At 72.5% G+C, this 55,837-nt stretch carries 50 protein-coding genes and 1 pseudogene; 28 read left to right on the top strand and 23 right to left on the bottom strand.

What is annotated here, in order from left to right:
- Positions 1-27: 27 nt before the first annotated feature.
- A pseudogene (locus ACGFI7_RS27855) lies at positions 28-1,220 on the bottom strand (RNA-guided endonuclease InsQ/TnpB family protein); the annotation flags it as partial.
- A 149-nt stretch (positions 1,221-1,369) separates the two neighbouring features.
- Between ACGFI7_RS27855 and ACGFI7_RS27850 the strand changes: the two are divergent.
- Positions 1,370-1,630 carry a monovalent cation/H+ antiporter complex subunit F gene (locus ACGFI7_RS27850; protein ID WP_393409640.1) on the top strand — a complete coding sequence of 87 codons (261 nt, stop codon included), beginning with the start codon at positions 1,370-1,372 and terminating at the stop codon, positions 1,628-1,630.
- Positions 1,627-1,932, top strand: coding sequence for a cation:proton antiporter (locus tag ACGFI7_RS27845; protein ID WP_393409639.1), 306 nt, complete (start codon positions 1,627-1,629; stop codon positions 1,930-1,932). The genes ACGFI7_RS27850 and ACGFI7_RS27845 overlap by 4 nt, the downstream gene beginning before the upstream one ends.
- Here ACGFI7_RS27845 and ACGFI7_RS27840 read toward each other — a convergent pair.
- The gene (locus tag ACGFI7_RS27840) at positions 1,903-2,439 is read right to left on the bottom strand and encodes a DUF6328 family protein (protein WP_393409638.1); all 537 of its coding nucleotides are present in this window, start codon (positions 2,437-2,439) and stop codon (positions 1,903-1,905) included. The genes ACGFI7_RS27845 and ACGFI7_RS27840 overlap by 30 nt on opposite strands.
- A gap of 68 nt (positions 2,440-2,507) precedes the next feature.
- On the bottom strand, positions 2,508-3,296 hold the full coding sequence (locus tag ACGFI7_RS27835) for an alpha/beta fold hydrolase (RefSeq protein WP_393409637.1): 789 nt from the start codon (positions 3,294-3,296) through the stop codon (positions 2,508-2,510).
- 72 nt (positions 3,297-3,368) lie between these two features.
- Here ACGFI7_RS27835 and ACGFI7_RS27830 point away from each other — a divergent pair, with 72 nt between their 5' ends.
- Complete coding sequence (locus ACGFI7_RS27830; protein ID WP_393409636.1) at positions 3,369-4,511, top strand: acetate/propionate family kinase; 1,143 nt, start codon at positions 3,369-3,371, stop codon at positions 4,509-4,511.
- On the opposite strand, the gene ACGFI7_RS27825 is transcribed toward ACGFI7_RS27830, so the two are convergent.
- Entirely contained in the window at positions 4,508-5,608 is a 1,101-nt protein-coding gene (locus ACGFI7_RS27825) for an arabinogalactan endo-beta-1,4-galactanase (RefSeq protein WP_393409634.1), read from the bottom strand. The genes ACGFI7_RS27830 and ACGFI7_RS27825 overlap by 4 nt on opposite strands.
- Before the next feature lie 11 nt (positions 5,609-5,619).
- Positions 5,620-7,608, bottom strand: a complete 1,989-nt coding sequence (locus tag ACGFI7_RS27820) for a beta-galactosidase (RefSeq protein WP_393409632.1) — start codon at positions 7,606-7,608, stop codon at positions 5,620-5,622.
- Between the two features lie 158 nt (positions 7,609-7,766).
- On the opposite strand from ACGFI7_RS27820, the gene ACGFI7_RS27815 reads away from it, so the two are divergent.
- Genes ACGFI7_RS27815 through ACGFI7_RS27800 form a run of 4 tightly spaced genes read left to right on the top strand, consistent with a single transcriptional unit; the run spans position 7,767 to position 11,831 of the window.
- A complete protein-coding gene (locus ACGFI7_RS27815) occupies positions 7,767-9,089 on the top strand; it encodes an ABC transporter substrate-binding protein (protein ID WP_393409630.1) in 1,323 nt (440 codons plus the stop codon).
- Positions 9,086-9,994, top strand: a complete 909-nt coding sequence (locus tag ACGFI7_RS27810; protein WP_393409629.1) for a carbohydrate ABC transporter permease — start codon at positions 9,086-9,088, stop codon at positions 9,992-9,994. Before ACGFI7_RS27815 ends, ACGFI7_RS27810 begins: the two co-directional genes overlap by 4 nt.
- Entirely contained in the window at positions 9,994-10,839 is an 846-nt protein-coding gene (locus ACGFI7_RS27805) for a carbohydrate ABC transporter permease (protein ID WP_393409628.1), read from the top strand. Before ACGFI7_RS27810 ends, ACGFI7_RS27805 begins: the two co-directional genes overlap by 1 nt.
- Positions 10,836-11,831, top strand: coding sequence for a LacI family DNA-binding transcriptional regulator (locus tag ACGFI7_RS27800; protein ID WP_393409626.1), 996 nt, complete (start codon positions 10,836-10,838; stop codon positions 11,829-11,831). The genes ACGFI7_RS27805 and ACGFI7_RS27800 overlap by 4 nt, the downstream gene beginning before the upstream one ends.
- Before the next feature lie 47 nt (positions 11,832-11,878).
- On the opposite strand, the gene ACGFI7_RS27795 is transcribed toward ACGFI7_RS27800, so the two are convergent.
- Positions 11,879-14,596 carry a hypothetical protein gene (locus ACGFI7_RS27795; RefSeq protein ID WP_393409625.1) on the bottom strand — a complete coding sequence of 906 codons (2,718 nt, stop codon included), beginning with the start codon at positions 14,594-14,596 and terminating at the stop codon, positions 11,879-11,881.
- 87 nt (positions 14,597-14,683) lie between these two features.
- On the opposite strand from ACGFI7_RS27795, the gene ACGFI7_RS27790 reads away from it, so the two are divergent.
- The 4 genes from ACGFI7_RS27790 (at position 14,684) to ACGFI7_RS27775 (ending at position 18,453) form a co-directional block, all read left to right on the top strand.
- Positions 14,684-15,661, top strand: coding sequence for an aldo/keto reductase (locus tag ACGFI7_RS27790; RefSeq protein ID WP_393409623.1), 978 nt, complete (start codon positions 14,684-14,686; stop codon positions 15,659-15,661).
- A 9-nt stretch (positions 15,662-15,670) separates the two neighbouring features.
- The gene (locus ACGFI7_RS27785; protein WP_393409621.1) at positions 15,671-16,414 is read left to right on the top strand and encodes an SDR family NAD(P)-dependent oxidoreductase; all 744 of its coding nucleotides are present in this window, start codon (positions 15,671-15,673) and stop codon (positions 16,412-16,414) included.
- 126 nt (positions 16,415-16,540) lie between these two features.
- The gene (locus tag ACGFI7_RS27780; RefSeq protein WP_393409620.1) at positions 16,541-17,536 is read left to right on the top strand and encodes a hypothetical protein; all 996 of its coding nucleotides are present in this window, start codon (positions 16,541-16,543) and stop codon (positions 17,534-17,536) included.
- A 164-nt stretch (positions 17,537-17,700) separates the two neighbouring features.
- A complete protein-coding gene (locus ACGFI7_RS27775; protein ID WP_393409619.1) occupies positions 17,701-18,453 on the top strand; it encodes an NUDIX domain-containing protein in 753 nt (250 codons plus the stop codon).
- On the opposite strand, the gene ACGFI7_RS27770 is transcribed toward ACGFI7_RS27775, so the two are convergent.
- The 3 genes from ACGFI7_RS27770 to ACGFI7_RS27760 form a co-directional block, all read right to left on the bottom strand.
- Positions 18,450-19,520, bottom strand: coding sequence for an ADP-ribosylglycohydrolase family protein (locus ACGFI7_RS27770; RefSeq protein ID WP_393409618.1), 1,071 nt, complete (start codon positions 19,518-19,520; stop codon positions 18,450-18,452). The two genes, ACGFI7_RS27775 and ACGFI7_RS27770, sit on opposite strands and share 4 nt — an antisense overlap.
- A gap of 106 nt (positions 19,521-19,626) precedes the next feature.
- Entirely contained in the window at positions 19,627-20,895 is a 1,269-nt protein-coding gene (locus tag ACGFI7_RS27765) for a P1 family peptidase (protein WP_393409617.1), read from the bottom strand.
- A gap of 149 nt (positions 20,896-21,044) precedes the next feature.
- Positions 21,045-22,748, bottom strand: coding sequence for a SpoIIE family protein phosphatase (locus ACGFI7_RS27760; RefSeq protein ID WP_393409616.1), 1,704 nt, complete (start codon positions 22,746-22,748; stop codon positions 21,045-21,047).
- A gap of 140 nt (positions 22,749-22,888) precedes the next feature.
- Here ACGFI7_RS27760 and ACGFI7_RS27755 point away from each other — a divergent pair, with 140 nt between their 5' ends.
- Positions 22,889-23,191 (top strand): hypothetical protein, encoded by a 303-nt coding sequence (locus ACGFI7_RS27755; protein WP_393409614.1) that lies wholly within the window; start codon positions 22,889-22,891, stop codon positions 23,189-23,191.
- A 49-nt stretch (positions 23,192-23,240) separates the two neighbouring features.
- Here ACGFI7_RS27755 and ACGFI7_RS27750 read toward each other — a convergent pair whose 3' ends face one another.
- Complete coding sequence (locus tag ACGFI7_RS27750; RefSeq protein WP_393409613.1) at positions 23,241-23,876, bottom strand: LysE family translocator; 636 nt, start codon at positions 23,874-23,876, stop codon at positions 23,241-23,243.
- A gap of 304 nt (positions 23,877-24,180) precedes the next feature.
- Here ACGFI7_RS27750 and ACGFI7_RS27745 point away from each other — a divergent pair, with 304 nt between their 5' ends.
- Both ACGFI7_RS27745 and ACGFI7_RS27740 read left to right on the top strand, forming a co-directional pair.
- Complete coding sequence (locus ACGFI7_RS27745; RefSeq protein ID WP_393409612.1) at positions 24,181-25,641, top strand: ATP-binding protein; 1,461 nt, start codon at positions 24,181-24,183, stop codon at positions 25,639-25,641.
- Between the two features lie 248 nt (positions 25,642-25,889).
- Complete coding sequence (locus tag ACGFI7_RS27740) at positions 25,890-27,227, top strand: PLP-dependent aminotransferase family protein (protein WP_393409611.1); 1,338 nt, start codon at positions 25,890-25,892, stop codon at positions 27,225-27,227.
- Positions 27,228-27,244: 17 nt separating this feature from the next.
- Here the strand turns inward: ACGFI7_RS27740 and ACGFI7_RS27735 are convergent, their stop codons facing one another.
- The 7 genes from ACGFI7_RS27735 to ACGFI7_RS27705 form a co-directional block, all read right to left on the bottom strand.
- A complete protein-coding gene (locus ACGFI7_RS27735; protein WP_393409610.1) occupies positions 27,245-29,467 on the bottom strand; it encodes a hypothetical protein in 2,223 nt (740 codons plus the stop codon).
- A gap of 73 nt (positions 29,468-29,540) precedes the next feature.
- Positions 29,541-30,944 carry a hypothetical protein gene (locus ACGFI7_RS27730; protein WP_393409608.1) on the bottom strand — a complete coding sequence of 468 codons (1,404 nt, stop codon included), beginning with the start codon at positions 30,942-30,944 and terminating at the stop codon, positions 29,541-29,543.
- A 100-nt stretch (positions 30,945-31,044) separates the two neighbouring features.
- Positions 31,045-32,196 (bottom strand): PucR family transcriptional regulator, encoded by a 1,152-nt coding sequence (locus tag ACGFI7_RS27725; RefSeq protein WP_393409607.1) that lies wholly within the window; start codon positions 32,194-32,196, stop codon positions 31,045-31,047.
- Positions 32,197-32,235: 39 nt separating this feature from the next.
- On the bottom strand, positions 32,236-33,516 hold the full coding sequence (gene nhaA / locus ACGFI7_RS27720; protein ID WP_393409605.1) for a Na+/H+ antiporter NhaA: 1,281 nt from the start codon (positions 33,514-33,516) through the stop codon (positions 32,236-32,238).
- A 120-nt stretch (positions 33,517-33,636) separates the two neighbouring features.
- Entirely contained in the window at positions 33,637-36,075 is a 2,439-nt protein-coding gene (locus ACGFI7_RS27715) for a PEP/pyruvate-binding domain-containing protein (protein ID WP_393409604.1), read from the bottom strand.
- A 68-nt stretch (positions 36,076-36,143) separates the two neighbouring features.
- Positions 36,144-37,304, bottom strand: a complete 1,161-nt coding sequence (locus tag ACGFI7_RS27710; RefSeq protein ID WP_393409603.1) for a zinc-dependent alcohol dehydrogenase — start codon at positions 37,302-37,304, stop codon at positions 36,144-36,146.
- 20 nt (positions 37,305-37,324) lie between these two features.
- Positions 37,325-37,780 carry a hypothetical protein gene (locus tag ACGFI7_RS27705; protein ID WP_393409602.1) on the bottom strand — a complete coding sequence of 152 codons (456 nt, stop codon included), beginning with the start codon at positions 37,778-37,780 and terminating at the stop codon, positions 37,325-37,327.
- Positions 37,781-37,916: 136 nt separating this feature from the next.
- On the opposite strand from ACGFI7_RS27705, the gene ACGFI7_RS27700 reads away from it, so the two are divergent.
- From ACGFI7_RS27700 to ACGFI7_RS27690, 3 genes are read left to right on the top strand one after another with little or no spacing between them, the layout of a single operon-like run.
- Positions 37,917-39,065 carry a glutamate--cysteine ligase gene (locus tag ACGFI7_RS27700; protein ID WP_393409600.1) on the top strand — a complete coding sequence of 383 codons (1,149 nt, stop codon included), beginning with the start codon at positions 37,917-37,919 and terminating at the stop codon, positions 39,063-39,065.
- Between the two features lie 7 nt (positions 39,066-39,072).
- Positions 39,073-39,558 carry a DUF2243 domain-containing protein gene (locus ACGFI7_RS27695; RefSeq protein ID WP_393409599.1) on the top strand — a complete coding sequence of 162 codons (486 nt, stop codon included), beginning with the start codon at positions 39,073-39,075 and terminating at the stop codon, positions 39,556-39,558.
- Positions 39,555-40,346 (top strand): cytochrome c oxidase assembly protein, encoded by a 792-nt coding sequence (locus ACGFI7_RS27690; RefSeq protein WP_393409598.1) that lies wholly within the window; start codon positions 39,555-39,557, stop codon positions 40,344-40,346. The genes ACGFI7_RS27695 and ACGFI7_RS27690 overlap by 4 nt, the downstream gene beginning before the upstream one ends.
- Positions 40,347-40,356: 10 nt before the next feature.
- Here the strand turns inward: ACGFI7_RS27690 and ACGFI7_RS27685 are convergent, their stop codons facing one another.
- Together ACGFI7_RS27685 and ACGFI7_RS27680 are read right to left on the bottom strand one after the other, a co-directional pair.
- The gene (locus ACGFI7_RS27685; protein ID WP_393409597.1) at positions 40,357-41,388 is read right to left on the bottom strand and encodes a glycosyltransferase family 9 protein; all 1,032 of its coding nucleotides are present in this window, start codon (positions 41,386-41,388) and stop codon (positions 40,357-40,359) included.
- A gap of 22 nt (positions 41,389-41,410) precedes the next feature.
- Positions 41,411-42,418, bottom strand: coding sequence for a TerC/Alx family metal homeostasis membrane protein (locus ACGFI7_RS27680; RefSeq protein WP_393409596.1), 1,008 nt, complete (start codon positions 42,416-42,418; stop codon positions 41,411-41,413).
- Between the two features lie 201 nt (positions 42,419-42,619).
- On the opposite strand from ACGFI7_RS27680, the gene ACGFI7_RS27675 reads away from it, so the two are divergent.
- The gene (locus ACGFI7_RS27675; protein WP_393409595.1) at positions 42,620-43,252 is read left to right on the top strand and encodes a pyridoxamine 5'-phosphate oxidase family protein; all 633 of its coding nucleotides are present in this window, start codon (positions 42,620-42,622) and stop codon (positions 43,250-43,252) included.
- Positions 43,253-43,385: 133 nt separating this feature from the next.
- The gene (locus ACGFI7_RS27670) at positions 43,386-44,243 is read left to right on the top strand and encodes a hypothetical protein (RefSeq protein WP_393409593.1); all 858 of its coding nucleotides are present in this window, start codon (positions 43,386-43,388) and stop codon (positions 44,241-44,243) included.
- Positions 44,244-44,268: 25 nt separating this feature from the next.
- Here the strand turns inward: ACGFI7_RS27670 and ACGFI7_RS27665 are convergent, their stop codons facing one another.
- Entirely contained in the window at positions 44,269-45,231 is a 963-nt protein-coding gene (locus ACGFI7_RS27665) for a peptidoglycan DD-metalloendopeptidase family protein (protein WP_393409591.1), read from the bottom strand.
- A gap of 134 nt (positions 45,232-45,365) precedes the next feature.
- On the opposite strand from ACGFI7_RS27665, the gene ACGFI7_RS27660 reads away from it, so the two are divergent.
- From ACGFI7_RS27660 to ACGFI7_RS27645, 4 genes are all read left to right on the top strand, one after another.
- Entirely contained in the window at positions 45,366-45,698 is a 333-nt protein-coding gene (locus ACGFI7_RS27660; RefSeq protein ID WP_393409590.1) for a hypothetical protein, read from the top strand.
- An 80-nt stretch (positions 45,699-45,778) separates the two neighbouring features.
- Positions 45,779-46,105 carry a helix-turn-helix transcriptional regulator gene (locus ACGFI7_RS27655; RefSeq protein WP_393409589.1) on the top strand — a complete coding sequence of 109 codons (327 nt, stop codon included), beginning with the start codon at positions 45,779-45,781 and terminating at the stop codon, positions 46,103-46,105.
- A 33-nt stretch (positions 46,106-46,138) separates the two neighbouring features.
- Positions 46,139-47,020: a ketopantoate reductase family protein gene (locus tag ACGFI7_RS27650; protein WP_393409588.1), complete on the top strand. Its 882-nt coding sequence runs from the start codon at positions 46,139-46,141 to the stop codon at positions 47,018-47,020.
- Positions 47,017-47,331: an ArsR/SmtB family transcription factor gene (locus tag ACGFI7_RS27645; RefSeq protein WP_393409587.1), complete on the top strand. Its 315-nt coding sequence runs from the start codon at positions 47,017-47,019 to the stop codon at positions 47,329-47,331. The genes ACGFI7_RS27650 and ACGFI7_RS27645 overlap by 4 nt, the downstream gene beginning before the upstream one ends.
- Before the next feature lie 21 nt (positions 47,332-47,352).
- Here ACGFI7_RS27645 and ACGFI7_RS27640 read toward each other — a convergent pair whose 3' ends face one another.
- Positions 47,353-48,009, bottom strand: a complete 657-nt coding sequence (locus ACGFI7_RS27640) for a M15 family metallopeptidase (RefSeq protein WP_393409586.1) — start codon at positions 48,007-48,009, stop codon at positions 47,353-47,355.
- A gap of 95 nt (positions 48,010-48,104) precedes the next feature.
- Positions 48,105-51,119, bottom strand: a complete 3,015-nt coding sequence (locus ACGFI7_RS27635; protein ID WP_393409585.1) for a BTAD domain-containing putative transcriptional regulator — start codon at positions 51,117-51,119, stop codon at positions 48,105-48,107.
- 95 nt (positions 51,120-51,214) lie between these two features.
- On the opposite strand from ACGFI7_RS27635, the gene ACGFI7_RS27630 reads away from it, so the two are divergent.
- Positions 51,215-52,801, top strand: a complete 1,587-nt coding sequence (locus ACGFI7_RS27630; protein WP_393409584.1) for an FG-GAP-like repeat-containing protein — start codon at positions 51,215-51,217, stop codon at positions 52,799-52,801.
- 32 nt (positions 52,802-52,833) lie between these two features.
- A complete protein-coding gene (locus ACGFI7_RS27625) occupies positions 52,834-54,396 on the top strand; it encodes an FG-GAP repeat domain-containing protein (protein WP_393409583.1) in 1,563 nt (520 codons plus the stop codon).
- 99 nt (positions 54,397-54,495) lie between these two features.
- Here the strand turns inward: ACGFI7_RS27625 and ACGFI7_RS27620 are convergent, their stop codons facing one another.
- Positions 54,496-54,732, bottom strand: coding sequence for a winged helix-turn-helix transcriptional regulator (locus ACGFI7_RS27620; RefSeq protein WP_393410523.1), 237 nt, complete (start codon positions 54,730-54,732; stop codon positions 54,496-54,498).
- Between ACGFI7_RS27620 and ACGFI7_RS27615 the strand changes: the two genes are divergently transcribed.
- The 3 genes from ACGFI7_RS27615 to ACGFI7_RS27605 all read left to right on the top strand — a co-directional run.
- The gene (locus ACGFI7_RS27615; protein ID WP_393409582.1) at positions 54,724-55,353 is read left to right on the top strand and encodes an NUDIX hydrolase; all 630 of its coding nucleotides are present in this window, start codon (positions 54,724-54,726) and stop codon (positions 55,351-55,353) included. The two genes, ACGFI7_RS27620 and ACGFI7_RS27615, sit on opposite strands and share 9 nt — an antisense overlap.
- Before the next feature lie 93 nt (positions 55,354-55,446).
- Positions 55,447-55,572, top strand: coding sequence for a hypothetical protein (locus tag ACGFI7_RS27610; RefSeq protein ID WP_393409581.1), 126 nt, complete (start codon positions 55,447-55,449; stop codon positions 55,570-55,572).
- Positions 55,569-55,837: CBS domain-containing protein (locus tag ACGFI7_RS27605; protein ID WP_393409580.1), on the top strand; the 269-nt coding region annotated here is incomplete at its 3' end. The genes ACGFI7_RS27610 and ACGFI7_RS27605, both read left to right, overlap by 4 nt.

Below are 55,837 nucleotides of genomic sequence, written 5' to 3'. Positions count from 1 at the left end.
CCCCTCGTAAACGAGGAGGATTCCCACGGTCGCCCGTGAGGGTTCCTGCTTCACCGCCGGTTGCCCGCCCGAGAGGACTCTCGTTGAGGTCTCACACCAGCTCCACAGGCGTTTCAGCTCTCCGCCAGCCCGGCGGCGAGCACGTTCCTGGCCGCGTTCACATCCCGGTCGTGGACCGCGCCGCAAGCGCACTGCCATACCCGGACGTGCAGCGGCATCTTCTCCCGCAGCGCGCCGCACACCGAACACAGCCTGCTGGAGGCAAACCAGCGATCCACCGCCACCAGCGTGCGGCCGTACCAGCGGGCTTTGTACTCCAGCATCGAGCGCAGTTCCCGCCAGCTCGCGTCGGAGATGGCCCGAGCCAAACTGTGGTTCTTGACCAGGTTGCGGACGGTCAGGTCTTCCACGGCGATCACTTGGTTCTCGCGAACAAGCCGTGTCGTGACCTGGTGCAGGTGATCCCTTCTGCGGTCGGCGATCCGGGCGTACACCTTGGCCACCTTCAGCCTGGCCTTGGTGCGGTTGGCCGAGCCCTTCTCCTTGCGGGCCAGCGCCCGCTGAGCCTTGGCCAGCTTGCGCCGGTCCCGCCGCTCGTGCCGAAGGTTGACGATCTTCTCGCCGGTGGACAGTGTGGCCAGTGCGGTGATTCCGGCGTCGATCCCCACGTTCGACGCGACAGGCGGCAGGGAGCTGATCTTCTCCTCCACCAGGAGGGACACGAACCAGCGCCCGGCCGCGTCCCGGCTCACGGTCACCGTGGACGGCTCGGCGCCCTCGGGCAGCGGGCGCGACCACACGATGTCCAGCGGCGCGTCCATCTTGGCCAGCGTCAACCGGCCCTCGCGCCAGCGGAACGCCGAGCGGGTGTACTCCGCCGACGCCCGCGACTTCCTTCTGCTCTTGAACGCCGGGTACTTGGCGCGCTTGGCGAAGAAGTTCGCGAACGCGGCCTGCAAGTGCCGCAGCGCCTGCTGCAGCGGCACCGACGACACCTCGGACAGGAAGTCGAACGCGCCGCTGCGCTTCCATCGCGTCAGCATCGCCGACGACTCCGCGTAGGAGACGCGCTTGCCTTCCAGGGTGTAGGCGCGGGTGCGTTCCTCCAGCGCCTTGTTGTAGACGAGGCGGACGCAGCCGAACGTCCGGGCAAGCTCGCAAGCTTGCCCGGGGGTCGGATAGAAGCGGTACTTGTAGGCCCGCTTCACGGTCTGCGCCACGCCGCAGATCTTAGCGCGCGATCAGCCAAGTATCGCGTGTGTGTTCGAGACGCCGTTTCGCCTGACGGCGAATCGGCTGCCCCTGTCCTGCTCGGCAGGGGTCCGATTCCTCCCCCGCCTGAAGGCGGGGGTCTCCTCGGAGGAATCCGATGACCACGGTGTACCTGGTGACGCTGGTGATGCTCGGCGTCGGCGCGGCGGCGGCGCTCTTCCGGCTGGGGCGGGGCCCGACCACCCTGGACCGGGCGGTGTCGCTGGACGTGATCACGTCGCTGGCGATGTGCGGCGCGGGCGCCTACGCGGCCGTCTACGGCGACTACGCCGACGTGCCCGTCCTGCTGGTGCTGTCGCTGCTCGGGTTCGTCGGCACCGTGTCCCTGGCTCGCTTCTTCCCGGAGGGCGGGCAGTGAGCGCGCTGGACGTGGCGGCGGCGGTCTGCCTGCTGGCGGGGGCGGCGCTCGCGTTGTCGGCGGGGTTCGGGATGGTGCGCTTCCGCACCACCCTGGACCGGATGCACGTGGCCACCAAGCCGCAGGTGCTCAGCGTGCTGCTGGTGCTGCTGGCGATGTGGCTGCGGCAGCCGACCTGGGCCACGGCCGGGCCGCTGATCATCGTGGCCGTGGCTCAGATCATCACCGTGTCGGTGGCCTCCTACGTGGTGGCGCGGGCCGCGCACCGGCGCTCAGACGCCGGCTCCGGTTCCGCCTCCTGAGTGGCGGCCCGCGCTCTCCTCGTCCGCCGTGTCTCCGGGCTGGCCGGACCGGTCGAGCGCCGGCTGGCCGAACCACGCCCACGCCGCCAGCGCGGCCACCACGCCCGCCGTGCCCCAGGCCAGGGTGGAGTCGAACAGGAAGTCGACCACCAGCATGGTCGCGGACGTCATGGACACGATCAGCGCGAGCGCGCCCGCGATGCCGTAGCGGTTCGAACGGCGGACCAGCTTCTCCTTCAATCCCTGGCGGAACAGCACCCGGTGCTGGTTGGCCGGGGCGATGTAGCAGATGGAGGCCAGCGCGGCCGACACGAGCGCCACGTAGAACAGCCACCGGTCGAACGCGCTCAGCCGCTCGAAGCCCTGGGAGAAGGGCACGGTGAGCAGGAAGGCGAACAACACCTGGACCCCGGTCACCGCGACCCGGGCGCCCTGCAGCAGTTCGACGAAGTTGCGGTCGGCTCGTTCCTGCCGGGTCTCCTTGTCCTGTTCGGGCACCTGGTCCACGCGTACCGCCTCCCGGCATGTCTCGATATGTCGCAAAGTAGAAGGTGTTACTGCCAAGGGCAAGACACTCAAAACTCCTCACCGGCGAGGAATGATCGGACCACCCTGGCGAACTCGGCCGCCTGGAACTCCAGGGGCACCATGCCGTGCGGGATGACCGTGACGGACGCCCCCGGCAGCCGTTCGGTCAGCGGCCGGAGCTCGGGGAAGGCGAAGGGGTCCTCGGCCGCGCCGACGCACAGGACCGGGCAGCGGATCAGCCCGAGCCGGTCCTCCATCCGGTAGGCGGCGACCGCCCGGTGTCCGCCCTCCAGGTCGGGCCAGGCCGCGAGCGCGTCGCGGACGAAACGGGCCAGCAGGTCGGGGCGGCTCGGCGGGTAGAAGCCGGCCCGGCCCACCCACAGCTCCATCAGGTGGGAGCCGTCCTCCCGCTCGGTCACGTGGTCGACGACGGGCCGGCCGAGCCGCCGCCGCCGGGCCTCGGCGTCCATCAGGGGCGTGGACGACAGCACCAGCCGGGTCACCCGTCCGGGCGCGCGGGCCGCCACCTCGACCCCGATCACCCCGCCGGTGTGGTGGCCGGCGACCGCCGCGGTGTCCAGGCCGAGGGCGTCCATGAGGGCGAGCACCCCGTCCGCGTACGCCTCGATGGTGTGCTCGGGCGGGGGCGCGGAGGCGCCGAAGCCGAGCGTGTCCATCGCGATCGCCCGATGGCCGGCGCCGAGCAGTGGGAGGACCTCGCGGTACTCGTCCCAGGAGCGGGGTGTCTGGTGGAGGAGCAGCACCGGCTCACCGGTGCCGCACTCGGCGTAGTGGATCTGTCCCAGAGGGGTGCGGACATAGCCGAATCCGATCATGCGCACCATACTCCGCCGGTGGCCGCGGATGTAAAGAGTGTCGCCGGGACGGCCCCGGGTAGGGCGTCAGGCATGCTGGAGCAGGGTCAGGAGTGGGCCGGCGCGGCGGTGCTCACGGTCAACGCCGGGTCGTCGAGCCTGCGTCTCGACCTCGTCGACGGGGGCGCGGTCGTCGACAGCGCGCGGAGCGAGCGGGCGGTGGACCCGGGGTCGGCGCGGGCCGAGCTGTCGGAGTTCCTGGGCCGCCACCTGGACCGGGACGTGGGCGCGGTCGCGCACCGGCTGGTGCACGGGGGCGCGCTGGTGACCGGGCCGGCCGTGGCCGACGACGAGCTGGTGGCGGCGCTGCGCGGGATCACCGGCCTGGCGCCGCTGCACCTGCCGCCGGCGCTGGCCCTGGTGGACGCGGCCCGCGAGCTGCTGCCCGCGGTGCCGCACGTGCTCTGCCCCGACACCGCCTTCCACGCCGGGCTGCCGGCCACGGCCGCGGCCTACGCCCTGCCGAGGGCGTGGCGGGAGAAGTACGGGCTGCGCCGCTACGGCTTCCACGGTCTTTCGTACGCGTGGGCGGTGGACCGGGCGGCGGAGCTGCTCGGCCGGCCCGTCACGGAGCTGGGCCTGGTGCTCACCCACCTGGGCGGCGGCGCGTCGGTGTGCGCGGTGTCGGGCGGGCGCAGCCTGGACACCTCGATGGGCTTCACCCCGCTGGACGGGGTGCCGATGAGCAAGCGCTCCGGCAGCGTCGACCCGGGCCTGCTGCTGTGGCTGCTGGACGGCCGGCTGACCCTGGACGAGGTGCGCGACGGGCTGGAACGCGAGTCGGGGCTGCTGGGCCTGTCCGGCGGCAGGTCCGGCGACACCCGCGACCTCGTCGCCGCCGAGCGTGACGGCGACGAGGACGCGGCGCTGGCCCTGCGGGTGTTCTGCCACCGGGTGAGCAGGGAGATCGCGGCCGCGGCGACGTCGCTGGGCCGCCTGGACGCGCTGGTGTTCACCGGGGAGATCGGCTGGAACCAGCCCGAGGTGCGCGAGGCGGTCTGCCGCCGCCTGCGCCTGCTCGGCGTCGAGCCGCCGGTGGGCGGCAACCGCCCCGACGACGGTGTGATCAGCCCGGCGGGCACCGCGGTGCCGGTGCTCCTCGTCGAACCGCACGAGGAGCTCCAGCTGGCCCGCGAGTGCCTGCGCGAGCTGTACGGTCCCGCGGCCGGCGGCTAGCCGCGGCCGAGCGTCCGCATGGCGGGCAGGGCGCGGTCGCCGAAGTCGAACAGGGCCTGGTTCTCCCAGGCGTTGCCGCTGGCCGGGTCGGCCGGGTCCCAGCCGTTGCCCGGCACGCCGGTCCAGGTGGCCTCCCACGTGAACAGCCCCAGGCCGAGCCGGTCCGGGACGTTCCGTACGATGTCGGCGACCTTGCTCAGCAGGGCGGCCTGCCCGGCCGGGGTGGCCTGGTAGCCGGGGTACGGCTCGGGCGACAGGATGAGGTTCTCCCAGCCGTCGTCGTCGGCGGTGGTGAACGGGTAGCCGGTCTCCACGACGGCCACGGGCTTGCGGTAGCGGGTGGCGACGTCGTCGATGTTGGCCTGGAAGGCTTCCAGGGCGCCGTGCCAGTACGGGTAGTACGACAGGCCGATCACGTCGTAGCGGATGCCGTGCGCGGCGGCGTTGTCGAACCACCACCTGTACAGGCCGTTGTCGCCGCCGTTGGCCAGGTGGAGCACCACCCGGGTGTGCCGGGAGACGGCCTTGACCGCGTCGTACCCGGCGTTGAGCAGCCGGGCGGTGTTCGCCCAGTTCTGGTTGCTCCCGTCGGGCCACAGCAGGCCGCCGTTGATCTCGTTGCCGACCTGGACCAGGTCGGCCGGGGTGCCCTGGCGGCGCAGCGCGTCCAGCACGTCGAAGGTGTGCGCGCGCAGGGCCCGCACCAGCTCGTCGAACGGCAGGTTCGCCCAGGCCGCGGGCTTGAACTGCTTGCCGGGGTCGGCCCAGGTGTCGGAGTAGTGGAAGTCGACGAGCAGCCGGAGCCCGGCCTTCTTGGCCCGCTTGGCGACGGCCAGGACCTGCGCCTTGGTGTTGTAGCCGTCGGCCGGGTCCACCCAGACCTTGAGCCTGATGTGGGTGAGCCCGGCCGAGGCCAGGATGGCCAGCGGGTCGCCGCGGCGGCCGTCGGCGTGCCGGTAGACGCCGCCGAGCGCCTCCGACTTGGCGAGACTGGAGACGTCGGCGCCGCGGATGGGCAGCCGCCGCTCGGCCTGGGCGGCGGGAGCCGCCGCGGCCAGGGTGACGAGGCAGAGCAGAGCGATCAGTAACCGTCTCATGTGGTGCTCTCCTAGGGGTGGGGGGATTGCTCCTCGACGACCGTGACGGCGCCGGCCGCGACGGTCACCGGCCCGTCGTGGCAGGCCCCGTCGAACACGCCCGTGCCGGTCACCCCCTCGACCGTCACCGGCTCGTCGCCGTGGTTGATGAGGAACAGATGACGCCCGCGCCGGACCAGTTCCAGCGTGTCGGGCAGGCCGCGGGGCCGGGTCACGGCGGCGCGGTCGAGCATCTCGGCCAGCAGGTCGCGCAGGCCGGAGACGGGGGCGGTGGCCAGGTACCACGCGGTGCCCGCGCCGAGGTCGTGGCGGGTGAGCGCGGGGTGCCCGGCGTCCGGCCCTGAGGCGAAGTCCCGCTCGGCGACGGCCCCGGCGAGGCGGATCCGCTCGGACCAGATCCGGCCGTCGAGCCCGCCGGTGACGGCGACGGTCTCGTGCTCGCGCAGCGGGTGGAACTCCTCGATCGACAGGCCGAGGACCTCGCGGAGCGCGCCCGGGTAGGCGCCGGGGTGGATGACGTCGTGCTCGTCGACGATGCCGGAGAAGTACGAGACGACGAGGTTTCCGCCTGCTTCCACGTACCGGTGCAGGTTCTTGGCCGACGCCTCGGTCAGCAGGTAGGCGCTCGGCGCGATCACCAGCCGGTAGCGCGACAGGTCGGCGGACGGGTGGACGAAGTCGGCGGTGACGTGCTCGCGCCAGAGCGCCTCGTAGAAGGCGTCGATCCGCTCCCGGAACCGCAGGTCGACCGACGGCCGCCAGTCCAGTTCGAGCGCCCAGTACGACTCCCAGTCCCACACCACGGCCACCTCGGCCCGTACCCGGCTGCCCCGTACGCCGGCGAGCTTGCGCAGGTCGGCGCCGAGCTCGACGATCTCGCGCCACTGCGCGGAGTCGGTGCCGGCGTGCGGCACCATCGCCGAGTGGAACTTCTCCGCGCCGAACCGGGAGGCGCGGAACTGGAAGAACAGCACGCTGTCGGAGCCGCGGGCGACGTGCGCGAGGCTGTTGCGGCGCATCTCGCCGGGCCGTTTGGCGATGTTGCGGGGCTGCCAGTTGACCGCGCCGGCCGAGTGCTCCATGAGCATCCACGGCTCGCCGCCCGCGACCGAGCGCGCGAGGTCGGCGGACATGGCCAGGTCGATGTGGTTGTCGGGCTGCTCGGCCTTCAGGTAGTGGTCGTTGGCGACGACGTCGAGCTCGCGCGCCCACTGCCACAGGTCGGTCGACTTGCAGTTCACGGTGCCGGCGAAGTTCGTCGTCACCGGCACGCCGGGGGTGATCTCGCGCAGGATGTCGCGCTGCAGCGCGTAGTGCTCGCGGTGCTGGCCGTCGCTGAAGCGGGCGAAGTCGAGCCGCTGCGCGGGGTTGACGGCGGTGTGGTTGTGGCGGGGGGCGTCGATCTGCGCCCAGTCGGTGTAGCGCTGCCCCCAGAACGTGGTGCCCCAGGCCTCGTTGAGCGCGGCCAGGTCCTGGTAGGTGTGGCGGAGCCAGTCGCGCCAGGCGGCGACGCTGTGCTCGCAGTAGCACTCCCCCAGCGGCGCCCCGTACTCGTTGTGCACGTGCCACATGACCACGGCGGGATGGCCGCGGTAGTGGGTGGCGAGCGCGCGCACCAGGCGGGCGGTGGCCTCGCGGAAGGCGGGGGCGCTGGAGCAGGCGCTCTGCCTGCCGCCGAAGCCGATGCGCAGGCCGTCGCGGCCGACGGGCAGCGTGTCCGGGTGGCGGGCGGTGAACCAGGCGGGCGGCGCGGCGGTGGGCGTGGCCAGGTCGACCGCGATGCCGGCCGCGTGCAGCCGGTCGACGACCTCGTCCAGCCAGCCGAACTCGTACCGGCCCTCGTCCGGCTCCATCAGCGCCCACGAGAACATGCCGAGGCTGACCAGGTTGACCCCGGCCTCGCGCATCAGGGCCGCGTCCTCCTCGTGCACCTCGCGCGGCCACTGCTCGGGGTTGTAGTCCCCGCCGTAGGCGATACCGGCCGGACGCTCCGGATACATCCATCCCCCTTGTCATACTTCTGTGAACGTGCACAGTAGCGCGCCCCTTCGGCTCTTGGAAGTCGAGCAGGAGATTAACGAGACCGTAACAGGCCCTTGACCCGACACTGATCGCTGTTCCAGTCTGTGCACGTTCACAGAGACATCTGGAGGTATGCATGCGTGCCACACGCCTCGGAGCCGCCTTGGCCGCAGCGCTCACGGCCACCCTGACCATCGCCGGGTGCGGCGGCGGCGAGCCCGCCGGCACGCCGCAGGCGGCGGAGTCGCAGTCTCAAGCCCCCCAGGGCCCGGTCAAGCTCACCTACTGGACCTGGGCCCCGAACATGGACAAGGTCGTCGAGGTCTGGAACAAGGACCACCCCGACATCCAGGTGACGGTCAGCAAGCAGGCCGGCGGCGACGACGCGGCCGCCAAGTTCCTCACCGCGGCCAAGGCCGGCAACCCTCCGGACCTGGTGCAGGCCGAGTACCAGCACCTGCCGTCGTTCGTGGCGGCCGACGCGGTGGCCGACCTCAAGGCCGAGACCGAGGCGGTGAAGGGCGAGTTCGGCGACGGCGTGTGGGGGCTGGTCACGCTCGGCACCGAGGGCGTCTACGCGGTCCCGCAGGACAGCGGCCCGATGATGCTCTTCTACCGCCAGGATCTGTTCGACAAGTACGGCATCGAAGTGCCGAAGACCTGGGACGAGTACGCCGAGGCGGCCCGCACCGTGCGGAAGAAGGACCCGAAGGTCTACCTGGGCACCTTCTCCAGCAAGGACCCGGGCGCGTTCGCCGGCCTCGCCCAGCAGGCGGGCGCCCAGTGGTGGTCCATCAGCGGCGACGCCTGGAAGGTGGACGTCGCCGACGCGCCCACGGTCAAGGTCGCCGACTACTGGGGCGGGCTGGTCAAGGAAGGCGTCATCGACGACATGCCGTACTTCACCCCCGAGTGGAACAAGGCGCTCAATGACGGCAAGCTGCTCACCTGGCCGTCGGCGGTGTGGGCGCCGGGCACGCTGGAGAGCAACGCGGCCAAGGCCAAGGGCAAGTGGGCGATCGCCCCGATGCCGCAGTGGAACGCCGGCGAGAACTACACCGGCTTCTGGGGCGGCTCGTCCGTGGCCGTCGCCGCCAAGTCGCCGCACAGGGCCGCCGCGGCCCAGTTCGCCACCTGGCTCAACACCGACCCCGCCGCGCTCGACGCGCTGGTGAAGGAGGCCGCGATCTACCCGGCGGCCACCAAGGCGCAGGAGGCGCTCACCGAGGCGCCCGGCTACTTCTCCAACCAGCCCGACTTCTGGCAGCAGGCCGCCCAGTTCTCCGCCGGGGCGCGCGGCTTCACCTTCGGGCCCAACGTCGGCGTCACGTACAACGCCTTCAAGGACGGCTTCGACAAGGCCCTGCAGGACGGCAGCCCGTTCTCCGGCGCCGTCAAGGGCATGCAGGAAGCCACCGTCGCCGACATGCGCAAGTCCGGGTTCTCGCTCGCGTCATGACGCACACCGCGAAGAGGCGGCGCGCCGCGCGCCGCCCCTTGCTCGCCCCCTACCTGTTCCTGACGCCGGCGATCGTGCTGTTCGTGGCGTTCCTGGCCGTGCCCATCGGCTACACCGTCTACCTCGCGATGCGCCGGACCCGGGTGTCCGGGCTCGGCCTGGGAGGCGGGTCGCGCCGCGAGGTGTTCGTCGGGTTCGACAACTTCGGCGCGGCCGTCACCGACGGCGAGCTGTGGGCCGGGTGGCTGCGGGTGCTCGGGTACGGCGCGATCGTGCTGGTCGTGATGCTGGGGCTGGCGCTGCTGTTCGCGCTGGCCCTGGACTCGGCCCGGGTGCGGCTGGCCCGCTTCACCCGGATCGCGATCTTCCTGCCGTACGCGGTGCCGGGCGTGGCCGCGTCGCTGCTGTGGGGCTTCCTCTACCTGCCGTCGCTCAGCCCGATCCGGTCCGTGCTGGAGGTGGACCTGCTCGGCGCGGGCACGATCACGTACTCGATGGCCAACGTGGCGGTGTGGGGCGGGACCGGCTTCAACATGCTGGTGCTCTACACGGCGCTGCGGGCGGTGCCGCGCGACTTCTACGAGGCGGCGCGGCTCGACGGCGCCACCGAGCTGCAGATCGCGCTGCGGATCAAGATCCCGCTGCTGCTGCCGGCGATCATCCTGACCACGGTGTTCTCCATCATCGCGACGATCCAGGTGTTCACCGAGCCGACCACGCTGCGGCCGTTCACCAACACGATCAGCTCCACGTGGAGCCCGCTGATGAAGGTCTACCGGGACGCGTTCGTCACCGGTGACCTGTACTCGGCGGCGGCCACCTCGATCGTCATCGCGGCGATCTCGCTCGTCCTGTCGTTCGGATTCCTGCGCGTCGTCCGCGACCGCGCCTTCGGGGAGGGCTGATGGCCGCGACCACGACCCGCGGGCCCATGGGCCTGGCGCCGACCGGGCTGCTGCTGCTCGGCGCGGTGTACTGCCTGTTCCCGGTGAGCTGGGTGCTGATCGCGGCCACCAAGTCGCCCGGGGAGCTGTTCAGCACGCCGACGCTCTCGCCCGGCACCGGGCTCTTCGCCAACCTGACCGAGCTGTTCGCCTACCGCGACGGCGTGTTCTGGCTGTGGATGGTCAACACCCTGCTGTACGCGGGAGGCGGCGCCCTGTTGTCGACCGCCGTGTCGGCCGTGTCGGGGTACGCCCTGGCCAAGTTCCGCTTCCCCGGCCGGACGCTGATCTTCAACCTGCTGATCGGCGGCATCCTGGTGCCGGCCGTGGTGCTGGCGATCCCGCAGTATCTGCTGTTCTCCAAGATCGGGCTGGCGGACACGTACTGGGCGGTGCTGCTGCCGCAGATCCTGCACCCGTACAGCATCTATCTCGCCCGCATCTACGCCACCGCCGCCGTCCCTGACTCGCTGCTGGAGGCGGGCCGGATCGACGGGGCGAGCGAGTGGCTGCTGATGTCGCGGGTGGCGGTGCCGCTGATGGTGCCGGGGATGGTCACCATCTTCCTGTTCCAGTTCGTCGCCATCTGGAACAACTTCCTGCTGCCGTTCATCATGCTGGGCGACGACGGCAAGTTCCCGCTCACGGTCGGGCTCTACACGCTGCTGGCGGCCGGGGCCAACCAGCCGTCGCTGTACAACCTGATCCTCACGGGAGCGCTGCTGTCGATCATCCCGCTGATCGCGCTCTTCCTCACGATGCAGCGATACTGGAGGACAGACCTGTCCTCCGGAGCGGTGAAATGAAGCGCCCAACCATCCATGACGTCGCCGCCGCCGCGGGCGTGTCCCGCGGCACGGTGTCCCGGCTGCTCAACGGCGACCGCTATGTCAGCCCGGCCGCGCGGGCCGCGATCGAGCGCGCCATCACCGAGACCGGCTACGTCGTCAACCGCGCCGCCCGCAGCCTCGTCACGCAACGCACCGGCTCCGTGGCCATGGTGCTGTCGGAGCCGGACCAGATGCTCTTCGAGGACCCCAACTACAGCACGCTCATCCGGGTGGCGATCCGCCGCCTGGCCGAGCGCGACATCTCCCTGGTGATGATGCTGGCCGGCAACGAGGGCGACCGCGACCGGGTGGTGCGCTACGTGCGCGGCGGCCACGCCGACGGCGTGCTCCTGGTGACCACCCACGCGGGCGACCCGCTGGCCGACGCGCTCGCCGCCGCCGCCCCCGCCGTCTCGTGCGGCGCGGTCATCGGGCGCGAGAACGTCATCCCGTACGCGGCCGCCGACGATCGCCTGGGCGCCCGGCAGATGACCGAGTATCTGGTGAGCCAGGGCCGCAGGCGGATCGCCATGATCACCGGCCCGATGGACACCCCGGGCGGCATCCAGCGCCTGGAGGGCTTCGCCGACGTGCTGGGCCGCAAGGCGTCCAAGAAGCTCATCGCGCACGGCGACTGGACCCAGGCCAGCGGCGAACGATCGATGGCCGAGCTGCTCGAACGCACCCCTGACCTCGACGCGGTGTTCGTCGCCTCCGACCTGATGGCGGCGGGCGCGCTGAAGACCCTGCGCGCGGCGGGCCGGCGGGTGCCGGACGACGTGGCGGTGGGCGGCTTCGACGACTCGTCGGTGGCCACCTCCACCCTCCCGCCGCTGACCACGATCAGGCAGCCGCTGGCGGAGATGGCCGAGGCGACCATCGACCTGCTGCTGGCCCTGCTCGACGGCGCCGAGAAGGCCGAGCCGGTGGTGCTGCCGACGGAGCTGGTCATTCGCGAGTCAGCCTGACCCGGGAGACCGGACGCGATCAGCTGCGCGCACGCCTCCGCAGTCCCTCAGCCCGTGAGCAGGCCGTGGAGGCGGCGGGCCTCCTGTGCGAGCCGGCTGGACCCCTTGCGAGCCGCGGCCGCCGCCAGCTCGGGGATCTCGCCCCGTGCTCCTGCCGCGCCGGCCGCGCGGGCGCCCATCGCCAGCAGATCGGCCAGCCCGGAACGCGGCCGCTCCCCCGCCGCCGGCAGCAGCCGCGGCAGCAGGCACGCCACCACCTCCCACACCTCCGCGCAGCCCCCGCGCCGCGCCACGTCGTCCAGGACCGGCACCACCCGGCCGAGCTTGACCACGCCGACCCCGGCCAGCGCCGCGACCGCCTCGGCCAGCGCCGCCGCCGGCAGCTCGCCCCGGGCGGCCAGCGTGACGAGCGCGTCCGCGGCCGCCGCCCGCTGCCCGGCGTCCCGGTGCCCCATGACGGCGGCGAGCGCGTACCCCGTCGCCACCCCCAACGGCCCCTCCCCGTGCACCAGCTCCGGCACCACGCGCGGGGAGAAGGCGGCCTCGACGGCGTTCACCAGGAACGGCGCCAGGTGCGCGGCCACCACCTCCCGGTGCGACGGCAGCACCAGCCGCCACCTTCCCACCGAGTACGTGAACAGCGACGTGACGTCGAACAGCCCGGGGAACGGGTAGGGCGGGTCGCCGCCCGACCACAGCTCCACCCGGAGCTCCAGATGACCGTGGGGTTTCAGGACCGGGGCGCAGACGGCCTCCGGGTCGTCCATCCGCCCGCCGTCCAGCCACGCCGCGCAGGCCCGCCCGGCCGCCGACCCCAGCTTCCCGGCCCGCTCCACGACGTCCGGGCCGACCTCGCGCGGCAGCCGGAGCAGGGCCTGCGCGAGGTCGGCCGGCAGCGCCTCCACCCCGGCCGCCTCCAGCAGTTCGAGCCGCTCGACCAGGACGTCGGCCGCCACGTGCCCGGTGCCCGAGGTGGGCGCGGCCAGCAGCACCGGGTAGCGCCGGCCGCTCTCGAAGAGCGCGACCAGCTCGCGGGCGCGGTCGCGGAACACCTCCTCCAGCGTCCCTTCCGGATACGCCTCGACGCCGGACCGGGTGATCCGCTCCGACAGCCCGGCGCTCTCCTGCGGCGCCGCGGCGGCGTGAACGACCCGGTGCAGCAGCTCGTACGTCCGCTCGCAGCTGCCGCGCAGCCGGTAGCCGAGGTCCAGCCCCTCGTCCACCCGCTCCCGCCACGGCCGCAACGCCTCCCGGAGCGCCTCCGGATCCCGGTGGTTCCACTCGACCAGCCCGGCGAGCACCCGTTCGAACAGGTCGCCCCGGAGTGGCCAGCAGATCGCGTCCACGAACTCGGCCACCTCCCGCGGCGACCCGGCGGACGGCCCCCACTCCGGCGCGTCCCCCGCGACCAGGACACCCCCGGCAGCTCCCTCGTAGGCGGCCTCCCCGCGCAGGCCGCCCCCTGCGGTTCCTCCTGAGGCGGCCTCCCCGTGCAGGCCGCCCGGCCCGCACGTGGCCGCACCGGACCCGGCGGCCACCGCACACGCCGCCTCGCCGGCCTCGGCGCCTGCCCCGTCTGCGGACTCGCCCGGCCCGGCGTCCGCGTCCCGCGTGGTCTCCGCCTCTCCGGGCGCTCCCCCGTACGCAGCAGTGATCCTGGCCCGTAGCTCTGCCGGGAGGTCGTCCGCCGCTTCTCTGATCGCCGCGCGTGCCTCCTCGTCCGCCTTGGCGGCGTGTCGGACCGCGACGCGGACGGCGTGTTCCTGCAGGTCGAGGGCGTCGAGCCGGAGCACCGCGGCCAGCGCGGGCAACCCCGCCCCGGCGCGCTCGGGTGTCCTGGTCAGCGCGCCGTTCACCCAGACGAGGGCGGCGCGGACGAGCTTCTTCTCCCGCCGGAACGCCAGGGCCTCCACCGCCTCGGCGAACAGCTCCGCCCCGAGCCGCCCGGACTCCTCCAGCCGCCGCACCTGCCGCACCGCCAGGTCCGCCACCGGCACCGGGGCGACGGGCAGCATCGCCACGTAGTCGCCGGCCCGGGCGGCCGCCTCGTCCAGGCCGGGCTCCAGCCGGTCGTGCAGCCCGGCCAGCACGGTCAGCGCGTCGGCCCCGTCGCGCAGCAACCGGCCCACCACCCCGTCGAGCACCGCAGCCCGCTCCAGGTGCCCGCCGTCGATCAGGCGGAGCACCGCGTCCGCCTCGGCGCGTCCGAACGCCTCCCCCAGCCCGACCGGGTCGAAGATGCGCGGCGCCAGCCACGGGAACAGCGGGTCGTCCGTGACGGCGGGCCACGACAAGGTCCGCACCCACGCGGCCGTGAAGGGATCGTGCTCGGGCGGTTCGACGCCGCTCTCCCTGACCAGGGCCGCGGCGATCCGCCAGTCACGGTCCTCGGTGTCGCGTAACCGCAGGACCACCCGGCGGGCCAGATCCCGCCGCCACTCCAGAGGGCGGTGCCGTACCAGCTCGGCGACCCACCCGGCCTCCCGCGCGTCCTCCATCCGCAGCCGCAGCTCACGCCGGAAGATCCACTCCGCGACCGCCGCCGCCCCGCCCAGACACGCGACCCCCGCCAGCAACAGCGGCGGGAGCTCCCGCTGCCACTCCCACCACCGGCCCGCGGATCGGCGGCGGGCGGCAAGGTAGAGGCCCAGCTCCGCGGCCACCTCCCGGCGCTCCCGCTCGCCGAGCCCGGCGACCAGGCGGACGGTCGCGGGCCGGTCGCCCCTCTTGATGATCTTGACCAAGTCGAGCCACGCGTCAGACATGCCGCGCACCTTAGCCCGCCGGCCCGACAGTCACCCCATGGCCCACCCGACCTGCGCCGCCGGGCGGATGTGGAAGAGTGACTGTCTATGGAACAGCGGGTGTTGGGACGTACCGGACGGCGAGTCGGCGTGGTGGGCCTGGGAGCCTGGCAGCTCGGGGCCGACTGGGGGCAGGTGAGCGAGGACGACGCGGTCGCGACGCTGTCCGCGGCGGTCGACGACGGGGTGACGTTCATCGACACCGCCGACGTCTACGGCGACGGCCGGAGCGAGGAGATCGTCGGCCGGTTCGCCAAGGCGCATCCGGATCTCACGGTGGCGACCAAGATGGGCCGCCGGATGGACCAGGTGCCGGACAACTACGTGATGGCCAACTTCCGCGCCTGGAACGAGCGCTCCCGCCGCAACCTGGGCGTCGACACCATCGACCTGGTGCAGCTGCACTGCCCGCCCACGCCGGTGTACTCGACCGACGCGGTGTTCGACGCGCTCGACACGCTGGTCTCCGAGCAGAAGATCGCCGCGTACGGGGTGAGCGTCGAGACGTGCGAGGAGGCGCTCACCGCGATCGCCCGGCCGGGCGTGGCGACGGTGCAGATCATCCTGAACGCGTTCCGGCTCAAGCCGCTGGAGCGGGTGCTGCCCGCCGCCCGCGAGGCCGGGGTCGGCATCATCGCCCGGGTGCCGCTGGCCAGCGGCCTGCTGTCGGGCCGGTACGACGAGAACACCACGTTCGCGCCCGACGACCACCGCACGTTCAACCGGCACGGCGAGGCGTTCGACGTCGGCGAGACCTTCTCCGGCGTCGACTACCGCACCGGCCTGGAGGCGGTGCGGCGGCTGGCCCCGCTGGTGCCCGAGGGGGCGACGATGGCGCAGTTCGCGCTGCGCTGGATCCTCGACCAGCCGGGCGTGTCGGTGGTCATCCCGGGCGCGCGCAACCCGGCCCAGGCCGCCGCCAACGCCGCGGCCGCGGCTCTCCCGCCCCTCCCGGCGGAGACCGCGCAGGCCGTCCGCGACGTGTACGACGAGCTGGTCCGCCCGCTGATCCACGACCGCTGGTAGGTGGTACGGGTGAGCGGGCGGGCGGTGCTCGTCACGGGGGCGTCGCGGGGCATCGGGCGGGCCGTCGCGGCGGCGTTCGCGGCGCGGGGCGACCGGGTGGCGGTGCACCACCGCGGCTCCCCCGCGCTCGCCGCCGCCCTGCTGGACGACCTGCCCGGCGAGGGACACGTGACGGTCCAGGCGGACCTGGCCGACCCGGAGGCGGTGCGCCGCGCCGTGGACGAGGCGGCCACCGCCCTGGGCGGCGTCGACGTGCTGGTCAACAACGCGGGCGTGTTCCTGCACCACCCGGTCACGGACCTCGGCTACGAGGAGTGGCAGGCGGCCTGGCGTCAGACGCTCGACCTCAACCTGGTCGGCGCGGCGAACACGACCTGGTGCGCGCTCCGCCACATGCCCCGGGGCGGCCGCGTCGTCAACGTCTCCTCTCGCGGCGCCTTCCGCGGCGAGCCCGACAGCCCGGCGTACGGCGCCAGCAAGGCGGGCCTGAACGCGCTCACCCAGTCGCTCGCGGTGGCCCTGGCCCCGAAGGGCATCGCGGTGACGGCGGTCGCGCCGGGCTTCGTCGAGACGGACATGACCAACGAGCACCTCAAACCGCCCAGAGGCGACGAGATCCGCGCCCAGAGCCCGTTCGGCCGGGTCGCCCGCCCGGAGGAGATCGCCGCCGCCGTCGTCTACCTGGCCTCACCTGAGGCGGAGTGGGCCAGCGGCACCATCGTCGACCTGAACGGCGCCAGCTACCTGCGCTGAGCGGCCGTGCGATTTGGGGCATGCGCTGAAGTAATTCGTATTATCAGGTTGACGTGCGCTTTTCGCGGACCGATGCTCAGTGATCACACCAGGTCCCCCGCCGGTGTGATCACGAAAGGGCAGAGCATGTCCGACCCGATCCTCGATCGCCGCACCGTCCTGCGCGCCGCCGCAGGAACCGCACTCACCACGGCCGCCGCGCTCCCCGCGCTCTCCTCCCCCGCCGCGGCCGCCGGACCCGCCGGCTTCCCCTCGTACAGCTATCTCGGGCAGGCGCTGAACACGTCGGCGCTGAGCTACAACCCGACCGGCGAGCTGATCTTCCCGTGCGTGCGCGGCACGTACGACCGCATGACCGGCGGGCTCGGCCGGTACTACCTCTACTACGCGCCGCACGACGCGCCCGGCGGCATCTGCCTCGCGTACGGGAACTCACTCGCCGGGCCGTTCACCGAGTATCACGCCAATCCGATCATCGGCAGGCAGTGGGGCTCGCACTTCAACGTCAGCCACGTCTCCTCGCCGCACGTGCTCTGGCACACCGCCACCCGGCGCTGGTACCTGTACTTCCACGGTGAGAACACCACGACCCGGCTGGCCACCTCCGCCGACGGCGTCAACTTCAGCTACCACGGGGTCGTGCTGAACACCTCGATGGTGCCCGGCATCTCCGAGGCCTCCTACGCGCGGGTCTTCGACCACACGATCTCGTCGCGGGGCGCCCGGTACGTGATGGTGTACATGGGCAACCACGGCGGCAAGCGCAAGATCTTCTGGGGCTGGTCGGCCGACGCGGTGAGCTGGCAGTTCGATCCATCGCCGCTGATCTCGCCCGCCGGCGACGGGCTGACCGACCTGAGCGGGCCGCACCTGCTCAAGGCCAACGGCACCGCGTACGTGGTCTACCACGGCAACTCCGGCAAGATGTACCTCACCGAGGTCGGCAACGCCTTCGACCGTGAGGTGCACCTCGGGGTCTTCCACACGCCGCTGACCGGCGCGCCCGACTCCCGGCGTTCCGCGGCCCCGGCGTTCGGCACCGACCGCGGCGTGTCGTACATGTTCTACGAGGCGGGCCAGCGCGGCTCCAGCGTGGTCGCCGTGGCCCGCGCCGTCTCCTGACCCCTCATCCGCACGACCGGCCCGCCAGGATGACACCCCCATGGGCCGGCCCGACCGCGGCCGGGGTGAGGTCCAGCCGCTCCTGCCGGCCCCGCCGGCGGGTCGGGGGTGTGGTCGTCCGTCCCTCCATGGTCGTGGACCGTGGCCGCCTATGCTGCCGACCCATGACGATCGACGGGAACTACGGCGTGCCGGGCTCGCTGGACCGGGTGCTGCGAGCGGTGGCGGACGAGCGGGTGGCGCAGGACCGGCGCTGGGGCGTCCAGGAGGGGCTGACCGACGGCACCGGCCCGGACCGCGGCGAGGAGGCGGACCTGGCGCGGCGGGAGACGGAACGGGCGTCCGGGGAGGGACGGCTGACCTGGCGGCACGTGCTGTGGGAGGAGGTGCTTGAGGCGTTCGCCGAGGAGGACCCCGACCGGCTGCGGGCGGAGCTGACCCAGGTGGCGGCGGTGGCGGTCAAGTGGATCCAGGACCTCGACCGGCGGGCCTCCCGTGACCGGTTCCGCGCGATCGTGGACGTGCACGTGCTGCTCGTCCGCGACGGCGAGGTGCTGCTGGGGCGGCGTTCGGGCACCGGGTACGCCGACGGGCTGTGGCATCTGCCGAGCGGTCACCTGGAGGCGGGCGAGTCGGTGACGGCGGCGGCGGTCCGGGAGGCCCGCGAGGAGGTGGGCGTCCTGGTCGACCCCGCCGATCTGGCCTTCGCGCACGTGATGCACCGGGCGCCGGAGCGGGTGGGGCTGTTCTTCGTGGCGGAGAAGTGGGCGGGCGAGCCGTACAACGCCGAGCCGGACAAGTGCTCCGAGCTCGGCTGGTTCCCGCTGGACCGGCTGCCGGAGGACACGGTCGGCTACCCGGCCGAGGCGCTGCGCGGCATCCGGGGCGGGGAGGCGTTCGGCCTGTACGGGTTCTAGCCGGGCGGGTACGCGGCGGGGTCGGCGCGCTCGCGGGCGGCGAAGTCGTCGGCCAGCGCGGCGATCGCGTCGCGGCCCTCCAGGGCGTCGAGCCAGGCGACCGGCAGGACGTGCTCACCGTGGAGCGCGCCGAGCAGGTTGCCGGCCATCGACCCGGTGGAGTCGCTGTCGCCGGAGTGGTTGACGGCCAGCAGCAGCGCCGCCGCGAAGTCCTTCTCGTACGCGAGCGCGCAGTAGACGGCGATGGCCAGCGCCTCCTCGGCCACCCAGCCGCCGCCGAGGCCCTCCACCCGCTCCGGGCTCGGATCGCCCTTCCCGGCCAGGTCGTCGGCCGCGCGCAGGGCCGCGCTGGTCTCCTCGTGCCCGGGGTAGGCGGCCAGCAGGCGGAGCGTCTCGTGGAGCGCCTCGTACAACGGCAGGTCGTCCACCACGTGATGGATCAGTGCGGCGAAGGCGCCGGCCGCGTAGTAGCCGGTCGGGTGGCCGTGGGTGATCCGCGCGCAGGCGGCGGCCAGCTCGAACGCCTCCCGCGCCGAGCCGCTCACCAGCCCGAACGGCGCCGAACGCATGACGGTGCCGCATCCCTTGGAGTCGCGGTTGACCGGCCCCGGCTCGCCGAAGGGCGTGGAGGGGCCTGGCTCCGCGCCGAGCCCCGACAGGCAGGCGTTGCCGGGGGCGCGCCGCGCGTACAGCCATCGCTGCTCGCGCAGCCGTCCGGTGCGGTGGTGGAGGCCGTCGGGCGGGGGCGGCGCGTCGTACCGCTGGGTGTCCAGCCAGCGCAGGTAGGCCATCCGCAGCACGGACACCGGGTCCGCGAACCCCCGGGTGGCGGCCCGCAGCCCGGCCCGGATCAGCCCTTCGAGCGTGAAGAGCGTCATCTGGGTGTCGTCGGTGATCAGACCGGTCCGGCCGCTCGCGTCGGCCACCATGCCGGTGACGCCGCGCCGGCCGTGGCGGGCGCGGATCCGGTCGAGTGAGTCGAACTCGATCGCCCCGCCGAGGGCGTCGCCGATCGCCCCGCCCAGCACGCAGCCGCGGACCCGGCTGTGGTACGTCACTCCTGCCATGCCGGTCACTCTAGGAGGTCGACGCCCCCCGTGGTCACGCCGCTACGAGGTCGGCATGCGGCAGGCCGTGCCGGGCGGGCCGGCACGACCTGCGGCGCGGAGATGATTACTCGGCCAGGGCGGGGGCGTCGCGGAACTTGTCCGCGACCGCGGCCAGGGAGGCGCGGGTGACGTCCGGGGCCTCGCCCTGCTTGTCGGCCGGCAGCGGGGACAGCTTCTTGCACGCCGAGGGGTAGCGGTCGCAGTAGCTCGTCGCGGTGCCGACGGTCGTGGCGGTCAGCATCGCGTGGCCGACGGCCCGGGTGAGCGTGTCGGCGCCGGCGTTGAAGATCTCGTTGAGCTTGCGGGTGTCGGCCGGGTTGTTGACCCGGAGCGGGGTGCCGGTGCCGGTCGACGTGGCGAAGATCGTGTCACCGTCGCCGAGCGTGTGCATCGGGTTGATCGCCCGGGACAGGCCGTCCTGGGCGTTGCCGGCCATCCGCGCGGCGGCGGCCTTCTCCAGCGGTGCGTTCGTGGCCACCACCGCGATCGTGGTGTTCATCGACGGGGCGTCCGCCGCGGCCGCCTTCTGGCACTCCTTGGCCTTCGGCGTCTGCAGCCCGCGGAACTCGCCGGCCAGCTCGTAGCGGGCGGCGAACAGAGAGCAGTCGCGCGGGTCGACCGGCGAGCCGACCGAGTTCACCACCACGATGGCGCCGACCACGGTGCCGTCGCTGAGGATGACGCTGGCCGTGCCGACGCCGCCCTTCAGCCCGCCCGCGCGGGCGCCGGTGCCGCCGCCGACGACGCCCTGTCGTACCGGCCCTTCCTTGGCGGCCTGGGCGGCCAGGTAACCCCACTCGGGGGTGGTGCGGGCCTTGAAGTCGCCGCCCCTGCCGAGGTCGAAGATGTCGGCGGCGGGAACGATCGGCGCGACGCCCGCGCCGACCCGGACGCCTTCGCCGCGCTCCTCCAGCCAGCGGATGATGCCGTCGCCGGCGGCCAGGCCGTACATGCTGCTGCCGCCGAGCATCACCGCGTTCACGCCGGGGTTGGAGTTGAGCGGGTCGAGCAGGTCGGTCTCCTTCGTGGCCGGCGCGCCGCCGCGCTGGTCGACGCCGGTCACCGACATCTGCGGGGTGTAGATCACGGTGGTGCCGGTGAGGTAGGGGGCCTTGGCCGACTGGACCTGCCCCACCTTGACGCCCGGTACGTCCGTGATCGCGTTGTTCCGGCCGGGCAGCCCGGGGGTGTCCGCCACAGTGGCCTGCCCAGCGGCCTGCCCAGTGGCCTGCCCAGCGGCCTGTCCGGTGGTCTGTGCGGTGGCGTGCGCGGTGGCGCCGGGGACGGTGAGCACCAGTGCTCCGGCCAGCAGGGCGACGAGGCGTGGCTTCATGAATCCCTCATTCCAGTGCGGTGGGGGAAGGGACGGGGGAGAGTGAGCGCGCGCTGACTAAGTGCACTGAGGCTACTGGTCGGACCAGCGTACGTAAAGATCTACCTTGGGCGGAGTGGGTAGATTTGGGGCTTCCGTGCCGGGGCGGGTCAGCCCGGCACGCGCAGCAGGAGCATGGCCACGTCGTCGTCGTTGTCCTCGGGCCTGACCCGGGCGAGGAGCGGCTCACAGAGCGAGCCCAGAGGCCGGTCGGCCAGCACGGTCGCCTGCCGGCTCAGCCGGTCCATGCCCTCGTCCAGCGAGTGCCGGTGCGACTCGATCAGCCCGTCGGTGTACATCACCACGGTGGACCGGGGCGGCAGTTCGAGCACGGCGTCGGCCCGGTCGGGACGCAGGCCGGTGCCGAGCAGGAGGCCGCTGCCCTCTTCCAGGAACCGCGCCCGCCCACCGGCCTCCACCAGCAGCGGCGGCGGATGGCCCGCGTTCGTCCAGCGCAGCCGGAACCGCCCGGCCTCCGGACGCTCCAGCCGGGCGAAGACCACGGTGGCCATCGTGTCCTCGGCCATGCGCGTCACCGCCTGGTCGAGCCGGCCCACGATCGCACTGGGGGGCTCCTCCACCTCTCCCGCGTACGCGCGGAGCATGTTGCACACCTGGGCCATGCCCGCGGCGGCGTCGAGGTCGTGGCCGACCACGTCACCGATGACCAGACCGACCACGTCCTCGGACAGGACGAAGGCGTCGTACCAGTCGCCGCCGACCTGGGAGGCGTGCGGCGCGGGCAGGTAGCACGCGGCCATCTCCACCCCCGACACCCGGGGCAACTGCGGCAGCAGGTGGCGCTGCATGGTCTCCGCCACCCGCCGCTGCCGCTCGTACAGGCGCGCGTTGTCGAGCGCGAGCCCGGCCCGGCGGGCGATGTCCTCGACCAGCAGGAGGTCGGCGGCGGTGAACGGCTCCGGCCGGCTCGACCGGCCGAGGGTCAGCGCCCCGATCACCTCCCGCACGCCGCGGATCGGCGCGATGCTCGCCGAGTGCATGCCCGTCGCCTCGAACAGCTTCCGCTGGACGACCGCGATCTCCGCGTCCGGAGGCCCTTGATAGTTCTCCGGACCGGCGAGCGCGGCGGTGACCCCGCGCAGCGCCCGGGACAGGGGCATGGAGGAGCCCTGCGGCACGGGCGGCATCGGGCCTTCCAGATCCTCCCGGTGCCGCAGGGCGCCGTCCGCGTGACACACCACCACGGCGCGCGACACCCCGCCTTCCTCGGTGAGCAGGTCGATCACCGCCCAGTCGCCGAGCAGCGGCACCACCAGGCGCACGAGGTGGCGGAGCGTCTCGTCCACGTCCAGGCTGGAGGTGAGCGTGGTGGTCGTCTCGGCGAGCAGGGCCAGCCGGTCGTGCTCCGACATCGAGCCCCCGGCGCTCCAGCGGCCCTCCTCCACGCGCATGACGGGCCCGGCCTCGTGGAAGAGGATCAGCGCCCCCCGGCCGCCGTCCTCGAGCCGGCAGGTGGTGACGATCCAGGACACGCGGAGCAGGGAGCCGTCGCCCCGCACCAGCCACTCCCGCTCGCCCTGCGCGGTGCCGCCGGTGACCAGGGGCTCGCGCATCACGCACCGGCTGCGCGGCACAGACTCGCCGTTCTTCCCCCGGTGCAGCAGGTCGTGGGCGTCGCAGCCCACCAGGGCGTCGGCGGACCGGCGCAGCAGGTGCTCCGCCCGGGCGTTGACCTCGACGATCCGGCCCTGCTCGTCGACGAGGTAGACGCCCGCGTCGCAGAGATCCCACCAGTGCCGCGGGCGCTGCCGCTGCCCAGGCCATGACCCCCTGGCGTCCTCTGGCACCCGCATCACCGGCACCCCCTCCTCGCTGCTCCCCTACCCCGCAGAAGGACCATGAGCACGACATCCGCCGGCACCCCGCGCGTTGACGGAGAGTGATTCGTCGACTACAACTCGACAGGTCCAGTTCTCCGACCGAAAGGCACCCTGTGCACCGCGTCAAGACCACCCTGCTGGCCTGTGCCGCCGCCGGATTCCTGCTCCCCGCCGCCGGTCCCGCCGCGGCCGCGGTCCCGGTGGGCAACGCGCCCTCGTGCGTGGCCGTCTGGCAGACCAAGGGCACCGTGACCAAGACGGGATACGCCCGCAACGACTGCGGCAAGCGGCTTCGGCTGAAGATCAAGTGGGCGCGCGGCACCGACGGCGACTGCTACACCGTCGACCCGGGCGAGACCATCTCCTCCAAGGTCGCGCGGGGTCCTCGCGCCTTCGACGGGGCTGACGTCTGCTGACGATCCCGCCGCAGGGTCCGCCCGTCTCCAGGGGGAGCGGGCGGACCGGTCAGGTGACGGTGGAGCCGACGGCGAGCATGACGGCGAGCGCGCCGAGCAGGCTCCCCATAGTTATGCGCTGGACGCGGAGCCAGGCGGGGCGGCGGGCGAGGAAGCCCGCGACGGCCCCGGCGGCGAGCACGATCGACAGGTTGACCGAGACGGCCACGACGATCTGGGAGCCGCCCAGGATGATGCCCTGGAGCAGCACGTCGCCGCGATCGAGGTCGACGAACTGCGGGATGATCGAGACGTACAGGACGGCGATCTTCGGGTTGAGCAGGTTCGTCATCAGCCCCATGGCGAAGAGCCGGCGCGGGGAGTCCTCGGGCACGTCCCGCACGGCGAAGACGGACGCGCCGCCGGGCTTGGCGGTCTGCCAGGCGAGCCACAGCAAGTAGAGCGCGCCGGCGATCCTGATGGCGGTGAGGAGTTCGGGCACGGCCGCGAAGAGCACCGCCAGGCCGAGGTTGGCGGCCACCAGATAGACGAGGAAACCGGCGGCGACCCCGGCCAGCGAGATGATCCCGGCCCGGCGCCCCTGGCTGATGCTTCTCGACACCAGATACATCATGTTGGGCCCCGGTGACAGCACCATCCCCAGCGCCACCGAGACCACGCCGAGCAGCGCGCCCTGTTCGACCATCTTGATCGCCCCCTGATGAACGTGACGCCGATGACGCTATTGCGCCCATCTGTCTCGGTGCAATACTCGCAATTGAACTCGGTGCAATTTGGTGTTTGACTGAGCGGATGGCCGACGAGGTTGCGGCGGAGATCGCGGCGGGGCGGCTGCGGCCCGGTGACCGCCTGCCGCCGCAGCGGGAGTTCGCGCTACTTAGTGCACATACTGGTCGGACCAGCCTTCGCGAAGATCCTTTTTGGGGTGGGACATGCCGACTGAGTAGTTAGCATTAGACTTATAATAACCGTAGTTCTATATTGTACGCATGAGCATCGCCAAGCCTTCCGAGATCTTCGCCCGCGAAGTGGAGTGGGCCGAGCTGATCAACTTCATCGACGACGAGTCCCCGCACCCGACTCTCGGCGTGGTCTCCGGGAGGCGGCGGCAGGGGAAGACTCTCTTGCTCGGCTCCCTCTGCGACGCGGCGGGCGGCATCTATATCGAAGGCACCGAGGCGCTTCCCGCCGAGCACTTCCACCTGATCGGCGAGCAACTGGCGGCGCGGCTCGGCAGCCCCGCGCCGCTTCACTTCACCTCCTGGCGTGCGGTCATCGAGGCCATCCTTGACCTGGAGACCTCGGTGCCGCTTCCCGTGGTCATCGACGAGTTCCCCTACCTGGTGAAGGTCTCCCCCGAACTGCCGTCCGTCCTGCAGGCGGCTCTGGACCTGCGCCGGCGCAGGAGAGGGTCACCGATCCGCCTGATCCTGTGCGGATCCGCGCTGACCTTCATGGGCGGCCTGCTGGCCGGGAACGCGCCGCTGCGGGGCAGAGCGGGCCTGGAACTGGTCGTGCCCACGCTCGACTACCGGCTGGCAGCTGAGTTCTGGCAGATCACCGACCCCCGGCTCGCCCTGCTGACGCACGCGGTCGTGGGCGGAACGCCCGCCTACCGCCGGGAGTACGTACGAGACGACGTTCCGCAATCGCCGGCCGACTTCGACAGCTGGGTCAAGCGGGCGGTGCTGAACCCGGCCCGCCCGCTCTTCCGCGAGGCGCGCTACCTCCTCGCCGAGGAGTCCGACCTGCGCGATCCCGCGCTGTATCACTCCGTCCTGGCCGCGGTGACGGAGGGCAACGCCTCCCGTGGCGGCATCGCCAACTACATCGGCCGCAAGGCGACGGAGATCAGCCACCCGCTCTCCGTGCTGGAGGACGCCGGCTTGCTGGCCAAGGCCCCCGACATGGTGCGCGCGGCCCGCCCGCTCTACCGGATCACGGAACCGCTGATCACCTTCTACCACGCGGTGATGCGCCCGGCCTGGCGGGAGCTCGAACGACGGCGGGCCGACCAGGTGTGGAAGCGCAGCCGTGATCGGTTCCTGAGCGCCGTGGTGGGTCCGCACTTCGAAGAGGTCTGCCGTACCTGGGCCGCGGACTTCGCCGGGGCAGACGTGTTCGGGGACGATCCCGCAGAGATCGGTCACGGCGTCGTCAACGACCCGGAACGTCGCACCAGCCACGAGGTGGACGTGGTCGTCCTGGCAGCGCCGGACGGAGGACCTCGCCGGGTGCTCTCCCTCGGAGAGGCCAAGTGGGGAGACTTCATGGGCGAGGGGCACGTCGAGCGACTCCGTCGTATCCGCGACCTGCTCACGGCCCGTGGCTACGACACCCGCTCGACCCGTTTGGCCTGCTACAGCGCGGCAGGCTTCACGACGGAGCTGGTCGCGGCGGCGTCGAGTGGAGACATCATGCTGGTCCCGCCCGACCAGCTCTACTCCTGATCGCGTACGGGAGAGCATCCGCAGATCCGTGGCCATGAAGCAGAAGGCGCGATCGTGAGGATCACGCCTTCTGGGGTCGCAGCCCCGGACAAGTCTGTCAGCTCGGCGCACGTCCTGGACGGTGAAGACCGATCCGCCGCCGGGTTTGATGGTTTTCCAGGCGAGAATCTACGTCGTTAATATCGGTGCAATATTGAAAATTGAGCTCGGAGCAATTTTATGTTTGACTCTGGCGGGAGGAGGCGGACATGGATGACTACCGGCGGGTGGCTGACGAGGTGGCGGCGGACATCGCGGCCGGGCGGCTGCGGCCGGGCGATCGCCTGTCGCCGCAGCGCGAGTTCGCGCGACAGCGCACCATCGCCGGATCCACCGCCGCCCGCGTCTACAAGGAGCTGATCCGCCGCGGGCTGGCGGTCGGCGAGGTCGGGCGCGGCACGTTCGTCAGGGCCGCCGCTCCTTCCCCCTACCCCGCTCTCGCCGAACCGACCGGCAGCAGGATCGATCTGGAGCTCAACCACGCCTTCGTTCCCGAGCAGACGAGCCTGCTGGCAGAGAGCCTCGCTCCCCTGCTACGCCCCGACGTGCTGGAGTCGTCCATGCGCCCCGTGGGCGCGGCGGGGACGCTCCCGGCGCGGAGCCAGGTCGCCGATCTGCTCGCGCGCGGCGACTGGCGGCCGAACCAGGAGCGGGTGCTGTTCGCCGGCAACGGCCGCCAGGCGATCGCCGCGGCCATGGCCGCGCTGGCGTCCCCCGGCGCCAGGATCGGCGTGGAGGAACTCACCTATCCCGTCGTCAAGGCGATCGCGAGCCGTCTCGGCATCACTCTCGTGCCGCTGGCCGTCGACGCGGCCGGGCTGGTTCCCGAGGCCGTCGAGGCGGCCATGCGCAAGACCCCGCTCAACGCCGTCTACCTCCAGCCGACGCTGCACAACCCGCTGTCGCGGACCATGCCCCTGGAGCGCCGGGCCGAGCTCGCCGACCTCCTGAAACGGCTGGGCCTGCACGCGATCGAGGACGCGATCTGGTCCTTCCTGCGCCACGACCTTCCGCCCCTCGCCGCACTGGCCCCCGAACGGACCGTCCTCGTCGACAGTCTCTCCAAGCGGCTCGCTCCCGGCCTGACGCTCGGGTTCGCCGTCGTCCCCGAGGCACTCTGCGCAGACGTCTCGACCTCCCTGCGCTCCGGCGGCTGGGCACCGATGCGTTTCGCGCTGGACGCCGCGACCCGGTGGCTGAGCGACGGTGTCGTCAGCGCGGTGGCCCGCGCCAAGCAGCGGGAGGCCGCCACCCGTCAGGAGCTCGTCGCCCGGCACCTGGGGGAGTTCGCGCCGCACAGCGATCCGCGCTCCTTCTCCTGCTGGTGGGAGCTCCCGCCGCCGTGGCGGGCCGACACCTTCGTGGCCGCGGCCGCACGTCACGGCATCGCGGTCACTCCCGCAGCGGCCTTCGCCGTCGGCCACCATCGCGCCCCGAACGCCATCCGCATCGGTCTCGCCTCCCCACCCGCCGAAACCCTCGGCCGAGCCCTGGCCACACTCGCCGGTCTCGCCCGCTCCACACCGGACGATCAGCTCGCCGAGTGACGTGCGGGACACGGCGGTCAGGCCGGTCTGGCCAGGCGGGCGAAGGAGAGCACGACCACCGTCGACAGCAGCCATCCCAGCAGGCTGGCCACGTTGAGCAGCACCGACACCAGGGTCCCGCCGCCGGTGAGCGTCTCCGGGTACCAGGTCGCGCGCTGGCCCAGGGTGAGGAGCGGCACGACGGTGTCGACGGTGTAGAAGAGCGGGTCGAAGCAGCGCACCTGGCCGTCACCGCACGCGTCGGGCCGGGGGCCTCGGACGGACGCGATGACGGTGCTGTCGTCCGACGGGGTGGCGGCCTCGACGGTGACCAGCCGGCCGTCCGTGGCGTACACGTTGCCGCGCGGGTCGGTGGCGCGCATCGTCTGCTGGACCGACGGGGTCAGCAGCATGCCGTAGACCAGGACGAGCAGGGCGGCGAGCAGCCAGAGCACGCGTCCTGGACGGTAGCCGTAGCCGACGGTGACGCCGTAGACGCCGTCGATGGCGTCCCTGATCAGGCCGCGCCGGGGAGCCTGGCGGCGCAGCTCCATCAGCAGGTGCTCGGCCTCGACCGGGCGGCCGTGCTGCCGGAACGCGCGGGCCGCCTGCTCGTACGGGCTCGCGTCGTACGAGGCCATGGACCGGAGCCAGTCGCGGCGCCGCCGCCAGTCCCAGGCGTCGTCGAAGCGGTCGTACACGAAGCCGGAGATCGCCATGTCCGACGGCCAGCGGGTCACGTCGTCGGCGAGGACCGTGGTGGAGGCGCCGGTCAGGTCGACGTACGGCGGGACCTCGGCCCAGCGCAGCCGCATGCCCTCGCGGGTGGTGGCCGACACGGCCTTGATGCCGGCGGTGAAGGTGCCGCCGTCGCAGTCGAGACGGCCTTCGGCGGTGCACCGGTTGAGCATGACCTCGCCGTCGGCGGTGAAGCCCGCCCCGAGCAGGATGGGGCCGCGGATGAGCGCCTGTTCGAGCGAGAGCGCCTGGCCTCCCGGATTGTGCAGTCGGGCGTTGCGCGCGTTGACCACGCCGCCGACCGTCGCGGCGCGGAAGCCGAGCCGGCCTCCCTTCGTGTCCACCTCGCGCAGGTTGACCAGGCCGTCGATCACGGCGCCCTGGGCGGAGACGACGGAGCTGTCCTCCGGATCGCTCCAGTGGGTGCCCTTCAGCGTGAGGTCGCCGCGGATGTGGGCGCCGGCCAGGCGGAGCGTGCCCGCGAAGGTCGCGCCCTCTTCGATGAGCAGGCCCGACCGCAGTTCGGCGTTGGTCAGGTCGAGCGCGCGGCCGCCCGGGACGGTGAAGACGCTCTCGCGGCTGATCTGGATGGTGCTGAAGGAGCCCATGCTCAGGTCCACGCCGCCGCTGATCCGGCACTCGCCCTCGATCCCGAGGGGTCCGCCGACGGCGAGGCCGGAGGCGCTGATGGCGGTACCGGTGCTCCGGCCGCTGGTGTAGGCGACGCCGGTCACCGGGCCGGTGGGGTCGATGGTGGCATTCCGGATCAGGACATGTCCGGAGATGCGGGTGTTGCCGAGGTCGATGCGGCCGCGGACCAGCGGGCGCCTCCCGGCCTGGTCGTCGATGAGGAACACGCTGCCGCCGATCTCGGCGTCCCCCAGGTCCAGCGCCAGGTCCTGCTGCGGCCGGGTGAGCCGGGCGCCGGTCAGGTCCAGCGACCCCTCGACCCGCGCGCCGATCAGCCGCAGCGCGCCGCGGGCCTCGAACCGGTGCAGCAGCCGGATCGTGCCGCCGACCGTGATGCGGTCGGCCTGGATCGCCCGGCCGCCGGACTCGATGAGCGTGTCCAGGCAGAGCAGGCGCCCGCCGATCTCCGACTCGCAGAGCCAGACGGCGGCGGTGGACGAGGTGCTGGCGGCGGTCCGCAGGTCACCGGTGATGCGCGACCTGGACAGGTCCAGGTCGCGGCGCACCCGCAGGCCGTTGGCCAGGAGGCCGGGGACCGTGCAGTCGTCGAGCGCGAGCAGGTGGAGATCGGCGCCGTCCAGGTCGAGCGGCTCGTCGAACTCGCACCCGACGAACCGGAGCGGGAAGGTCACCGCCATCCCCGTCAGGTCGAGCCCGCCGGTGATCCTGGCTCCTTCGATCACCAGGCCGCGCGGGTCGATCTGCTCGGGGTCGCGGCGGCACAGCTTGCGGACCAGGGCGGCTTCGACGAGGAACTCGCCCCCGTCCGGGGCCCGGACGACCTCACCGGCCCGGCAGGCCCGCAGCAGGGCCGCCTCGGCGATGATCGTCACGACGGGGACAGGGTTGCGGAAAGGGGCATGAAAGCCAAATTACCGGCCGATGATCTCGGTGTCGCGTCGGCTGTCATCCCCCGTACAACGCGGCCAGGCGCCGGCGGAGGTCGGCGCCGTAGTTCTCGTGGTAGACCTGGGCGGAGCAGTAGACAGGGCCGCCGTCGCGCGACAGACCGGCGGTCCAGGTGGCGGCGTTCTCCACGCCGGGGTCGCTCATCTCGATGCCGGTCAGGGTGATGTCGTCCACGCTCGCGTCGACGGAGTAGTTGGTCACGCCCTTCAGCTCGGCCAGCCGCCACTGCAGCTTCGCGCTGCTCCGCCCGGCCAGCGCGGCCGTCAGGTCGACCGTGACCTTGGCCCACGTGCCCTTCGCGTCGGCGGCGACGTCCCGCCGCCACACGACCTTCCCGTCGGCGAGGAGCTGCTTCTGGTGGTAGCCGGCCGGGCTCTCGGAGCCGCGGGTGTCCCGGTGCCAGAAGGCCACCGTGCGCCTGGCCGCGCCGGACGCCGGGCGCACCGTGCGCTCGGCGCCGCACCACATGTCGGCCTTGGTGACCGTACGGGACTCGACGACGAAGCTCAGCCGCCCGTCGCCGGTGCGCGACAGGTCGTCGGCCGCGGGGCGCGTCCAGTTGGCGTCGCGCGGCACGAGCGGCAGCTTGTACTGGATGACGCCCGCGAGCTCGCCCGCCCGGACGTGGCCGAGTGCCCGCTCCGTGACCGTCCCGACGTACGCGACGGTCGGCTTCTGCTCGGCGTGGCTCAGCGGGTGGGCGTACGGCATGAGGTGGATCTCCTTGCCGGGCAGCCGCCGGGCGAGCTGCTTGACCTGGTAGGAGAGGCTCCACGTCCACGAGGTGTCGCGGTGCGGCGAGTCCCGGAAGGGGAAGATCACGCCGTCCAGGAGCGGCACCTGGTCAGCGACGAAGCGGTCGGTGAACTGGCTGTAGTAGACGGTCGGGACGAACTTGAAGGCCGGGTTGACCGCCTTGGCGGCCGCCCGCATCTGCCCGACGTAGGCCGGGGTGAACGTCGACAGGTCGTGGGCGTAGTCGTCCACGGTCCAGGCGACCAGGTTCGGGTGGCTCTTGGAGAGCGTGGCCAGCTCGCGGGACCAGGCCACGTAGTCGTGCCGGTACGGGCGCGACACGCAGCACGTCTGCTGGCTCGGCGCGTACACCATCACCCACACCTCGATCCCGGCCTTCGCGGCGGCCGGCAGGAACTCCTCGCGCAGGTCCTCCCAGTGCACGTTGTCCCCGGCCATCGGATAGACGTACGTGTTCGCGTTGACCGCCTCCAGGGCCGCGATCATCGCCTTGGTGTCCATGTGCCTGATCCCGTCCTGGCGCGGTTCCTCCTCCCGTACGAGATTCCCTTCCGTCCCCAGCACGCCGGGGACGTCGGCGTGGGACACACCGGGGAGGAGCGCCACCAGCAAGGCGGCAAGGGTCATCAGGACGAGACGGGCCACGGGATTCCTTCGGACGATCGGACAGACCGGGCCCGTCAGCGTAGTTTCGAGCGGTATGCCGCCGGTATGCCGGTCAGCTCACCCGCGGCGCGTCGGTGGGTTACGTCTCTGGCCAGCCCAGCAGGCGTGCGCCGAGGGTGGCCGTCTCCAGGGCGTGCCGCTGGATGGGACGGCTCAGGTCGTAGCCGGTGAGCCGCTGGATCCGGTCGAGGCGGTAGGTCACCGTGCGGACGCCCACGTGCAGGCGCGTCGCCGTGGCGGTGGCGACGCCGCCGCTGGCGAAGTAGGCGAACAGCGTCTCCAGCAGGGTGGCCGGGCCTCCCCTGGCGGCCCGGAGCGGCCCGAGCACGGCCTCGACGAGCTCGCGGATGGCCGCCTCGTCGCGCAGCAGCACTTGCAGGACGAGCAGTTCGGACGCGTACAGCACCTCCTGCTCCAGCTCCAGGCGGCGGCCGAGCGCCACCACGCTCCGCGCCTCATCGAAGGAGCGCGCCACTCCCCCGGGCCCTTCGTGGGCGCGGCCGACCCCGACGCGCAGCGGCGCGCCCGGCCCCAGCGCCTGCCGCACGCGCGTGGCGAACGCCTCGCTCACCCCGCTCGCGCGCGGCGGGGCCACGCACACCAGCAGGCCGTCCTTCGTGGCGACCAGGATGTCGCCGGCCCCGAACGCGGACAGCAGCGCGGCCTCCACGTGGCGGGCGACCGGGCCGGCGTCCTGGAAGGGCCGGTCGGTCCGCGCGACGCAGACGAGGTGGGCGGCCGCCAGGCGCAGCCCGAAGCGGGCCGCGCGTTCAGCCACGGCGCCGCGGTCGCCGCTGCCCTGGAGCAGGTCGTCGACGAACTCCCGGCGTACGGCCTCCTCCCGGCGGATCTCCAGCCGCTGGGCCGCCTCGTACCCCTCCACCAGCGCGCCGACCGACCGGTCCGCGGCTCTGAAGATCGCCTCTCCCGCGGACCGCAGTTCCTGCGCCCGTCTCGCGCCGACGATCCCCGGCAGCACCGGCCAGGCCAGCCAGGTGGCGCTCAGGTGGACGTCGATGACCGCGCGCAGCGGGATGCCGTCGCGCGCGGCCGTCTCACCGCACTCGCGCATGCGGGCCAGCGCCGCGCCGCCGAGGTGTCCCAGGGTCCGGCTCACCTCGGCCAGCAGGGGCAGGTACTCGCCGAGCCACCGGGCGGGCACGCCGCCCGCGTCCGCGCTGGCGCGGGCGGCGATGTCCTCGAGGTCGAAGCCGGGTACGTGGTCGCTCACAGGGGCGATTCTGCCCCGAGGGCCCGGTGACCGGGCACGTCACCCGCGCGTCACGGCGTACGCGTCGTCCGGGACGCGGTCGTCGGCCTCGGCCTCGCTCATCCGCCGGTAGGCGCGGTCGCGCAGGCGCAGGATCACCCCGGCCAGCAGGGCGGCGGCGCAGGACCCGGCCAGCACCGCGAGCTTGACGTGGTCGCCGCCGGTCCCGAAGGCCAGCTCGCCGATGAGCAACGACACCGTGAACCCGATCCCGGCCAGGATCGACAGGCCGAGCACGTCGAGCCAGGTCAAGCCTTCGGCGAGCCGGGCGCGGGTGAACCGGGCCACCAGCCAGGTGGCGGCCATGATGCCGAGCGGCTTGCCGGCGACGAGGCCGATCATGACCCCCACGGCGACCGGGTCGGTGAGCGCGGCGCCGAGGCCGTCCAGCCCGCCCAGGTGCACCCCCGCCGCGAAGAACGCGAACAGCGGCACGGCCACCCCCGCCGACAGGGGCCGGAAGCGGTGCTCGAAGTGCTCGGCCAGACCGGTGTCACCGCCCGGCCCGCCGCCGACGACGGGCACCGCGAAGGCCAGGAGCACGCCCGCGACCGTGGCGTGCACCCCGGAGGCGTGCACCAGCGCCCAGACGGCGAACGCCAGGGGCAGCAGCGCCCACCAGGCGCGGACCCCGCGCCGCACCAGCACCGTGAAGACCGCCAGCGGCACCAGGGCGGCGAGCAGCGGGACGGGTGCGAGGTGTCCGGTGTAGAAGACGGCGATGATGACGATGGCCAGGAGGTCGTCGACCACGGCCAGGGTGAGCAGGAAGGTGCGCAGCGCCGGCGGCAGGAACCTGCCGATGACCGCGAGCACGGCCAGCGCGAAGGCGATGTCGGTGGCCGTCGGGATCGCCCAGCCCGCCGCGGCCCCGGCGACGTGCCGGGTGGCCAGCAGGTAGAGCGCGGCCGGCACGACGACCCCGCCCAGCGCGGCGGCGACCGGCACCGCCGCACGGCTGATCCGGCGCAGGTCGCCCGCGACGAACTCGCGCTTCAGCTCCAGCCCGGCGACGAAGAAGAAGACGGCCAGCAGCCCGTCGGCCGCCCAGGTCGCCAGGTCCAGGCTCAGGTGCAGGGAGGCGGGGCCGACGGTGAGACCGCGCAGCGACTCGTACATTCCCGACCAGGGCGAGTTCGCCCACACCAGGGCCAGTGCGGCGGCGCCGAGCAGGAGCGCGCCCCCCACGGTCTCCTTGCGCAGGATGCCGGCGACACGCCGGGCCTCGGCCCACGAGCCGCGGCTGAAGAGTCGTGGCACGCGTGGTCCGGCGTCCGTCATGGCCCTCCCCGATGAGACTGGATCGTCCCTTCGATGCTGGTGGGCGGGGGGTACCGCGGACAAGGACAGCGGGCCGCAGCGTTCGGGGGCGAACCTTGCCGGTGACCGGCAAGGTGGGCGTCAGCCGTCCTGCTCGATGCGCACCGTGCCCGCCGCCCCGTCGATGGTGATCAGCTGGCCGGTGCGGATCTCGGTGGTGGCGTCGCGGACGCAGATGACGGCCGGGATGCCGTACTCCCTGGCGACGGTGGGGCCGTGCGCGATCGGGGAACCGGTCTCGGTCACCAGCCCGGCCGTGGTCAGGAACAGCGGGGTCCAGCCGGGGTCCGTCGTGGGGGCCACGAGGATCTCGCCCGGCTCGATCCGCGCGCCGGCGGGGTCGCGGATCACCCGCGCCCTGCCGGTGGCCCGGCCCGCGGCCCCCGCCATGCCGGTCAGCACCCCGTCGCCGGCGGGCTCCTTCGGGGCGAGCGTCTCCACGTCGGTCCCGTCGGACAGCAGGGCGCCGGGGACGGTGTGCCGGCGCAGCTCCCGTTCGTACGCGGCGCGGCGCGCCGCGACCAGGTCGCGGTGATCGGCGCCGTGGAGCACCGCGGACAGGGCCTCGGGCAGGTCGAGGAACATGATGTCGGCGCCGCTTGCCAGCAGGCCGCGCGCGGCCAGGTCGTCCCCGATCAGCAGCAGCTCGCGGCGGGCCGACCGCAGCGCCGGCAGCCAGGCGAACTTGCCCATCTCCCGGAGCCCGGTGAGCTTGCGGGAGCGGCGCATGAGGAACACCGCGAGCCGGCCGGTGACCGGCCTCTCGCGCCGCGCCCGGCGGGCCAGCGTGTCGATCATCCGTTCCGCCTTCTCCGCGGCCTGCCGGAACCGCCGGTCGGGCGCCTGGGCGGGGTCGTCGACGCGGAGGTAGTTGGCGATCGTGGCGAACAGCGGGGCCGGGTCCTCGTCCCAGCGGGGCATGCCGACGTCGATCTCGGCCGCGGCCCGCATGCCGTACCTGTCGAGGAAGCCGGCCATCCCGATGTCCGGCAGGTCACCCGCCTGATAGCGGGCGGCGAGTTCCTCCGGCGGCGGGCCGAGGAACAGGTCGCGGTGCTCCCGCGCCCGTTCGGCGACTTTCCAGAGGGCCAGGTCCATCTCGGTGGTGACGTTGTGCGGCATCCCGCCGAGCACGACGTCCAGTTCGTCCCGCGTGGCGACGCCGTCGAGCAGCCCCGCCGGGGCCGTGCCGACGAGCATCCCGGTGATCAGCGGCCACATCATCCCCATCATGTCGCGGCTCATGATCGCGCGGTGGGAGTCCTGGATCACCCAGCGGAGCCGCTCGGCCGCCGTGGCCGGGCCGGCGGGCGCTTCCGCTCGGCGCCTGATCGCGTCGAGGGCGCGGTAGGCCCTGAGCCGGGCGGCGTCCGGCCTGGCCAGGCTCGCGGCGATGCCCGCGACCGCCGCGGGGGCCAGCCGGAGCGTCATCTTGACGGCGCTGCGCAGGCGGAACGGCAGACCGCCGCGCGGCGCGAACCGCGGGTCGTCCAGCATGCGTTCCACCGCGCCCTGCACGCGCGGCCCGTACACCTCCAGGGAGGTCCCGAGGTTTCCCCGGGTGACCTCGCTGCGGACGAAGTCGGTCAGGTCGAAGTAGAGCCGCCCGCCGATGGGGATCAGCCGGGGCAGCGGGTCACGCGGGTCGACCCGCGCGCCCACCGAGCGGAACCATTGGCCCCCGGCCATCTTGAGCAGCGAGACCCCCATCGGCGTCATCGGCCTGAGCATGCCCTGGAGGTGACCGAACTCCAGGTAGAGCCGTAGGTCACCGGTGTCGGGCGGGGCCGGGAACAGGGTGGTGACCGGCCGCGACTGCAGCAGCCAGAGCGTGCCGTCCGCGTCGATCGCCCACTCGGCGTCCTGGGGCGCGCCGAAGTGATCCTGCAGCCGCCGCCCTGCGTCGCGGAGCTCGGTGAGCTGCTCGCGGCCGAGGCAGCCGCCGCCGCCGTCGGGGACGGGCCCGCGGTGGCCGAGGACGTGGTGGTCGGGGACGACGGTGCCCTCGACCACGGCGGTGCCCAGGCCAGGGGCGGCGTCCACGACCATCTCGGCGCGGCAGCCGGTGATCGGGTTCGCGGTGAACAGGACCCCGGCGACCACCGGGTCGACCATGCGCTGCACCACCACGGCCATGGCGGCGTCGGCGATGCCCGCCGCGGCCCGGTAGGCGACGGCGCGCTCGGTGTGCAGCGAGTCCCAGCAGGCGCGGACCGCGTCGATCAGCGGGCCGGCGCCCTCGACGTTGAGGAAGGTGTCCTGCTGGCCGGCGAAGCTGGCTTCGGGCAGGTCCTCGGCGGTGGCGCTGGACCGGACGGCCACCCGCCCGCCGCCGAGCCGCTCGTACGCGTCGAGCAGCTCGTTCTCCGGCAGGCGGCGGGCGACGTAGGAATCCACCGTCAGGCAGAAGCCGCCGGGGACGCGCTCACCCGCCCTGATCAGCTCGCCGAGCCCGGCGGCCTTGCCGCCGACCTGCTCGATCATGTCCGCGTGCACGTCGGCGAGGTCGACGATCGTCATCTCGCATCCTTCCGGCGCCCGACGACTCCGAGCCTACGTCCCGGGAGGGCGACCGGCGCCGGATCCGATCAGTTCACCGGCACGCCGTCCGGATGGAACACCGCGCGGACGCAGCCGTCCTCCTTCCGCTTGAACAGCTCGTAGCCCTTCGGGCCGTCCTCCAGGCTCAGCGGGTGGGTGAGCAGGTGCGAGGCGTCGATCTCGCCCTGGCCCATCAGGTCGAGGATCATCGGGATGTAGCGGTGGCCGTGCTGCTGCGCGCCGCGCAGCGTCAGGCCCTTGTTCATGACCGCGCCCATCGGGAACTTGTCGACCAGGCCGAGATAGACGCCCAGCACGGAGACGGTGCCGCCCTTGCGGCAGGCGTGGATCGCCTGGCGCAGCGAGAGGCCGCGGTCGGTCTGCAGGCGCAGCGCCTGCTTGGCGCGGTCGTAGCCGTACTGCGCGCCGGTGCCGTGGCTCTCCATGCCGACGGCCTCGATGCAGACGTCCGGTCCGCGCCCGCCGGTCAGCTCCTTGAGCGCGTCCAGCACGTCCACCCGCTCGTAGTCGAGCGTCTCGGCGCCGATGGCGGCGGCCATGGCCAGCCGTTCCGGGAAGCGGTCGACGACGATCACGCGCTCGGCGCCCATCCGCAGCGACGCCAGGGCGGCCATCTGGCCGACGCCGCCGGCGCCCCAGACGGCGACCACGTCGCCGGGGCCCACCTGGCCGAGGTCGGCCCCCATCCAGCCGGTCGGCACCGCGTCCGAGGCGAACACGGCACTGGCGTCGGGCACGCCGCCGGGCACCGGGAACGCGTTGACGTCGGCGTACGGGACGCGGATGTACTCGGCGTGGCTGCCGGCGAAGCCGCCCAGCGCGTGCGAGTAGCCGAAGATCCCGGCGGTGGCGTGGCCGTTCAGCTTCTCCAGGAAGCCGGGGTTGGGGTTGGTGTTGTCGCACAGCGACCACAGGCCCTCGCGGCAGTAGTGGCAGCGGCCGCACCCGATGATCGAGCAGACCGCGACCCGCTCGCCGACCCGGCGTTCGCGGACGTCCTCGCCCACCTCGACGACCTCGCCGACGAACTCGTGCCCGAGCACGTCCCCGGCCATCATCGTGGGCACGTAGCCGTCGAGCAGGTGCAGGTCGGAGCCGCACACCGAGCTGGCGGTGACCTTGACGACGGCGTCCTGACGGTTGAGTAGCGCCGGGTCGGGGACGTCCTCGACCGCGACCTCGTTCACGCCTGTCCAGCACAGCGCCTTCACCGCGTCCCCCTTCTGGTCAGCTGCCGGAACACCGGCTGTCCGGTCCGCCCGAGCAGCGTGCGATGGCCTTCCGGCTGGCCCTCCACGACGAGGACCTCGCCGGTCTCCAGCATCTGCTTGATCGCGCGTACCTCTTCCCTGGTGGCGCCGTCGGCGGCGGGGACGGCGATCTCGCTGCCCCGCCCGCCCGGGGCGGGGGTGATGCGGACCTCGTGCCGCTCGGCCAGCCGCGCCAGCGCGTCGGGCCGGTCCGGGCCGGTCAGCGTGGCGGGATCGGCCAGGACCGTGACGGCGAACGCGGCGGGCTCCTCCGGCCTCGCCGCGCGCACGATCCGCGCCACCAGCGCGGCGCCTCCGGCGGCGGCCAGACCCGTCAGGAGCAGGGGCTTGCGGCTCCTGGGGCGGGCCTTCTCGTTCCGTCCTTTGCGGGTTGTACGGAATGTCGGCTTCATCCGCCCGCGGCTGCCCGCCCCCGCCGGGGGCAAACTCCGAGCGCAGAGCCGATGTCCGGTGATCGTTGCAGGTGAGAGAGGCCCTTTTCTGGGGAGAGGGGCGGTCGCATGAAGGTACGGGCCGGAGGTGGTTCTGGTGATCGAGGACGGGGAAGTGATCAAGGTCGGGGTCGAGGAGGAGTTCCATGTGGTCTCCCTCGCCACCCGCCGGCTGGCGGGGCGCGCCGAGCAGTTGCTTGAGGGGTTGCCCTCCGGTCGCTTCACCCACGAGTTGCAGCGTTCGATGGTGGAGTCCAACAGCTCGCCGTTCCTGCGGCTGGAGGACCTGGCGCGCGACCTGGGCGAGCTGCGCACGCGGCTGATCCGGCGGGCCGACGAGCTCGGCCTGGGCATCAGCGCGGCGGGCAGCCCTCTCCTGGCAGACCTGGACGAGCTGAAGGTCTCGCCGGATCCCCGGTACGAGCAGATGCTCAGCGACTATCAGCAGCTCACGCGGGAGCAGCTGATCTGCGGCACCCATGTGCACGCGGAGGTGAAGAACCGGGACGAGGCGGTGGCCGTCGCGCACCGGCTGACGCCGTGGCTGCCGCCGCTGCTGGCGCTGTCGGCCAGCTCGCCCTTCTGGGACGGGGCCGACACCGGGTACGCGAGCTACCGCACCCTGGTCTGGCAGCGCTGGCCCACCGCGGGCCCGATGTCGAAGTTCGAGTCCGCCGCCGAGTACGAGCAGATGATCCAGGAGCTCATCCGGTCCGAGGTGATCAGCGACCCGGGGATGCTCTACTTCGACATCCGGCCCTCGGACCACCTGCCCACGGTGGAGCTGCGGATCTGCGACTCGTGCCCGCAGTTGTCGGACATCGTGCTGATCGCGGGGCTGTTCCGGGCGCTGGTGGCCAGGGAGCTGGAGGCGCTCCGCCACGGGGTCGAGCGGGAGGTGCAGCTGGAGGCGGTGCGGGCCGCGACGTGGCAGGCGGCGCGGTCCGGCCTGGAAGGCGAGCTGATCGACCCGGTGGGCGGCGTGCCGCGGCCGGCTCCCGTCGTGATCAGGCGGCTGGTGGAGGGCCTGCGGCCGCAGCTGGAGGAGTCGTCGGACTGGGAGCTCGTCTCCGCGCTGGTCGAGGAGGCGCTGGCCAGGGGCAGCTCGGCCGAGCGCCAGCGCCGGGCCTTCGCCCGGAGGGAGAACCTGACCGACGTGGTGGACCTGCTGCTGGCGGAGACCCGGGCCTGCGCGTGGGACCGGCCCGCGGGCAACTCCCCGCCCTACCGGTCCGCGGCGTCCTGAGGAGGTCATGGGGATGGGATCCGACCGGCCGCACTCGCCGGTGGAGCGCGGCCGGTCGATGACGGCCGCGGCGCTGATCGGGGCGGCGCTGATGGCGGCGGTCGACGAGATCGTCTTCCACCAGCTGCTGGGCTGGCATCACTTCTTCGATCGCGCCACACCGGCCGTCGGCCTGCTGTCGGACGGGCTGCTGCACACCGCCGAACTGCTGGCGCTGGTCGCGGGGTTCGTGCTCTGGGCCGACCTGCGCCGCCGCGGGACGCTGTCCTCCGCGCACGCCCGGGCCGGGCTGCTGCTGGGGGCGGGCGGTTTCCAGCTGTTCGACGGGCTGGTCGACCACAAGGTGCTGCGGCTGCACCAGATCCGCTACGGCGTGCCTGACCTGCTGGTCTACGACCTGCTCTGGAACGGCGCGGCGCTGGCGCTGCTGGCCGCCGGGGCGGTGCTCGCCGTCCGGGCCCGGGCCGTGACCGGTCCGGGGACCGGCCGATGACACCGGGGCACGATCACCACGCGGAGGGGTTGACGGCGGCCTTCTGGCCGGCGGTGGCGCTCTGTGTGGTGGCCGCGCTCTACGTGGCCGCCGCGCGGCGGTTGCGCCGCCGGGGGGACGCGTGGCCGTGGACGTGGCAGGCGGGCTTCCTCGCCGGCGCCGTGCTGCTGCCGGCGGCCTTCGCCGTGCGGGTGCCCGCGGGGCCGTTCACCACGCACATGGCGCAGCACCTGCTGGCCGGGATGCTGGCCCCGGTGCTGCTGGTGACCGGCCGCCCGCTGACGCTGGCCCTGCGCGCGCTGCCTCCGGGCCGGGCGCGGCGCGCCGTCCTGGCCGTGGCGCACGCCCGCCCCGTCGGGTGGCTGGTGTCTCCCCCGGTGGCGGTGGTGCTGAACGTGGGCGGGCTGTGGCTGCTGTACCGCACGCCGCTGCTGGCGGCCACCGCCCATGACGGGTGGCTGCACGCCGCCGTCCACCTGCACGTGGTGGCCGCCGGGACGCTGTACGCCTTCGCCGTGTGCCGGCTCGACCCGGTGCGCCGCCGCTGGAGCCTGCCTTGGCGCGCTGGCGCGTTGCTGGCCGGCGGGGCCGCGCACGCCGTGCTGGCCAAGACGCTGTACGTCACGCCGCCGCCCGGCACCGCGTTCGCGCCCGCGGACCTGCGGAACGGGGCGCAGCTGATGTACTACGGCGGGGACGCGGTCGAGCTGCTCCTGGCGGTGGTCGTCGCCGCCCAGTGGTACGCCGCCGCCGGCCGGGCGCACCGGCGGGCGGTCGCCGCACTCTGACGGCCGTCGTTCACCGCAGCAGGTCCTCGGCCTCCTCCGCCACCGCGTCCACCGGCACGTCGGTCACCCACGGCACATCGTGCGGGCACCGCCCGGGGTACGGTCCGAGCCCGTTCTCGCCGCAGACCGGGCAGGCGGGCGTCCACGACACCACCGGCCGGTGCCGGTGCCGGCTGAGCGGCCCGGCGTTGATCAGGTTGCCGCACCAGTAGATCCCCACCGTCGCGGTGCCCACCGCCGCCGCCAGGTGGCGCGGCCCCGTGTCGTTGGCCACCAGCAGCTCGCACCGCTCGTAGAGGGCCGCAAGCCCGCCCGGGCTCAGCTCCCCGGCGACCGTGACCGCGGGCCGCCGCATCGCCCCGGCCACCCTGGCCACCAGGTCGCGCTCGGCGTCCGAGCCGGTGATCACCACGGGCCGGTCCAGCCGGTCGGCCACCGCCGCGAACCGCTCCGGCGGCCACCGCCGCCGCGGATCGGCGGCCCCCGGGTGGATCGCGACCGCCCCCTCGGGCACCTCGCCAAGCTCCGCGCGGTCCCGGGCCGTCACCGCCAGGCGCGGTTCGATCCGGCCGGGGCGCCCGCCCACCAGCGCCGCCACCTCCAGGTGGCGCACCGTCTCGTGCTGGTGGAAGGCGTAGTGGACCCACCGGTCCAGCGGCGGCGCGTCCGGGGCGCGCAGCCCGGCCGTCAGCCTCGCGCCGAGGCCCAGGACGAACGGGTTGGAGTACCGTCCGCCGCCGTGGATCTGCACGGCCAGGTCGAACCGCAGGTCCCGCAGCCGCGCCAGCAGTCCGTCAGGGGCGCGGTGGCCGTCCTCGGCGGTGGACACCCCGGTGACCGGCGGCAGCGCGATCACCTCGTCCACCGGGCCGGGCCGCCCGGCCAGGAAGCCGGCGTGCCAGTCGCGGGCGAGCAGCGTGAGCGTGGCACCAGGATAGGCGTCCTTGATCGCCTCGATGCCGGGCAGGGCCAGCAGGAAGTCGCCCATCGCGTTGGCGCGCAGCACCGCGATCCGCCGCACCCCGTCGACGTGGTCGGTCACGGTTGCCGGGCTACCCCCGTCCCTAAGACGACAAACCGGACCTGCCGGACAGCGCCTCGTCGCGGCGGTTGGCCCGGAGGCTGGTGAGCGTGACGGTGAGCAGGACCACGACGATGACGCCCAGCGAGGCCAGGGTCGGGATCTCCGGCACCCAGGACCAGATGCCGTGCGCCCAGTGCAGGACGAGCTTGACCCCGATGAACGCCAGGATCAGGGCGAGCCCGTGGTTGAGGTGCCGGAGCTTGGCCAGGGCGCCCTGCAGCACGAAGTAGAGCGCGCGCAGGCCCAGCAGGGCGAAGGCGTTGGTGGCGAAGACGAGGAAGGGATCCTCGGTGACGCCGTAGACGGCGGGCACCGAGTCGACGGCGAACACGATGTCCGTGGCGAAGACGGCCACGATGGCCAGCGCCAGCGGGGTCAGCGCGTACCGGCCGCTCTCCCGTACGAGAAGCCGCGAGCCGCGGTAGTCGTCGGTCACCGGCATGAACCGGCGCACCAGCCGGACCGAGCGCAGGGCGGAGACGTCCACGTTCTGCTCCTGGCCGCTCGCCGCCTCCTTGAAGACCTTCACGGCGGTCGCCACCAGGATGGCGCCGAACAGCAGGAACGCCCACGTGCCGCTCTGCAGCGCGGCCGCGCCGAGCGCGATGAAGACGGCCCGCAGCAGCAGCGCCCCGACGATCCCGTAGAGCAGCACGCGCTGCGCCAGGGCGGGTGGCACCGCGAAGGCGGCCAGCAGCAGCATGAACACGAACAGGTTGTCCACCGACAGCGACTTCTCCACGACGTAACCGGTGAAGAACTCCACCGCCACGGTGGACCCCGCCCACGCCCACAGGCCCGCCCCGAACGCCAGCGGGAGTGCCAGGTAGAACACGGACCAGCCCGCGGCCTCGCGCATCCGCACCTCGTGCGGGCGGCGCGTGACCACGAAGTCGGCCACCAGCAGGACGGCCAGCGCCGCCATGGTGACCGCCCACAACCAGGGCGAGGCGATCGTCTCCAGCGTGACGGCACGCTGAACGGACATGACGGGCATGAGTCCTCCTCGAACGTCGAGCCGTTCGAGGTCTCCTTCGCCCGTGCGGGCGGCCGCCCCGAGGACCATGCCGGAGGTCCGTACTGACCGGGTGCGACGCTTGGGAAGTACTCCCCTCGTCCCCTTACCGTACAAGGCGCGGCAAAGGGTGCCGGATCGTCTCGATGGACGATCTGCCCGTATAGTCGGGTGGTGCCACCTTCTGAGATCCGTACGGTGACGACCGAGGCCGAACTCCGCGAGCTCGTCAAGGAGCCCGCGCGGGCCGCCTGGGACAAGGACATCGCCCAGATCGACGAGCACGCGCGTACGATCATCGCGCACTCCCCGTTCGTGCTACTGGCCACCACCGGCCCCGACGGCACCTGCGACGTCTCCCCCCGCGGCGACCCCGCCGGATCGGTGCTGGTCCTCGACGACCACCGGCTGGCCCTCGCCGACCGGCCGGGCAACCACCGGCTCGACAGCTTCCGCAACGTGCTGCACAACCCCCGCGTCGGGATGCTGTTCCTGGTGCCGGGGATGAACGAGACGCTCCGCGTCAACGGCCGGGCCACCCTCGTGTCGGACGCGCCGTTCTTCGACGACCTGACGGTCCAGGGCAAGCGGCCCCGGCTGGCGATGCTCGTCGAGGTCGAGGAGCTCTACATGCACTGCGCGAAGGCGTTCCTGCGCTCGGCGCTGTGGCAGCCGGAGACCTGGCCGGACCGGAGCACCCTGCCCACCCTCGGCCGGATCGCCAAGGACCACCTGGGGCTCACGCGGGTCTCGGCGGACGCCATCGACGAAGACCTCGCCCTGGACGCCAGGAACAACCGATACTGACACGGCCGCGTCCCCGCCTCGTGTGCTCAGCCGGGGCGGCCGTTCGGCGACGGGATACCCGCAACGAAAGGGTGATCGGCCGCGATGTCGGGCTGTAGGTCTTCACCCCTTTCGACGGTGCGGGAGCGCAGCGATGGTGGATCTCGGTTTCTCCGGGCCCAGCCGGCCGGCCAACGACTACCGGTTCTTCGAGGTGACCGACGGCGACACCCCGAAGATCGAGATGTCGGTCCGGATGGTGTCGATCGACACCCCGGAGAGCCAGTTCGGAGGCAGCCCGCCCACCGCCCAGGCCACCCTCGACCGCACCAGGGAGCGCCTGCGTGACGGCACCTACGACGCCCTGCCCCGCGCGTTACGCGAGTATCTGATCGAACGGATCACGCCGGACGCCGCGCAACGGCACCTGAGCGCCGGCAAGCTGGCCGCCGAGGCCCACAAGAGCATGGTGAACACCCGGCTGAAGCGTCCGGACGGCTCGCAGCGCAGGATGGCCGTCATCGCGACCGGCGAGCTCGTCGAGCAGAACGGGCGGCTGCTGGCCTACACCGCCCCCTGGTTCGCCGGCACGGCGGCCGACCCGCTGCCGCCGCGTGACCATCCCGACCGGCGCACCTTCAACCTCGACCTGGTCGCACTCGGCTGGGCCGCCACCTTCGTGATCTACCCGTCCATCCCCCGGCCCGCCGACCTGGGCCTGCTGCTCTCCGAGGCCGAGAAGGCCTGGCAGGAGCAGCGCGGCGCCTGGGCCCAGTTCGGCTCCGACCTGCTGCTGGGGTATGAGTACCGGGCCTGCGTCAAACTCGGCGCCGTCAGCCTGCCCGATCCCGCGGCCGCGATCGCGGCGGCCTACCAGCGGGTGTGCGTCGACCTGCGCACGCTCACCGAGGTCGGCCTGTTCGGCTACCACGAGGTGCCGCCCGCCCAGCGGCTGTGGATCTGGGCGACCGACCTGGAGCAGGCCCGCGAGGACCTGCCCCTGGCCTGCTGACAGCGAGCCCGCTGCCGGGAGGGGGTCAGCCGAGCGGCACGACCTCTTCGGACGTGAGGCTGGTGTAGAAGCAGCCCGTGGTCGGCAGGCTGCTCGCCGCCGGCGGGGTGGCGCCGTCGTAGAGGGCCAGCAGGAAGTTCTGCGGGCACCGCCGCGTGCTGCCGGTGCGGATGCCGAAGTGCAGGTGCGGGCCGGTCGAGTTGCCGGTGTTGCCGGTCAGCCCGATCTGCTGGCCGGGGTTGACCGCCGCGCCGTTGGAGACCGACCACGACGAGAAGTGGCAGTAGGTGTAGATGGCCCCGTCGGTGCCGGTCAGGTTGATGCCGCGCCCGCACGAGCTGTCGTTGATGACCGTGACGGTGCCGGCGCGCACCGCGTACGCCGGGGTGCCGGTGCCGACCGGCAGGTCGATGGCCGGATAGTCGTGGTGCGGGTCGTCGTACTCAGTGCGCGGCAGCGAGGTGCGCGGAAGCGGCAGTGAGAACGTGACCGCTCCGGTCGACGAGGTGATCCGGACCGCGTCGGCGACGACGTAGCCGGGCTGGCTGGTCCAGCGGCTGACGCCGACCACGTTGTAGTCGCCGGCGGCCAGGGTGAACGTGCCGAGGCTGACCCAGCGGCCGCCGTTGACGCGCTGGTCGACGGCGACGCCGCGGACGCCGCCGGTGGTCGCCACCATGAACGGGGTGGCGCTGTTGTAGCCGGAGTCGGACGGGTACCAGACCTCGACCAGGTGGGCCCCGGCCTCGGCGATGGACGCCTTGAACCAGGCGGCGTCGCTGATGGTGGTGTTGGGGGTGGCGAACCGGTAGTCGGCGCCGTACCGCTGCGCGGACCACGCCGAGGTGCCCCATTCGGCGCTGGCGGCGAACCGGTCGGCGGTGGCATTGTCGACGGTGGTGGTGGCGGCTGCCGCGGGGCTCGCGGGGCCGACCAGCACCAGGGAGACGGCCACGACGGTGGATAACCAGCGGGTGATGAGTTTCATGCTGTTCCCTTGGGGGGTTGAGGGAAAGGCGAGTGAAAGTATTTAACCAACATGTGACCGTCAATGAAAGATATCTACATTTGTCAAATCTGTCCGCCCAGGTCAGAGCCCTACCGGCAGTGGGGAGCGCTCGCATGGAGACGCTGGAACTGATCAACTCGGTGATGCCCTACGTCGTGGGCGCCGTCATAGCCTGGCTGGTCGCCACCGGCCGCATGGGCTACGCGAAGGGGACCATCCAGCGCCCGGATCCCCGTCGGGTCGCCGACGTCCCCGTCCCCGCCGAAGCGCAGGAACGGGCTCGCGAGCTGGCGAAGGCGGGCAAGCGGGTCGCCGCGGTGAAGGAAATCCGCCAGGCGACGGGACTTCCGCTCCAACCCGCGCTCGATGTCGTGGCGGCGCTGCGGCAGGGCATCGTGCTCCCGGTCGAGCCGGGGGAAGCGCGCGATCGGCCGCTGGATCCCTGATGTCCCCTCGAAGATCATCCGCCGGGCGCGTGGCGCGTTCAGGGTCAGGACCTTAGCGTACGATCACGGTGCGGCGGGCCTTGGACTGGTGGGGCGACCACCGCCAGCTGGCCGATGCGCTGCTGGCCGTGATCGCGTGCGCGTTCCTCCTGGTGGACGCCTTCGTCAACCCATCAGCGCGGCCCGCGCCGCACAAGCTGACCTCACGCGAAGCGGACGTGCTCCAACTCGTCGGCCGGACCATGTCGAACCAGCAGATCGCCGATCACCTCCATATCTCCGAGGCCACCGTCAAGACCCACCTCAATCGCCTGATGGCCAAGCTGGACGTGTCGAGCCGCGCTCAGGCGGTGGCCCTGGCCTACTGTCCCTCCACCTCTCGCGGTACGGCCGGGTGTCCCATATGATCCATTTTTCCAAATATTTAGATGGAGTTTCCTATGAAGGTGCTGATCGTCGGGGCCGGGGCTCTCGGGCAGGTCTTCGGGTCCTGGCTGGCGGCGGGCGGGGCGCGGGTGTCCTATCTGGTCAAGCCGGGCCGGGAGAAGTGGGCCGACGGCGGGGCGCCGGTGACCCGGCTGCGGTCCGGGCGGGCGCCGGTGACCGGGCGGCTCGTGCCGTACGAGGTCATGAGCGAGGCCGCGGGGACGTGGGACATGGTGTGGCTCTGCGTGGACTCCGGCGCGCTGCGCGGCGAGACGGTCGCGCGGCTGAGCGGGTCGACCGCCGGGGCGACGATCGTCACGATCGGCCAGGATCTGGATGATCTGGACACACTTGCCCGGCTCTGGCCGAAGGAGCGGATCGTGCAGGCCGCGCCCATGGTGCTGGCCTTCCCCGCGCCGTCCGGCATGACCTACTGGACGCCGCCCGGGGCGGCGACCGGCGTCTCGGGACCGCGGGCGCCCCAGGTCGTCGCCGCGCTGCGCGCCGGGGGCGCGAGGGCCCGGCGGGTCCGGCGCGCGGGCGCGGGCGAGATGACGGCGGCCAGGATGATCCCCTTCATCGCCGCGCTGGAGCAGGCCGGATGGACGCTCCCCCGGCTGGACGGCGCGGCGGCGGCCGGGCGGGAGGCCGTCGCGGTGGTGGCGGCCAGGCACGGCCGCCGCGCCGCGTTGTCGGCCCCGGCCTGGGCCGCGCGCCTGGCGCTGCGCGTGCTGCCCCGGCTGACGCCTTTCGACCTGTGGCCGTACCTGGAGGCGCACTTCACCAAGGTCGGCGCGCAGACCAGGCTGATGCTCGACGGCTGGATCGCCGAGGGCGCCGCCCGCGGCCTGCCGGTCGAGCACCTGAAGGCGCTCCGCGAAGGGCTGAAGCCGTGAGCGGCGACGTGGCCCGGCTGTTCGCGCAGAGCAGGCCGTTGCTGACCGCGCTGGGCGACGAACGCCGGCAGGACGTCATCGTCTTCCTGCTGGAGTCGGCCGGGCCGCGCAACGTCGGCGACATCGCCGCCCGCCTCGGCCTGTCCCAGCCCGCGACCTCCCACCATCTGAAGATCCTGCGCGACGCCGGCTTGCTGACGGTACGGCGGAGCGGCGCCCAGCGCCTGTACGAGCTCGACGCCGCCGCGTACCCGCGGTTGCTGGCCCCGCTGCGCGACCTGGCCGAGACGATCATCACCTGCGCCCACTGACATCCCGGCACCGGGGGACGATCAGCCCGGCCCGTCCGCCGGGCCGTACCGGGCGTGGTGGGCGCCGGAGACGTGCGCCCAGTAGCGGTCCCCGTAGGACCAGTGCCACCACTCGGTGGGGTAGTTCACGAAACCGGCGGCCGACATCGCCGCGCCCAGGGCCTCGCGGTTGCGCCGGGCCTCGGCGCCGATGCCCGGCGCGTCGGTGTGGCAGGCCTCGTCGCTCTCCGGCGGGGTGGCGTTGACCGACGTCCCCATGGGCAGCTCGGTCCCCTCCGTCGTGCACAGGGTGAGGTCCACGGCGCCTCCGGAGGTGTGGGGGGCCACCCCGGGCGGGGAGACGTACCGGCTGGCCTCGGTCCACGTCCGCTCACCGTCCCACTCCGGGTGCGCCGCCGACAGGCGGGCCACGCAGGAGGCGAAGTACCGCTCCTGCAGAGCCATGGGGCGGAAACCCTCGACGACCAGCAGGCGCAGCCCTCGAGGGAGCTGGGTCTGGGCGGCGACCAGGCGGTCGGCGACGCTCTGTCGTACGTGCGCGAACGCGCCGGCGTCGTCGGCCTGGCGCCCGTCCACCCGCACGGACTCCAGCGAACGCAGGTCGACCAGCGGTTCGCCGCATTCCCGCACCGGCACGGCGGCGATCCGTTCATCGGAAAGAAGCACGATCTCAGTCATGGGACCTTCGCAGAAGCAGAGGCGCCTCCGCGTGAGACGCCGGCTCCATCGTGAGACCTGAGGCTCCAAAAGCGCTGTAATCGGATTGAAGCCGCCTATAGCGCGGCGGATTCGCCGTACTCACGGGCGCCGTGCACCCGGAAGATCTCCAGGGCCTCCGCACGCAGGGACGCGGCGAGCGCGTCGTCCCCGAGCGCCTGGTGCGTCAGGGCCAGGTCGCGCAGCGTACGCCCGCGGAACAGGTCGATGCGCAGCGTGTCCCACAACTTCAGGGACTCCTCCAGGTGGTCCTTGGCCTGGTAGAGCCGGCCCTCGGCCAGATACAGCGAGCCCAGCGCGCGCAGGGTGCACGCCTCGCCCCAGCGGTCGCGGATCGTGCGGGAGACCTCGAGCGACTCCCCCAGCAGACGCCGGGCCTCGTCGTGCCGGCCCAGCCGGGTCAGGGTCTTGCCGAGGGCGCGCCTGCAGTAGGCGACCATGAACCGGTCGTCCAGGTCGAGGAAGATCTTCAGCGCGCGTTCGGCCAGCTCCTTCGAGGTGTCCAGCTCCCCGCGGGCGCGGTGGTAGAGCGACTGGTTGCGCAGCACCAGGCCCTCGCCGCGGCGGTTGCCGGCCTCCTGGTACAGCGACAGCGCCGCGGCGAGCGCCGCCTGCGCGGCCGGGAAGTCGCCGCGCTCCAGGTGGACCGTGCCCGCGAGCCGCTTGACGTGGGCGACGGCCTGCGGGTCGGCGAGACCGGCCCACAGCTGTTCAGCTCCGTTCAGGAAGTGCAGCGCCTCGGGCAGGTAGCCCTGCTCGCGGCAGGCGGCGCCGAGCGCGGCCAGGGCCGTGGCCTCCCCGCGGGCGTCCTCGGCGGCGCGGAACAACGACAGCGCCTGGCCCAGGTACTCGCGTGACTCGGCGTACAGGTCGCGCTCGTAGGCGAGCTGGCCCAGCCCGGCCAGCAGCTTGGCCTCGCCGATCGAGTTGTCCATCCGCCGCGCCACCGCCAGGGCGGCCTGATGGGTGCGGTTCCAGGAGGTGAACGGGTTGTCGAAGACGTACTGGCTGCCCTCGAAGGCCACCGACGACAGCGCGGCGGCCAGCTCGACCGCGAGCTCGTCCAGGTCCATCGACGCCGCCAGCTCGACCGCGACGACCAGCGCCTCCTCCTCCTGCCGCATCCAGGCGGGCGGGTCGGCGAGCACCGCCCGCGCCACCTCCTCCGCCAGCGGGTGGACCAGCCCGCCGTCGGCGCGCCGCGGGATCCCCCCGGTCGGCCGTTCGGCGCCGAGCTGCTGCACCAGCCACAGCCAGCCGCCCAGCACCCGGGCGACGGCGGCCTTGCGGACCGGCTCCGGCTCCTCCGCCACCGCCCGTTCCGCGGCGAACAGCCGGATCAGGTCGTGCAGCCGGTACCGGATCCGGCCCGCCGGATCAGGCTCCGTCATGTCCACCAGGGACGCGTCCACGAGCTGTTCCAGCACCTGCTCGGCCTCGTCCAGGCCGGTTTCGGCGGCCGCGGCGGCGCTCCAGACGCTGAAGTGGGGCAGCCCGAGCAGGCCGAGCCGGCGCAGCATGATCCTGGCCGGTTCGGACAGCAGCCGGTAGCTGAGGCCGATGCTCGCGCGCACCTCCTGGTCGCCGACGGCCAGCTCGTCCAGCCTGCGGTGCTCGTCGGCCAGCCGGTCGGCCAGCCGCGCCACCGTCCACTGGCGGCGCGAGGCCAGCCGCGCCCCCGCCACCCGCAGCGCGAGGGGCAGGCCGCCGCACTGGGCGACCACGCGCCAGGCCGCGTCCGGGTCGGCGGCGACCCGGTCCTCGCCGGTGATGCGGGCCAGCAGGTCGAACCCCGACTGCGGGGGCAGCAGGCCGAGGTCGACGAACGCCGCGCCGGCCAGCCCGGCGAGCCGGTTGCGCGAGGTGACGACGACTCCGCAGCCGCAGTCGCCCGGCAGCAGCGGCCGGACCTGGCTCTCGGAGGCCGCGTCCTCCAGCACCACCAGCTTCCTCCGGCCGGCCAGCAGCGTGCGGTAGCGGGCGGTCCGCTCCTCCAGCGTGCCGGGCTGCGGGGTGCCGGGCGGCTCCAACTCACGCAGCAGCCGGCCCAGGACCTCCTCGGGAGTGGCGGGCGTCTCGCTCGTACCGCGTAGTTCGACGTGCAGTTGCCCGTCGGGGTACGTGTCCGCGACCTGGTGGGCGGCCTGCAGGGCCAGCGCCGACTTGCCGGCGCCGCCCTGGCCGGAGATGACGCACAGCGGCATGGCGTCCGGTTTCGTCAGGTGCTCGCACAAGGTGGCCAGCTCGTCGGCGCGGCCGGTGAAGTCCGGTACGGGGGGAGGCAGCTGGCGAGGCAGGCGAGCGGTGGCGGATCTGGCGGCGTGCAGCAGCGCCGGGTCCGAACGCAGGATCGCGGCCTGCACCTGGCGTAACTCGGGGCCGGGTTCGAGGCCCAGCTCGTCGAGCAGGACCCGCCGCCCGTGCTGGTAGACGGCCAGCGCGTCGGACTGCCTGCCCGCTCGGTACAGCGCCAGCATGAGGTCGCGGCGCAGCCGCTCGCGCCCGGGGTGCGACGCGACGAGCTCGCCCAGTTCCTCGATGAGCTGCTCGTCCTGGCCCGCGGCCAGGTCGGCGGCGACCCGCTCCTCGACGACCGCCAGCCGCAGCTCCTCCAGCCTGGCGGCCTCGGCGCGCAGGAAGGAGTCGCCGATCCCGCCCAGCGCGGGCCCGCGCCAGAGCGCGAGCGCCTCCCTGAACAGCTCCCCTGCTCTGAGATGAGCGCCTTCCTTGACCGCCCGGCGCGCCTCGGCGACCCGCCGCTCGAAGACGAGCTTGTCCAGGGACTGCGGCGGCGCCTCGGCCAGGTAGCCCACCCGATGGGACACGATCACGGGCGGCAGTCCGGCGCCGACGAACGCCTTGCGCAGCGAGGCGACGTACGTGTGCAGGATCTGCCGCGCGGTGGACGGCGGGTCCTCGTCCCACACGGCCCCGATCAGCCGCTCTCTGGGCACCACCCGCCCCGCCTCCAGCAGCAGCGCGGCCAGCAGCGCCCGCGGCTTCGCACCGCCGAGCGGCACCTGGCCGCCCTCGCTCCACACCTCCACCGGGCCGAGCAGGCGAAACTCCATCGCTTCTCCTCAGGCTTCGCGTTTCAACGCCTCTGGAGGCTTTTTACAGCCGCCCCCACCATGCTCCCCACCAAGCAAACCCAGAGGAGAACGAGATGAACAGATCATTCGGCGGACTCGTTGCGGCCGGCGCGGCTCTCACCCTTCCCGCCGCCCTCATGCTGACGACGGTCACCGGCCCCGCCGCGGCCGTCGAGCGCAGCCGCATCGTCACGGTCGCCCAGACCGAGATGAACGACGGCGACCGCAACGTCGAACGACCCGCCGGAAGCAACTGCAACTACTACACCGGCGTCTTCCGCACGTGGAAGTCGTCGAGCGGGTGCGGCTCCGGCGACGGCGTCCAGTTCCGCAACAGCGACTGGTGCGCCGACTTCGTCAAGTACGTGTGGCGTCAAGCGGGCGTCCCGCACGCCGACGTGGCCGAGACCTCCGGCGGCGTGCTGACCGGCTGGGCCTCCTCCTTCCGCGACTACGGCACCCGGCACGGCACGTGGCACACCCGATCCAGCGGCTACACCCCGCAGCCCGGCGACGCCGTGGTCTTCGACTGGGACCAGAGCGGCGACATCGACCACGTAGGCGTCGTCACCTCGGCCAACGGCAGCACGGTGTACACGATCGAGGGCAACAGCGGCAACCGCACCAAGGCGAACAGCTACGCCCGCGGCAACGTGGACATCGTCGGCTACAGCTCCCCCGTCGGCGCCGTCACCGTCCCTGACGAGGCGGACGACACGACGGGTGAGGCGGTCGACTTCGACGGCGACCGCAAGCCCGACCTCCTCGGCACCACAGCCGACGGCACCTTACGGCTCTACCGCGGTACCGGCACCGCCGGCCGGCCCTCCGTCGACGGCGGGACCACCATCGGCAGCGGCTGGAACGGCATCAACCGCATCACCGTCGCCGACATCGACAACGACGGCAAGACCGACCTCGTCGGCCGCGACACCGACGGCGGCCTACGCGCCTACCTCAACCAAGGCAACGCCGACTTCTCCGCACCCCCGGTGACGATCGGCACCGGCTGGCACATCATCACCCGCGTCGTCACCGGCGACTTCAACAACGACAACAAGACGGACCTGCTCGGCCAGACCAGCGACGGCACCCTGTACGCCTACCTCAACACCGGCAGCCCCGGCGCACCCAACATCACCACCCGGGTGCTGGTCGGCACCGGCTGGAACGTCATCACCCGCCTGCTCGTGGCCGACATCGACAACGACGGCAAAACCGACCTGGTCGGCCAAGCCACCGACGGGGCGCTGTACGCCTACCTCAACACCGGCGCACCCAACTTCGCCAACCGCGTCCCCATCGGCACCGGCTGGAACACCGTCGGCCTCGTCTCCACCACCGACATCGACGGCGACCGCAAGACCGACCTCCTCGCGCGTGCGAGCGACGGCAACCTCTACGCCTACCTCAACAAGGGCACCACCGGCGCACCCGACATCACCACCACCCGACAGATCGGCACCGGCTGGCACACCATCAACCGCCTCACCCTCGCCGACATGGACAACGACGGCCGCACCGACATCACCGCCCGCTTCACCGACGGCACCCTCAACACCTACCTCGCCAAGGGCAACGCCGGAGCACCCGACATCACCACCACCCACACCATCGGCAGCGGCTGGCACACCATCACCCGCCTCGCCGTCGTCAACTGATCTTCCCTACTGCTGCCGCAAAGGAGACTCCTATGTTCAAGACTGTCGCTCTGACGACCATGACCGCCCTCGCCCTGCTTGCCGCCCCCGCCATGGCCGACCCACGGCCCACCACGGCCTCGGAGGTCAGGGCCGCCTACCAGCTGGCGGCTTGCGACCCCGCGGGCACCACGCCCGCCGACGCCGCCGTGGCCACCCAGCTCAACAGCACGTTGCAGGCCAAGATGCGCGGCTACATGTCCGCGTACCGCGTGTCCTGCGCCCGCATGGTCGTCAAGGCCGCGCGTGACCGCGGGCTGGATCTCCGCGCCGCGGTGATCGCGATCACGACCACGATCGTCGAGACCAGCGTCCAGAACATCAGCGAAGAGGTCGACCACGACAGCCTCGGCCTGTTCCAGCAGCGCGCCTCCTGGGGCAGCCGCGCGCAGCGGCTCAACCCTGTCTGGGCGACCAACGCCTTCCTGGACAAGATGCTCCGCCTCTACCCCGGCAACTCCTGGCAGACCGCGCCCATCGGCGATGTGTGCCAGGCGGTCCAGGTGTCGGCGTACCCGTCCCGCTACCAGACGCAGGCCGCCGACGCGCAGCTCATCGTCAACGCCCTCCTCCCGTACACGGGAGGGGGCGGCGGCCAGGAAGCCGACGACACGACGGGTGAGGCGGTCGACTTCGACGGCGACCGCAAGCCCGACCTGCTCGGCACCACAGCCGACGGAACCTTACGGCTCTACCGCGGTACCGGCACCGCCGGCCGGCCGTCGGTGGACGGCGGGACCACCATCGGCTCCGGCTGGAACGGCATCAACCGCATCACCGTCGCCGACATCGACAACGACGGCAAGAACGACCTCATCGGCCGCGACACCGACGGCGGCCTACGCGCCTACCTCAACCAAGGCGGCGCCGACTTCTCCGCACCCCCGGTGACGATCGGCACCGGCTGGCACATCATCACCCGCGTCGTCACCGGCGACTTCAACAACGACAACAAGACCGACCTGCTCGGCCAGACCAGCGACGGCACCCTGTACGCCTACCTCAACACCGGCAGCCCCGGCGCCCCCAACATCACCACCCGCGTGCTGGTCGGCACCGGCTGGAACGTCATCACCCGCCTCCTCGTCGCTGACATGGACAACGACGGCAAAACCGACCTGATCGGCCAAGCCACCGACGGGGCGCTGTACGCCTACCTCAACACCGGCGCGCCCAACTTCGCCAACCGCGTTCCCATCGGCACCGGCTGGAACACCGTCGGCCTCGTCTCCACCACCGACATCGACGGCGACCGCAAGACCGACCTCCTCGCCCGCGCGAGCGACGGCAACCTCTACGCCTACCTCAACAAGGGCACCACCGGCGCCCCCGACATCACCACCACCCGACAGATCGGCACCGGCTGGCACACCATCAACCGCCTCACCCTCGCCGACATGGACAACGACGGCCGCACCGACATCACCGCCCGCTTCACCGACGGCACCCTCAACACCTACCTCGCCAAGGGCAACCCCGGCACACCCGACATCACCACCACCCACACCATCGGCAGCGGCTGGCACACCATCACCCGCCTCGCCGTCGTCAACTGACCGCCCAGTCCGAGGGCCGAGCCGCACCCGGCTCGGCCCTCACGGCTGCCGAGCAACGGAACGTTCGTCGTCCTTCCACGGCCTGGCCGACGGCGATGCTCAGCACTCAGGATCCTCCCTGCTCAGCGCGTCCGCCCACCGTTCGGACCATTGCGCGAGCGGGCTCAGCGCCTGGTGCACCTCGTCGCCCAGGGGTGTGAGGGCATAGCGGCCGTCGGGTGTCTGGTGCACGATGCGCGCCCCGCCGAACTCGACCAGTCGCTGGCGAAGGACACTGGAGGACATGTCGTCGCAGCGGCGTTGCAGGTCGCGAAAGCCTGACGGGCCGTGTCGCAGCTCCCAGATGATGCGCAGGTTCCAGCGTCTGCCGATCAGGTCGATCAGCCGACGCCGAGAACGTTCTCGCGATCGGTCGGCGATCGATCAAGGTACCTTGAGCCAATGGCCGAAACATCCCATGACAGGCCCGTCATCGAAAGGGACGCGGTCCGACTCGTCGTCCTCGATGTACGCGATCATCTGCTGCTCTTCCATACCCGCGACCCGACGATGCCGGAGAAGGGCACGTGGTGGGAGCTTCCGGGCGGCGGCATCGACGCCGGTGAGGACTATGCCGATGCCGCGATCAGAGAGCTGAAAGAAGAAACCGGCATCCGGATAGACCGCCGCCAGGTCGGCGACCCCACCTGGCGGCGCGACAGCTCGTTCACCTACCGAGGAGCCCGGCGGCTTCAGCATGAGGTCGTCGTATCCGTGCGCCTGGACGTGAGCGGCCCGGACATCGACGGGTCGGAGCGGGTGGACTTCGAGGCCGAGGACTACTTCGACTTCCGATGGTGGTCCATCGCCGAGGTGACCTCCAGCACGGGCCTGTTCTATCCCCGCCGCCTGCCGGAGCTTCTGTCGGCGTTCCTCGCGGAGGAGGTCATCACCGAACCTCTGGAGCTGTGGCCCTGACCAACGGCCGCCTGGTTCGGGACCTTCGGCTCTGAACAACGCCGTCGTCGCGATGTGTGATGAGGACAGGACTCCCCCGGCAGGGAGGCAGCCATGCTCGTCCGTGAGGTCATGCTCGCCCGTCCCGACGACGAGTTGCGCGCCGAGGTCGAGGCCTGCCTGCTCACCCACACCGTGCCCGGCATCGTCCGGGTCAAGCACGTGAGGAGATCGCCATGACCGCCGTCGTCGAGAACGTGATGACCACCGAGGTGGCCGCCGTCAACCAGAACGCCTCCTTCCACACCGTGGCCGAGCTGCTCATCAGCCGGAGCGTCAGCGGGATGCCGGTGCTGGACGACGACAACCGCGTGCTGGGCGTCGTCTCCGAGGCCGACCTCCTGGCCAAGGAGGAGTTCAAGCAGCTCTACTACGGCGACGACTACCGGCCGCCGCTGCGCGCCCGCATCCGTCACACCGCAGGCAGCGAGGGCAGCGGCTACCG

It is taken from the genome of Nonomuraea sp. NPDC048826, from assembly GCF_043198225.1.
Classification (GTDB): Bacteria; Actinomycetota; Actinomycetes; order Streptosporangiales; family Streptosporangiaceae; genus Nonomuraea.
This window is presented reverse-complemented; position numbering and strand designations above follow the sequence as displayed.

What these genes read in the sequence shown, in the direction of transcription:
- ACGFI7_RS27850 (WP_393409640.1), top strand. Translation starts at nt 1,370, where the DNA reads ATGACCACGGTGTACCTGGTGACGCTGGTGATGCTCGGCGTCGGCGCG.
- ACGFI7_RS27835 (WP_393409637.1), bottom strand. Translation starts at nt 3,296, where the DNA reads ATGATCGGATTCGGCTATGTCCGCACCCCTCTGGGACAGATCCACTAC.
- ACGFI7_RS27830 (WP_393409636.1), top strand. Translation starts at nt 3,369, where the DNA reads ATGCTGGAGCAGGGTCAGGAGTGGGCCGGCGCGGCGGTGCTCACGGTC.
- ACGFI7_RS27825 (WP_393409634.1), bottom strand. Translation starts at nt 5,608, where the DNA reads ATGAGACGGTTACTGATCGCTCTGCTCTGCCTCGTCACCCTGGCCGCG.
- ACGFI7_RS27820 (WP_393409632.1), bottom strand. Translation starts at nt 7,608, where the DNA reads ATGTATCCGGAGCGTCCGGCCGGTATCGCCTACGGCGGGGACTACAAC.
- ACGFI7_RS27815 (WP_393409630.1), top strand. Translation starts at nt 7,767, where the DNA reads ATGCGTGCCACACGCCTCGGAGCCGCCTTGGCCGCAGCGCTCACGGCC.
- ACGFI7_RS27810 (WP_393409629.1), top strand. Translation starts at nt 9,086, where the DNA reads ATGACGCACACCGCGAAGAGGCGGCGCGCCGCGCGCCGCCCCTTGCTC.
- ACGFI7_RS27805 (WP_393409628.1), top strand. Translation starts at nt 9,994, where the DNA reads ATGGCCGCGACCACGACCCGCGGGCCCATGGGCCTGGCGCCGACCGGG.
- ACGFI7_RS27800 (WP_393409626.1), top strand. Translation starts at nt 10,836, where the DNA reads ATGAAGCGCCCAACCATCCATGACGTCGCCGCCGCCGCGGGCGTGTCC.
- ACGFI7_RS27795 (WP_393409625.1), bottom strand. Translation starts at nt 14,596, where the DNA reads ATGTCTGACGCGTGGCTCGACTTGGTCAAGATCATCAAGAGGGGCGAC.
- ACGFI7_RS27790 (WP_393409623.1), top strand. Translation starts at nt 14,684, where the DNA reads ATGGAACAGCGGGTGTTGGGACGTACCGGACGGCGAGTCGGCGTGGTG.
- ACGFI7_RS27780 (WP_393409620.1), top strand. Translation starts at nt 16,541, where the DNA reads ATGTCCGACCCGATCCTCGATCGCCGCACCGTCCTGCGCGCCGCCGCA.
- ACGFI7_RS27775 (WP_393409619.1), top strand. Translation starts at nt 17,701, where the DNA reads ATGACGATCGACGGGAACTACGGCGTGCCGGGCTCGCTGGACCGGGTG.
- ACGFI7_RS27770 (WP_393409618.1), bottom strand. Translation starts at nt 19,520, where the DNA reads ATGGCAGGAGTGACGTACCACAGCCGGGTCCGCGGCTGCGTGCTGGGC.
- ACGFI7_RS27765 (WP_393409617.1), bottom strand. Translation starts at nt 20,895, where the DNA reads ATGAAGCCACGCCTCGTCGCCCTGCTGGCCGGAGCACTGGTGCTCACC.
- ACGFI7_RS27760 (WP_393409616.1), bottom strand. Translation starts at nt 22,748, where the DNA reads ATGCGGGTGCCAGAGGACGCCAGGGGGTCATGGCCTGGGCAGCGGCAG.
- ACGFI7_RS27750 (WP_393409613.1), bottom strand. Translation starts at nt 23,876, where the DNA reads ATGGTCGAACAGGGCGCGCTGCTCGGCGTGGTCTCGGTGGCGCTGGGG.
- ACGFI7_RS27745 (WP_393409612.1), top strand. Translation starts at nt 24,181, where the DNA reads ATGAGCATCGCCAAGCCTTCCGAGATCTTCGCCCGCGAAGTGGAGTGG.
- ACGFI7_RS27740 (WP_393409611.1), top strand. Translation starts at nt 25,890, where the DNA reads ATGGATGACTACCGGCGGGTGGCTGACGAGGTGGCGGCGGACATCGCG.
- nhaA (WP_393409605.1), bottom strand. Translation starts at nt 33,516, where the DNA reads ATGACGGACGCCGGACCACGCGTGCCACGACTCTTCAGCCGCGGCTCG.
- ACGFI7_RS27715 (WP_393409604.1), bottom strand. Translation starts at nt 36,075, where the DNA reads ATGACGATCGTCGACCTCGCCGACGTGCACGCGGACATGATCGAGCAG.
- ACGFI7_RS27705 (WP_393409602.1), bottom strand. Translation starts at nt 37,780, where the DNA reads ATGAAGCCGACATTCCGTACAACCCGCAAAGGACGGAACGAGAAGGCC.
- ACGFI7_RS27695 (WP_393409599.1), top strand. Translation starts at nt 39,073, where the DNA reads ATGGGGATGGGATCCGACCGGCCGCACTCGCCGGTGGAGCGCGGCCGG.
- ACGFI7_RS27690 (WP_393409598.1), top strand. Translation starts at nt 39,555, where the DNA reads ATGACACCGGGGCACGATCACCACGCGGAGGGGTTGACGGCGGCCTTC.
- ACGFI7_RS27680 (WP_393409596.1), bottom strand. Translation starts at nt 42,418, where the DNA reads ATGTCCGTTCAGCGTGCCGTCACGCTGGAGACGATCGCCTCGCCCTGG.
- ACGFI7_RS27670 (WP_393409593.1), top strand. Translation starts at nt 43,386, where the DNA reads ATGGTGGATCTCGGTTTCTCCGGGCCCAGCCGGCCGGCCAACGACTAC.
- ACGFI7_RS27665 (WP_393409591.1), bottom strand. Translation starts at nt 45,231, where the DNA reads ATGAAACTCATCACCCGCTGGTTATCCACCGTCGTGGCCGTCTCCCTG.
- ACGFI7_RS27660 (WP_393409590.1), top strand. Translation starts at nt 45,366, where the DNA reads ATGGAGACGCTGGAACTGATCAACTCGGTGATGCCCTACGTCGTGGGC.
- ACGFI7_RS27650 (WP_393409588.1), top strand. Translation starts at nt 46,139, where the DNA reads ATGAAGGTGCTGATCGTCGGGGCCGGGGCTCTCGGGCAGGTCTTCGGG.
- ACGFI7_RS27640 (WP_393409586.1), bottom strand. Translation starts at nt 48,009, where the DNA reads ATGACTGAGATCGTGCTTCTTTCCGATGAACGGATCGCCGCCGTGCCG.
- ACGFI7_RS27635 (WP_393409585.1), bottom strand. Translation starts at nt 51,119, where the DNA reads ATGGAGTTTCGCCTGCTCGGCCCGGTGGAGGTGTGGAGCGAGGGCGGC.
- ACGFI7_RS27630 (WP_393409584.1), top strand. Translation starts at nt 51,215, where the DNA reads ATGAACAGATCATTCGGCGGACTCGTTGCGGCCGGCGCGGCTCTCACC.
- ACGFI7_RS27625 (WP_393409583.1), top strand. Translation starts at nt 52,834, where the DNA reads ATGTTCAAGACTGTCGCTCTGACGACCATGACCGCCCTCGCCCTGCTT.
- ACGFI7_RS27610 (WP_393409581.1), top strand. Translation starts at nt 55,447, where the DNA reads ATGCTCGTCCGTGAGGTCATGCTCGCCCGTCCCGACGACGAGTTGCGC.